The organism is Rhodococcus sp. LB1 (genome assembly GCF_001583455.1).
GTDB lineage: Bacteria > Actinomycetota > Actinomycetes > Mycobacteriales > Mycobacteriaceae > Rhodococcus_F > Rhodococcus_F opacus.
In genome coordinates this window covers 1-45964 of the sequence record NZ_LTCZ01000427.1, presented here as the reverse complement: position 1 = coordinate 45964, position 45964 = coordinate 1, and the positions used below count along the sequence as shown (strand labels likewise).

37 protein-coding genes and 1 pseudogene are annotated in these 45964 nt (G+C 68.6%); 23 read left to right on the top strand and 15 right to left on the bottom strand.

What is annotated here, in order from left to right; genetic code table 11:
* Nucleotides 1-487: DEAD/DEAH box helicase (locus AZG88_RS44555; RefSeq protein WP_156517765.1), on the bottom strand; the 487-nt coding region annotated here is incomplete at its 3' end.
* Between the two features lie 108 nt (nt 488-595).
* Here AZG88_RS44555 and AZG88_RS44550 point away from each other — a divergent pair.
* The 4 genes from AZG88_RS44550 to AZG88_RS44535 all read left to right on the top strand — a co-directional run bounded on the left by AZG88_RS44550 (nt 596) and on the right by AZG88_RS44535 (nt 4813).
* Entirely contained in the window at nt 596-1393 is a 798-nt protein-coding gene (locus tag AZG88_RS44550) for a carbon-nitrogen hydrolase family protein (protein WP_061041797.1), read from the top strand.
* 59 nt (nt 1394-1452) lie between these two features.
* The gene (locus AZG88_RS44545; protein ID WP_061041796.1) at nt 1453-2082 is read left to right on the top strand and encodes a phosphoribosyltransferase; all 630 of its coding nucleotides are present in this window, start codon (nt 1453-1455) and stop codon (nt 2080-2082) included.
* A 99-nt stretch (nt 2083-2181) separates the two neighbouring features.
* The gene (locus tag AZG88_RS44540) at nt 2182-2886 is read left to right on the top strand and encodes a hypothetical protein (protein ID WP_061041851.1); all 705 of its coding nucleotides are present in this window, start codon (nt 2182-2184) and stop codon (nt 2884-2886) included.
* Nucleotides 2887-3025: 139 nt separating this feature from the next.
* Nucleotides 3026-4813, top strand: a complete 1788-nt coding sequence (locus AZG88_RS44535; RefSeq protein WP_005239393.1) for an AMP-dependent synthetase/ligase — start codon at nt 3026-3028, stop codon at nt 4811-4813.
* 31 nt (nt 4814-4844) lie between these two features.
* Here the strand turns inward: AZG88_RS44535 and AZG88_RS44530 are convergent, their stop codons facing one another.
* Complete coding sequence (locus tag AZG88_RS44530; protein ID WP_061041850.1) at nt 4845-5468, bottom strand: alpha/beta hydrolase; 624 nt, start codon at nt 5466-5468, stop codon at nt 4845-4847.
* A 78-nt stretch (nt 5469-5546) separates the two neighbouring features.
* Here AZG88_RS44530 and AZG88_RS44525 point away from each other — a divergent pair, with 78 nt between their 5' ends.
* Nucleotides 5547-9014, top strand: coding sequence for a TM0106 family RecB-like putative nuclease (locus AZG88_RS44525; protein ID WP_061041795.1), 3468 nt, complete (start codon nt 5547-5549; stop codon nt 9012-9014).
* Here the strand turns inward: AZG88_RS44525 and AZG88_RS44520 are convergent.
* Together AZG88_RS44520 and AZG88_RS44515 are read right to left on the bottom strand one after the other, a co-directional pair.
* Complete coding sequence (locus AZG88_RS44520; protein ID WP_082833650.1) at nt 8999-10198, bottom strand: amino acid deaminase/aldolase; 1200 nt, start codon at nt 10196-10198, stop codon at nt 8999-9001. The genes AZG88_RS44525 and AZG88_RS44520 overlap by 16 nt on opposite strands.
* Nucleotides 10199-10257: 59 nt before the next feature.
* Nucleotides 10258-10902, bottom strand: coding sequence for a TetR/AcrR family transcriptional regulator (locus AZG88_RS44515; RefSeq protein ID WP_005564766.1), 645 nt, complete (start codon nt 10900-10902; stop codon nt 10258-10260).
* 101 nt (nt 10903-11003) lie between these two features.
* Between AZG88_RS44515 and AZG88_RS44510 the strand changes: the two genes are divergently transcribed.
* Nucleotides 11004-12320 carry a D-arabinono-1,4-lactone oxidase gene (locus tag AZG88_RS44510; RefSeq protein WP_061041039.1) on the top strand — a complete coding sequence of 439 codons (1317 nt, stop codon included), beginning with the start codon at nt 11004-11006 and terminating at the stop codon, nt 12318-12320.
* A gap of 10 nt (nt 12321-12330) precedes the next feature.
* Nucleotides 12331-13695: an amidase family protein gene (locus AZG88_RS44505; RefSeq protein WP_061041038.1), complete on the top strand. Its 1365-nt coding sequence runs from the start codon at nt 12331-12333 to the stop codon at nt 13693-13695.
* A 12-nt stretch (nt 13696-13707) separates the two neighbouring features.
* Here AZG88_RS44505 and AZG88_RS44500 read toward each other — a convergent pair whose 3' ends face one another.
* From AZG88_RS44500 to AZG88_RS44490, 3 genes and pseudogenes are all read right to left on the bottom strand, one after another.
* Nucleotides 13708-14673, bottom strand: a complete 966-nt coding sequence (locus AZG88_RS44500) for an adenosine deaminase (protein ID WP_025432207.1) — start codon at nt 14671-14673, stop codon at nt 13708-13710.
* 26 nt (nt 14674-14699) lie between these two features.
* A complete protein-coding gene (locus AZG88_RS44495) occupies nt 14700-15896 on the bottom strand; it encodes a class I adenylate-forming enzyme family protein (RefSeq protein WP_025432206.1) in 1197 nt (398 codons plus the stop codon).
* 92 nt (nt 15897-15988) lie between these two features.
* Nucleotides 15989-16791, bottom strand: a pseudogene (locus tag AZG88_RS44490) (enoyl-CoA hydratase/isomerase family protein).
* A gap of 40 nt (nt 16792-16831) precedes the next feature.
* Between AZG88_RS44490 and AZG88_RS44485 the strand changes: the two are divergent.
* Complete coding sequence (locus tag AZG88_RS44485) at nt 16832-18196, top strand: FAD-binding oxidoreductase (protein WP_082764397.1); 1365 nt, start codon at nt 16832-16834, stop codon at nt 18194-18196.
* Here AZG88_RS44485 and AZG88_RS44480 read toward each other — a convergent pair.
* Together AZG88_RS44480 and AZG88_RS44475 are read right to left on the bottom strand one after the other, a co-directional pair.
* A complete protein-coding gene (locus AZG88_RS44480; protein WP_005239372.1) occupies nt 18150-19661 on the bottom strand; it encodes an MFS transporter in 1512 nt (503 codons plus the stop codon). The genes AZG88_RS44485 and AZG88_RS44480 overlap by 47 nt on opposite strands.
* A gap of 2 nt (nt 19662-19663) precedes the next feature.
* Nucleotides 19664-20287, bottom strand: a complete 624-nt coding sequence (locus AZG88_RS44475; RefSeq protein ID WP_025432205.1) for a PadR family transcriptional regulator — start codon at nt 20285-20287, stop codon at nt 19664-19666.
* A 71-nt stretch (nt 20288-20358) separates the two neighbouring features.
* On the opposite strand from AZG88_RS44475, the gene AZG88_RS44470 reads away from it, so the two are divergent.
* Together AZG88_RS44470 and AZG88_RS44465 are read left to right on the top strand one after the other, a co-directional pair.
* On the top strand, nt 20359-21081 hold the full coding sequence (locus AZG88_RS44470; RefSeq protein ID WP_025432204.1) for a GNAT family N-acetyltransferase: 723 nt from the start codon (nt 20359-20361) through the stop codon (nt 21079-21081).
* Nucleotides 21082-21111: 30 nt separating this feature from the next.
* The gene (locus AZG88_RS44465) at nt 21112-22149 is read left to right on the top strand and encodes a glutathione S-transferase family protein (RefSeq protein ID WP_061041036.1); all 1038 of its coding nucleotides are present in this window, start codon (nt 21112-21114) and stop codon (nt 22147-22149) included.
* A gap of 10 nt (nt 22150-22159) precedes the next feature.
* On the opposite strand, the gene AZG88_RS44460 is transcribed toward AZG88_RS44465, so the two are convergent.
* Both AZG88_RS44460 and AZG88_RS44455 read right to left on the bottom strand, forming a co-directional pair.
* Entirely contained in the window at nt 22160-22555 is a 396-nt protein-coding gene (locus tag AZG88_RS44460) for a VOC family protein (RefSeq protein WP_061041035.1), read from the bottom strand.
* A gap of 4 nt (nt 22556-22559) precedes the next feature.
* The gene (locus tag AZG88_RS44455; protein WP_061041034.1) at nt 22560-23414 is read right to left on the bottom strand and encodes an AraC family transcriptional regulator; all 855 of its coding nucleotides are present in this window, start codon (nt 23412-23414) and stop codon (nt 22560-22562) included.
* Between the two features lie 99 nt (nt 23415-23513).
* Between AZG88_RS44455 and AZG88_RS44450 the strand changes: the two genes are divergently transcribed.
* Nucleotides 23514-24200, top strand: a complete 687-nt coding sequence (locus AZG88_RS44450) for a hypothetical protein (protein ID WP_005239360.1) — start codon at nt 23514-23516, stop codon at nt 24198-24200.
* 1 nt (nt 24201) lies between these two features.
* Here the strand turns inward: AZG88_RS44450 and AZG88_RS44445 are convergent, their stop codons facing one another.
* Nucleotides 24202-25584 (bottom strand): glutamate decarboxylase, encoded by a 1383-nt coding sequence (locus tag AZG88_RS44445; RefSeq protein ID WP_005239357.1) that lies wholly within the window; start codon nt 25582-25584, stop codon nt 24202-24204.
* 128 nt (nt 25585-25712) lie between these two features.
* On the opposite strand from AZG88_RS44445, the gene AZG88_RS44440 reads away from it, so the two are divergent.
* The 5 genes from AZG88_RS44440 (at nt 25713) to AZG88_RS44420 (ending at nt 36146) form a co-directional block, all read left to right on the top strand.
* Nucleotides 25713-26825: an ABC transporter ATP-binding protein gene (locus AZG88_RS44440; protein WP_005239355.1), complete on the top strand. Its 1113-nt coding sequence runs from the start codon at nt 25713-25715 to the stop codon at nt 26823-26825.
* Entirely contained in the window at nt 26822-27601 is a 780-nt protein-coding gene (locus AZG88_RS44435; protein WP_005239354.1) for an ABC transporter permease, read from the top strand. Before AZG88_RS44440 ends, AZG88_RS44435 begins: the two co-directional genes overlap by 4 nt.
* A gap of 50 nt (nt 27602-27651) precedes the next feature.
* Entirely contained in the window at nt 27652-31524 is a 3873-nt protein-coding gene (locus AZG88_RS44430) for an ABC transporter ATP-binding protein (RefSeq protein ID WP_082833649.1), read from the top strand.
* A 111-nt stretch (nt 31525-31635) separates the two neighbouring features.
* Entirely contained in the window at nt 31636-35412 is a 3777-nt protein-coding gene (locus tag AZG88_RS44425; protein ID WP_037179071.1) for a multifunctional oxoglutarate decarboxylase/oxoglutarate dehydrogenase thiamine pyrophosphate-binding subunit/dihydrolipoyllysine-residue succinyltransferase subunit, read from the top strand.
* A 17-nt stretch (nt 35413-35429) separates the two neighbouring features.
* Complete coding sequence (locus AZG88_RS44420; protein ID WP_005239346.1) at nt 35430-36146, top strand: AAA family ATPase; 717 nt, start codon at nt 35430-35432, stop codon at nt 36144-36146.
* Here the strand turns inward: AZG88_RS44420 and AZG88_RS44415 are convergent.
* The gene (locus tag AZG88_RS44415; RefSeq protein WP_231914417.1) at nt 36143-37111 is read right to left on the bottom strand and encodes a hypothetical protein; all 969 of its coding nucleotides are present in this window, start codon (nt 37109-37111) and stop codon (nt 36143-36145) included. The genes AZG88_RS44420 and AZG88_RS44415 overlap by 4 nt on opposite strands.
* Before the next feature lie 93 nt (nt 37112-37204).
* On the bottom strand, nt 37205-37852 hold the full coding sequence (locus tag AZG88_RS44410) for a TetR/AcrR family transcriptional regulator (protein WP_005239342.1): 648 nt from the start codon (nt 37850-37852) through the stop codon (nt 37205-37207).
* Between the two features lie 70 nt (nt 37853-37922).
* Here AZG88_RS44410 and AZG88_RS44405 point away from each other — a divergent pair, with 70 nt between their 5' ends.
* From AZG88_RS44405 to AZG88_RS44395, 3 genes are read left to right on the top strand one after another with little or no spacing between them, the layout of a single operon-like run.
* Complete coding sequence (locus tag AZG88_RS44405) at nt 37923-39524, top strand: flavin-containing monooxygenase (RefSeq protein WP_005239338.1); 1602 nt, start codon at nt 37923-37925, stop codon at nt 39522-39524.
* Nucleotides 39521-40351 (top strand): SDR family NAD(P)-dependent oxidoreductase, encoded by an 831-nt coding sequence (locus tag AZG88_RS44400; RefSeq protein WP_005239336.1) that lies wholly within the window; start codon nt 39521-39523, stop codon nt 40349-40351. The genes AZG88_RS44405 and AZG88_RS44400 overlap by 4 nt, the downstream gene beginning before the upstream one ends.
* 7 nt (nt 40352-40358) lie before the next feature.
* The gene (locus AZG88_RS44395) at nt 40359-41279 is read left to right on the top strand and encodes an alpha/beta hydrolase (RefSeq protein WP_061041033.1); all 921 of its coding nucleotides are present in this window, start codon (nt 40359-40361) and stop codon (nt 41277-41279) included.
* On the opposite strand, the gene AZG88_RS44390 is transcribed toward AZG88_RS44395, so the two are convergent.
* Nucleotides 41238-42179: an ABC transporter substrate-binding protein gene (locus tag AZG88_RS44390; protein WP_061701278.1), complete on the bottom strand. Its 942-nt coding sequence runs from the start codon at nt 42177-42179 to the stop codon at nt 41238-41240. The genes AZG88_RS44395 and AZG88_RS44390 overlap by 42 nt on opposite strands.
* Nucleotides 42180-42322: 143 nt before the next feature.
* Here AZG88_RS44390 and AZG88_RS44385 point away from each other — a divergent pair, with 143 nt between their 5' ends.
* From AZG88_RS44385 to AZG88_RS44370, 4 genes are read left to right on the top strand one after another with little or no spacing between them, the layout of a single operon-like run.
* Nucleotides 42323-43294, top strand: coding sequence for an ABC transporter substrate-binding protein (locus AZG88_RS44385; RefSeq protein WP_025432198.1), 972 nt, complete (start codon nt 42323-42325; stop codon nt 43292-43294).
* A gap of 10 nt (nt 43295-43304) precedes the next feature.
* On the top strand, nt 43305-44462 hold the full coding sequence (locus AZG88_RS44380) for an ABC transporter ATP-binding protein (RefSeq protein WP_061701277.1): 1158 nt from the start codon (nt 43305-43307) through the stop codon (nt 44460-44462).
* A gap of 4 nt (nt 44463-44466) precedes the next feature.
* Nucleotides 44467-45165: an ABC transporter permease gene (locus tag AZG88_RS44375; RefSeq protein ID WP_005239327.1), complete on the top strand. Its 699-nt coding sequence runs from the start codon at nt 44467-44469 to the stop codon at nt 45163-45165.
* Nucleotides 45162-45866, top strand: a complete 705-nt coding sequence (locus AZG88_RS44370) for an ABC transporter permease (protein ID WP_005253728.1) — start codon at nt 45162-45164, stop codon at nt 45864-45866. The genes AZG88_RS44375 and AZG88_RS44370 overlap by 4 nt, the downstream gene beginning before the upstream one ends.
* Nucleotides 45867-45964 lie beyond the last annotated feature (98 nt).

Genomic DNA, 45964 nt, shown 5'->3' with positions numbered 1-45964 from the left:
CCTCGTCCAGGACGAGGTAGGAGAGCTTGGACAGGTCGAGCGTGCCCTTCTCCAGGTGGTCGATCACTCGACCGGGCGTGCCCACCACGACGTGTGCGCCGCGCCGCAGCCCCGACAACTGGACGCCGTAACTCTGACCACCGTAGATGGGCAGGACGTGCAGGCCCGGAATATGGGCGGAGTACTTGCCGAACGCCTCCGCGACCTGCAGCGCCAGTTCCCTCGTCGGAGCGAGGACCAACGCCTGCGGCGACTTCTGCGTCAGGTCGATCTTCGAGAGGATCGGTACCGCGAACGCAGCGGTCTTGCCGGTGCCGGTCTGCGCCAGGCCGACGACGTCGTTGCCGGCGAGGAGGGGCGGAATGGTGGCTGCCTGGATCGGCGAGGGCGACTCGTAGCCCACATCGGACAGTGCCTTCAAGACCCGATCATCGATGTCGAGGTCGGCAAAAGTGGGGGGTTCGGGGTCACGCTCGATATCACTCATTGACCAGCAGTTTAGTGCACGAGTCCACAGTGCATCGCCACGCCGCGGAAATACGCGGCGACCGGGACGGGAGACACCTGCCGCACCTCGTCGCCTAGCGTGGACGGCATGGTCGATGTCGCTGTCATTCAGTTCGCTCCCGGTCAGGACAAGCAGGAGAACCTGCGCACCCTGCGCACGCTCGCCGCCGAGGCCGCCGGCCGCGGCGCAAAGGTGGTGGTGGCGCCGGAGTACGCGATGTTCACGGCGCCGAGAACCGACGAGCGGATCGTCGAGTCGGCCGAGGGCCTGGACGGCGAGTTCGTCAGCGGGCTGGCCGCGACCGCGAAGGAACTCGACGTCCACCTGATTGCCGGGGTCAACGAGCAGTTGCCCGGGGACGATCACATCTCCAACACCCTCGTCGCGCTCGGACCCGGCGGCGACATCGTCGCCACCTACCGCAAACTCCACCTGTACGACGCGTTCGGCTACAAGGAATCCGACGTCATCCGCGCCGGGGAGATCGGCGCCCCGGAGACCTTCGCGGTCGACGGCCTCACGTTCGGCATGCAGACCTGCTACGACCTCCGGTTCCCCGAGGTCACCCGCCGCATCGTCGACGCGGGCGCCGACGTGCTGCTGCTGCCCGCACAGTGGGTGCCCGGACCGTTGAAGGAGGACCACTGGTCCACTCTCGTGCGGGCACGCGCCATCGAGAACACCGTGTACGTGGCCGCCGCCGACCAGAGCGCGCGCACCGGGGCCGGGAACAGCATGATCGTCGATCCGATGGGCGTGACCCTCGCCTCGCTCGGTGAGCGAGTGGGCACCGCGGTCGCGGCGGTCAGCGCGGAGCGGATCACCGAGGTGCGGGAGAAGAACCCCGCCCTCGCCCTGCGCCGATTCACCGTCGGCGAGATCTGAACGGCCCGATCGGGAGTAGCGTCGGAGACGAACCGTTCTCCCCGATCACGGAGCGTTCGATGTTGTACACCAGTCGCGCCGACGCCGGCCGCAGACTGGCCGCCGCACTGGAGCACCTGCGCGGCACCGATCTGGTGGTGCTCGGTCTGCCGCGCGGCGGCGTCCCCGTCGCGTTCGAGATCGCTGCCGCGCTGTCGGCACCCCTCGACGTGGTCCTCGTCCGCAAACTGGGTGTCCCGTGGCAGCCGGAACTCGCCATGGGCGCCATCGGCGAGGGCGAATCCCGGGTGATCAACGACGACGTCATCCGCATCGCCCGGATCAGCAAGCCCGCACTCGCCATGGTCGAGGCGAAGGAGCGCCGCGAACTCGAACGGCGGGCGCGGGTGCTGCGCGGCGGGAAGCCGCGCGTGTCACTCAAGGGCCGCACGGCCGTCCTCGTCGACGACGGCATGGCCACGGGCGCGACCGCGGCGGTGGCGTGCCAATCGGTGAAGAAACTGGGCGCGGCACGCGTGATCGTCGCGGTCCCGGTGGCGGCGCCCGAGGCCGTCGGACGTCTGCGCGTGACCGCCGACGAGGTGGTCTGCCCGTACATTCCGGCCGATCTCGGCGGAGTCGGCAACGCGTACGACGATTTTCATCAACTCTCGGACAGCGAGGTCACAGACCTGCTGGCCCACCACTGACGGTGGTTCTCGAGGAATCTTCAGCTCCAGTGCAACGTTCCCGGAGGCCCTGTCGATACACCGGACAGAGCACAGAACAGACTGCCTTTGGAGGATCTCGTGACCGTCTCTGCCGATACCGTCGAAACCGTCGTCACCGCGTGCCGCGACCGATTGGGAGACCCGTCCGGCTGGGTCACCTCCGATGCCTACCGGCACAGCCTCGCCCTCTGCATCATCGAATCGGTGCAGTCGAGCGCCGGGCACAGCGAGGTCGCCGTCGTCGACCGATACCTGGCGTACCGGCGGGCGCACCCCGATCAGCCCCTCACCGACGGCGCGCGCGACCTTCTCCGCACGTTCGAGGAGGCGGGCAGCTCGGATCAGTGGGCGGGCAAGGTCGGTTCGTACAAGAGGCGGTACTCCGCGACCGGTGTGCCGATCGAAGCGCGCCACATCCAGCTGGCGGCGGAGCGACTACACCAGCTCCGGATCAACAGCATCGACGACCTTCTCGAGGCCGCCCGCGACGAAGCCGCCCTGGAGCAGATCCACGACGCGTGGATCGAGGTGTGCGGGGAGAGCAGCGATGTCACGTGGGCGCACTTCCTGATGCTCGCCGGGATCCCCGGGGTCCGGCCGAATCGGGTGGCGGACGTGTTCATCAGCGGCGCGCTCGGCATTTCGGAGGCCACCGACGACGGCCTCGCCGAGGAGATCCTCGCGGCGACCGCCACCGAACTCGGTGTCGATCCCGACCAGTTGAACTACGCGATCCGCCGCTGGCTGTCGGCCAACTCGCGCCGCGTGGAAGAGGCTGCCTGAGTTATCAGTTTACGCCAAGTTACACTTATCTCCGCTGGTCAGAACAGAAATACACATAACGGACATCGACCCTGGTGCGAAACTGGGACAAATGTGATCGAATGCACATCCGTCATGTCGTTTCAGTGGAGGGGTCATAGTGCGTGAATTCTCGGTACCGCAGTCGTTCTCAATTCCGGAGGACGCCTCCATGGCGGACACGGTCTTCCGTCATGCCGAGGAAGACCCGAAGTTCGTTCCGTTCAAGCGCCCCGGCAACGGTGGGTGGGTAGACGTCACCGCCGCGGAGTTCGCGGAGCAGGTCTCCGCCGTCGCGAAGGGCCTCATCGCTTCCGGCGTCGAGCTCGGTGATCGCGTCGCGATCCTGTCGGCGACCCGGTACGAGTGGGTCGTCATCGACTACGCGATCTGGACGGCAGGAGGGTGCACCGTCGCCATCTACGAAACGTCTGCGCCCGATCAGGCGAAGTGGATCCTCGAAGACTCCGGCACGTCGCTGCTGGTCGTCGAGAACGCCAAGCAGGCCGACGCGCTGAAGGTCGTCACCGACGCCGCGCCGGACCTGCGTGAGGTCCTGCAGATCGAGGGCGGCGCCATCGACGAACTGTCGAAGCGCGGCGAAGGCGTCACCGACGAGCAGCTGCACGAGCGTCGTCACCAGGTGCGCGCGTCCTCCCCCGCGACTCTCATCTACACGTCGGGCACCACGGGCCGCCCCAAGGGCGTGCAGTTGACCCACTCCAACTTCTACGCGGAGTCCGCGGCCGTGAAGCTGGCACTCAGCGACGCGATGTACGCGGGCAGGCGCACCCTGATGTTCCTGCCCCTCGCGCACGTCTTCGCCCGCGCCATCTCCTTCGGTGCGTTCGACGCCAAGGTCACGGTCGCGCACACCGCCGACCTCACCACGCTGCTCGACCAGTTCGCCGCGTTCAAGCCGCACTTCATCCTGTCGGTGCCGCGCGTGTTCGAGAAGGTCTACAACTCCGCCAAGCAGAAGGCGTACGACGGCGGCAAGGGCAGCATCTTCGAGAAGGCGTCCGCCACGGCCATCGCATACAGCGAGGCGCAGGACAACGGCGGCGCCGGGCTGGGCCTCAAGCTCAAGCACGCCCTGTTCGACAAGCTCGTCTACTCGAAGCTGCGCACCGCCCTCGGCGGCGAGTGCGACCGCGCCGTCTCCGGTGGCGCCGCACTCGGTGCACGCCTCGGTCACTTCTTCCGCGGCATCGGCGTCCCGGTGTACGAGGGCTACGGCCTCACCGAGACGAGCGCCGCCATCTCCGTGAACACCACCCGCGCGCAGAAGGTCGGCACCGTCGGCAAGCCGATCGACGGCCACGCCGCGAAGATCGGCGAGGACGGCGAACTGCTCCTGAAGGGTCCCGTCGTGTTCGGCGGGTACTGGCACAACGAGCAGGCCACCGCGGATTCGATCCGGGACGGCTGGTTCCACACCGGCGATCTCGGCTCGATCGACGAAGAGGGCTACATCTCGATCACCGGACGCAAGAAGGAAATCATCGTCACCGCGGGCGGCAAGAACGTCGCACCTGCGGTACTCGAGGACGCACTCCGCGCGCACCCGCTGATCAGCCAGTGCCTCGTCGTCGGTGACGGCAAGCCGTTCATCGGCGCGCTCATCACCCTCGACTCCGAAACCCTTCCGGGCTGGAAGGAACGCCACGGACTGGCCGCCGACGCCCCGGTGTCCGAACTGGTGAAGAACCCCGACCTGGTCGCCGAGATCGACGAGGCCGTGGCCGAGGGCAACAAGAAGGTGTCCAACCCGGAGCGGATCAAGAAGTACCGCATCCTCGAGGTCGACTTCACGCAGGAGACCGGTGAGCTCACTCCCACGCTGAAGCTCAAGCGGAACGTCATCCACAAGGAGCACGGCGCGGCCATCGAGGCCATCTACGCGTAAGCGGCTCCGCCGCCCGTGAGTGGTCGAGGACTCACGGGCGCGCAGCGCCGAGGATGAAGTCGCGGACCACCGTGGTCACGGATGTGTGGACCTTCTCGTGGAGCAGGTCGTGTCCGGCGTCCTCGAACTCCCGGAATTCGAGGCCTCCGATCCCCGCCGCCCAGTCCCGGACGGGGTCGATCGGTGCGATGCGGTCGTCCACGCCGTGGACCGCGAGCAGCGGTATCCCGAGTGACCCGAGCGCATCCGCCGTCTGCTGCACGGCGGCGGTCTTCGGCGTCCCGCACAGAATCGCGCACCGGAAACCGGAGTCACCGGACGTGAGCAGTTCCATCGAGACCGCGGCACCGAGCGAATGCCCCATGAGCACGAGCGGAACATCCGGCGCATGTCTGCCGGCGAGGCCGGTGAGAAGCGCGGCGTCCTCCGCCAGGTCCGCCACGGATCCCGGATGGTCGCCCTCGGACAGTCCGTGACCGGCCTGGTCGATCCCCCACACCCCGATTCCGGCGGGCGTCAGTCCGCGCGCGAACCGGTGGTAATGACCCGTGTGCTGCCCCATGCCATGGAGAAACACCAGCTGCGCGACGGGTCCTCCCACCGCGCTCCAGTGCCGGTAGTGGACTCGTCCGGAGTGGCCGTCGAAGAAGGGCATGGCTGCCATTCTGGCTCTGTCGCACCCCGATGGCACAATCGGCCGGGTGAACTCACCGGCAGAACTGGGGACGTAGCTGTGTTCCTCCTCGACGACACCATCGTCTACAGCGCCAGCGACCTCTCGGCGGCCGCCACCTGCGAGTTCGCGTTGCTGCGCCGGCTGGACGCCACGCTCGGGCTCGCCGGGGCCGGTTCCGCCGCCACGTCCGTAAACGACGACCCGATGCTGCGACGGACGTCGAGCCTGGGCGATGCTCACGAACATCGCCGGCTCGAGCAGTTCCGCGCCGAGTACGGCGACGGGGTGGTCACGATGGACCGTCCCGAATACACCTCGGTGGGTCTGTTCGAGGCGAACCTGGCCACCGTGGAGGCGATCCGCGGCGGCGCCGACGTCGTGTACCAGGGGACGTTCTTCGACGGCCGCTTCCTGGGTTTCTGCGATTTCCTCGTCCGCGACGGCGACACGTATGCCGTGTACGACACCAAACTGTCACGGCACGCGAAGGTGTCGGCCCTGCTGCAGCTCGCCGCGTACGCGGAAGCACTGGCCGACAACGGGATCCCGACGTCACCGGACGTCCACCTGCTGCTCGGCGACGACAGCGACTCGGCGCACTCGCTCGGCGACGTCGTTCCCGTGTACTCCGCGCGACGCGCCTCGCTCGAGCGAATTCTCGACGAGCACCGCGACGAGCAGTCCCTCGCGGAGTGGGGCGACCCCCGGTACACGGTGTGCGGCCGGTGCGACACGTGCACCCCGGAGGTGGAGCAGCACCGCGACCTGCTGCTGGTGGCCGGAATGCGCTCGACGCAGCGGAGCCGGCTGATCGCGGCCGGGATCGGCACTCTCGACGCCCTCGCCTCGCACGCGGGCAGCGTCGAGGGCCTGCCCGAGCGCACCCTGGAATCGCTTCGCGCGCAGGCCGCCCTGCAGTTGCGGCAGGAGTCCTCGGGGACCCCCGAGTTCCAGGTGTACGCCCCGCAGGCGCTCGGCGGACTGCCCGAACCGGACGACGGCGACATCTTCTTCGACTTCGAGGGCGACCCGCTCTGGGCCGAGAACGGATCCACGGACTGGGGTCTCGAATACCTTTTCGGCGTGGTCGAGGGTCCCGCCGACGCCTCCCTGTTCCGGCCGTTCTGGGCACACGACCGCGCCGAGGAGCGGCAGGCACTCGTCGACTTCCTCGACTACGTGACCGCGCGTCGTCAGCGGTACCCGAACATGCACATCTACCACTACGCCGCGTACGAGAAGTCGGCGCTGCTGCGGCTGGCGGGACGGCACGGCGTCGGCGAGGAGACCGTCGACACCCTGCTGCGCGACAACGTCCTCGTCGATCTGTATCCGGTGGTGCGCGGGTGCCTGCGCATCGGCGAACGGTCCTACAGCATCAAGAAACTCGAACCGCTGTACATGCCGGAGCAGCCGCGCGACGGCGACGTCACCAACGCCGCCGCATCGGTGGTCGCGTACGCCGACTACTGCGATCACCGCGACAACGGCCGCGAGGACGAGGCACGCGCGCTGTTGCAGGGCATCGCCGACTACAACGAGTACGACTGCGATTCCACGCTGCGGCTGCGCGACTGGCTGATCGGGCAGGCGGAGACGCACGGCGTCGCCCTCCGGCCGCCCGGCGACGGGCCCACCCCGGTGACCGAGGAATGTACCCCCACCGAGGCGGCGTTACGCGAGTTCGCCGGGCACGGACCGAGCGAGCACCGGGGACACGACCAGCAGGCGGCCGCGCTCATGGCGGCGGCGGTCGGCTATCACCGCCGTGAGCGGAAACCGTTCTGGTGGGCGCACTTCGACCGGCTGGTCGTGCCGCACGACGAACTGTCGGACATCCGGGACGTTCTGGTGGTGTCGTCCGCGGTCGTCGAGGAGAGCTGGCACAAGAGCAGCCCGCGGCAGCGCAAGCTGCGCCGGCGACTTCAGCTCACCGGCCGTTTCGGGACCGGGAGCACGGTGGGGCCCAAGACCACGATGTACGCGCTGTACGACACCCCCGCACCCGAGGCGGTCGCGGGCGACAATCCGCAGCAGCGGGGAACGTGCACGGTCAACGTGATCGACGTCGGGAAGGACGGCCGCCGCCGCGACGTGGTGATCGTCGAGGAACTCCTGAACGGCGAGGAGTACGTGCAACTTCCGACGGCGATCACCCCCGGGCCCCCGATCACGACCGATCGGATCGAATCGTCCATCGCGGTGGCCGCGGACGGCATGTGCTCGCCGCTGCCGGAGCTCCCGCTGTGCGCGTCGGTGGACATTCTGCGGCGGTCCGACCCGCGCACCCGGAGCGGGAATCCGCTCCCACCCGTCGACGGCACGGATTACGCGGGCGCGATCACCGCGGCACTACTCGAGCTCGACGACTCGTACGTCGCGGTGCAGGGGCCTCCCGGCACCGGCAAGACGTACACCGGGGCCCGGGTGATCAAGGCGCTCGTCGAGCAGCACCACTGGCGGATCGGCGTGGTCGCACAGTCGCATTCGGTGATCGAGAACATGCTCGGCGGCGTCGTGAAGGCCGGGCTCCCCGCCGAACTCGTCGCGAAGAAGGACGGGCGGCATCGCGCCGCGACGTGGACCGACATCAGCTCCAACGACTACCCCGGCTTCATCGACCAGGCCGAGGGAACGGGCTGCGTGATCGGCGGGACCGCATGGGACTTCGCGAACACCGACCGGGTTCCGCCCGGCAGCCTCGATCTGCTGGTCATCGACGAGGCCGGGCAGTTCGCTCTCGCCAACACCATCGCGGTGGGCGGCGCGGCCCGCAATCTCCTGCTTCTCGGCGATCCTCAGCAACTTCCGCAGGTCAGCCAGGGCACTCACCCGGAACCGGTGGACGCGTCGGCCCTCGGGTGGCTCGCCGAGGGGCACGGGGCGCTGCCCGAGAGCCGGGGCTATTTCCTCGAACGCACATGGCGGATGCACCCGGAACTGTGCGCGCCCGTGTCGACACTGTCCTACGACGGCAAGCTGCGTTCGCAGGAATCGGCCAGTGCCGCACGACGACTCGACGGCATGGAACCGGGTGTGCACACCGTCTTCGTCGACCACCAGGGCAACGCCACCCAATCCCCCGAGGAGTCGCGGGAGGTGGTCAACCGGATCACGAAGCTGCTCGGTTCCGGCTGGACCGACCCCAGCGAGTTCGACGGCACCCGCCCACTCGACGAGTCCGACATCCTGGTGGTGGCGCCGTACAACGCGCAGGTCGGGTTGATCGAACGCGATCTGGCCGCGGTCGGCCTCGACAAGGTCGAGGTGGGCACGGTCGACAAGTTCCAGGGGCGGGAGGCGGCCGTCGCCATCGTGTCGATGACCGCGTCGGCGATCGAGGACGTGCCGCGCGGCATGTCGTTCCTGCTGTCGCGGAACCGGATGAACGTGGCGGTGTCCCGCGGCAAGTGGGCTGCGATCATCATCCGGTCGGAATCGTTGACGCAGTACATGCCGAGCACCCCGGAAGGTCTGACCGAGCTGGGTGCCTTCATGCGGCTCACCGGTCAGCCGAAGCACTGACCTTCGCCACGGTAGGTGGGCACCACGGTGCGGGAGCCGTCCGACTCGACGAGGTGCACCTCGGTGAACCGCTCGCACAGCTCGCCGGCCTTCGCGTGCCGGAACCACACCCGGTCGCCGATGCCGAGATCCGCTGCCGCCTTTCCGGTCACCGGGGTCTGGACCTCACCGGCACCCTCGTTGCGCAGTAGCTTCAGCCGCGGCGGCCACACCGGCGTGGGCACGCGACTGCCCCCGGCGGGACCGGAGGCGATGTAGCCGCCGCCGAACAGCGTCGCGATGCCGGGCGCCGGGCGCCGGACCGCCGACAGGGCGAAGTACAGCGACGGGTGCGGACGGAACGCGCGGTACTTGTCGAAGAGCGTCGGGACGTACAGACCGGAGCCGGCGGTCACCTCCGTCACGACCGGGTCCGCGGAGCTCACCTCCAGCGAGCCGGTGCCCCCGCTGTTGACGATCTCGAGCACCCCGACCTCCGACTGCACGGCGTTCACCACGGCAGTGCGACGGGTCGCGAGTTCTTTCGCGGACGCCCGCTTCATCCAGCCGATCGGCGGACTGGAGTCGGGCAGACCCGCGATCTGCGCTTCGTAGAACATGACACCGACGACGGCGAACCCCCGCCCGGCGGCGCGCCTCGCGAACGCGGCGACGGCGGACGGTTCGCGGAGCGGGGAGCGGCGGACCCCGATGTGGACCGGCCCGAGCCGCAGCGAGGCGTCGACGTCGATGCACAGCCGGGCCCGGAGGGACGTGGTGCCGGCCGCGGCGAGAACGAAGTCGAGGTGGTCGTCGCTGTCGACCATCAACGTGATCCGGTTCAGCAGTTCGGGATCGGCCGCGAGTTCGGCGAGGGCCCCGCGGTCGGCCGTCGGGTAGCCCATCAGGATGTCGTCCGCGCCGTGCCGGGCGAGCCAGATCGCCTCGCGAAGCGAATACGCCATGATCCCGCGGAACCCGCCGGCCCCGGTGAGATTCTCCCCCAGGGCGACCTGGAGGACCGCGCGGCAGCGGACGGATTTGCTGGCGACGCGGACGGGGGTGCCGCCCGCGCGCAGCACCAGGTCGGCGGCGTTGGCGCGCAGCGCGGTCAGGTCGAGTGCGGCCAGCGGCGGGTCGACCTCGGTCGTCGAGGCGATGAGACGGTCGAGCGTGGGCGTCACAGTTCGTCCAATCTTCTCCATCGGTCTGCGACGCCAGTCAACCATCGAGTTGGACGATTGTCCAGATAAAAAGGGGCCGCTCAGGCCTGCTCGACCGCCTTCGACGCGATCACGTGCACCATGTCGTCCAGCGCCGCGATCATCGCCTCACTGTCGCGGTCCACCAGCCACCGCAGCACGAGCCCGTCCAGGATGGCCAGCCCGAACCGCGCGATCGCCTCGACCGGGGTGGCCCAGCCGACTTCGGCGATGCGGGCGCACTCGGCGAGGAACTCGATCGCCTCCTCGTCCATGGTCCGATACTGCTGCCCCGCGATGTCGCCGGCCCGCTCGCTCCCGGACGCCCGGTGCCGCAACGCCTGCGCGGTGATCTCGTACGTCAGCAACTGACGGTCCGGGGTGGCCTCGATGATCGGCCACATTCCGCTGATCCCGATGTGGAGAAGTTCGCGCAGACCGTCGATCCCGCGCAGGTCCGGCGCGTGCCGAACCTGACCGAACGCCAGCCGCATCGACGCGCTGAGCTGCAGAACAAGGCTTTCACCCATCGCCGCGAGGAGCTCCTCCTTGCTCTCGAAGCAGTAGTGCACCACACCGAGCGAGACGCCCGCCTCCTCCGCCACGGCACGCACCGTGACCGACGCGACGCCGCGCTGCTCCGCGATGGCGAGCGCCGACTCGACGAGTTGGGCACGACGTTCATCCGCAGGAAGCCTGTTCAGCATCCTCTGATCGTAGAACCTGCGGGAGCCTCACCCGTGACCAACACGGACGCCCGACCAACCCGCCATTTGCCTGGACGAGCGTCCAGGTTCATGATGGGCGAATGGCACAGGACACATGGCGCAACTGGGCGGGCACCGAGACGGCGAACCCGCTGCGCTTCGCGACTCCGCGCTCGGTGGAGGAACTCAGCGCGCTCGTCTGCGGTGCCGCGGAGCACGGAACGCGGGTCAAGGCCGTGGGGTCGGGTCACTCCTTCACCGGGGTCGCCGTCACCGACGGGATCCTCGTCAGCCTCGACGCCCTCACCGGAATCGAATCCGTCACCCTCGACGAACCGGCGGGCGCCCTCGTCACCGTCCTCGCCGGCACGCGGTTGCACGACCTGAGCGAGCAACTCTGGCACCGTGGCCTGGCGATGATCAACGTGGGTGACATCGACGTGCAGTCCATCGCGGGTGCGCTGTCCACCGGAACCCACGGCACCGGAGCGCGTTTCGGAGGGCTCGCCACTCAGGTCCGCGCCCTGCAGGTGGTGCTGGCGGACGGCTCGGTGGCCGACTGCTCCCCCACCGAGAACCCCGAACTGTTCGAGGCGGCACGGCTGGGGCTCGGCGCCGTGGGCATCATCTCGAAGGTCACGATCCAGTGCGTGCCGCACTACGTGATGCACGCCGTCGAGAAGCCCGAGTCACTGGACGCCACCCTCGACCGGCTCGACCACGACCGCACCACGATCGACCACTTCGAGTTCTACTGGTTTCCGCACACCCGCCGCGTGCTGACGAAACGCAACACCCGGCTACCCGGTGACACCCCGGTCTCTCCCCTCCACCCAGTCCGCGCCTACGTCGACGACGAACTGCTCGCCAACGTCCTGTTCGAGGGCATCAACAGGGTCGCCGGCCTTGCGCCGGCGGCGATCCCGAAGATCAATCGGCTGTCGTCGCGCATGCTCAGCGCGCGCGAATTCACCGACCGCAGCTACCGCGTCTTCGCGTCGGAGCGCCGGGTCAAGTTCCGGGAGATGGAATACGCGGTTCCCACCGAGGCGCTTCCCGACACTCTGGCGGCGATCGACTCGTGGGTGGAGAAGTCCGGTTTCACGGTCGCGTTCCCCGTCGAGGTCCGCTTCGCCGCGGGCGACGACGTGTGGCTGTCGACGGCGAACGGTCGGGACACGGCGTACATCGCGGTGCACCAGTACCATCGCCGCGATCACGAGCCGTACTTCTCCGCGGTCGAGGCCATCGCCCGGGAAGCGGACGGGCGACCGCACTGGGGCAAGATGCACGGCCGCACCGCCGACGACTTGCGGCCTGCCTATCCGAACTTCGACGAGTTCGTCGCCGTGCGCGACAAGTACGACCCCGAGCGAATGTTCGGCAACGCGTACCTCCAGCAGGTCCTCGGTCGCTAACGTGGGCTAGGTGCCCCCCAGTCGATCTTTCGACCGTCGCGGCTTCCTTCGCGTCGCGGGTGCCTCCGGAGCGGCGGCGCTCGGTGCCGTGATGCTCGGCGCGTGCGGGGAACGCCTGCACGACCCGGAGGTTCCGCCGCTTCCCGACGGCCTGTCCGTTCCGGGCGGCGGAGCGGTGTCCGAGTTCGTGCCCGTCGACAAGGCGACGTGGCGCGTGCAGGGGGATCCGCTGGTCGCGCCGACCGGTGACGGGCCCCTCGCCGGCAAGCGGCTCGCCGTCACCGACCTGTACGCCGTTGCGGGACAGCAGATCGGTGCGGGCAGCGGACGGCGTCTCGCCGAGGCACCCGTCGAAACCGGTACCGCCGCAGTGGTGGCGCGCCTCCTCGGTCAGGGCGCCCGCGTCGTCGGCCTGGCCCAGACCGACGACCTCGGTTACGGGCATTCCGGCATCAACCAGCAGTTCGGCACCCCGCCCAACCCCCGCGCCGAGGACTGCCTCCCCGGCGGTGCGACGTCGGGCGCCGCGAGTGCGGTCGCGCAGGGCGCCGCCGACATCGGATTGGGTGTCGACACCACCGGTTCCGTCCGCATCCCCGCCTCGTATCAGGGCCTGTACGGCTTCGCACCGTCCCGGGGCGCCGTCTCCACCGACGGACTGTTCCCGCTGGCCCCCACGTTCGACACCCCGGCGTGGGTCTGCGGCGACCTCGACACCCTCGTCGCGGTCTCCGGCGCGCTTCTCCCGCTCACGGCGGAGACCCCGTTCCGCAGCGCGCTCACCTCCGACGGCATCAACGCCGTCGCCGAGGCGGGGGCGCTCGGTGCGGTGCGGCGGGCCCTCACCGCGTGGGAGAAGAGTTCCCTCCCCCGGCTGACGTGGACCGACACGGACATCGGCCGGCTTCCCGACTGGTACGACGCCGTCGTCGCCGTGCAGGGCTACGAGGCGTGGCGGCTGCACGGCGACTGGGTGGGCGGCGCGATGACGTCGCTCGGCGACGAACCGGGCCGCAATTTCGCCGCCGCGAGCCGCATCTGGGAATCCACGTACGGCCGGAAGCTGATCATGCTCGGCGAGGCGTCGCAGACGATCACCGCGTACGTGGGCGACAGCCTGCTCCTGCTGCCCGCGACCTCCTCCACGGCCCCCGAGCGGACGAGCTACCCCAGCGGTGACCGGTTCCGGAACACGATTCGCGCCACCGGCATGCTCACGTGCCTCGCGACCATCTCCGGACTGCCCAACGCGACCGTGCCGTTGCGCACCGACGACGGGGTTCCCGTCGGCCTCTGCCTGGTCGGCCCGTACGGCCGCGACCGCGACGTCCTGGCGGTCGTCGCGAGTCTCGGCGACACGGGGCTGATCGACTGAGGGCCGGAACCGTCAGCCGCGGAGCAGTTGCGCCTTGCGCGCGTCGCTTGCGAACGACGCCGTGATCGAGTTGCGCGCGAGGGTTTCCCGCTCGGCATCCGTGAGGCCGAGCTGATCCCGCAGCTGGGCGAAGTTGTCGTCGACGTACCCACCGAAGTACGCGGGATCGTCGGAGTTCACGGTGACGAGCAGACCCGCCTCCAGCATGGTTCGTAGCGGGTGCTCGGACAACGAGTCGACGACGCACAGTCGCACGTTCGACAGCGGGCACACGGTCAGCGGCACTTCCTCGTCCACCAGACGCGCTACGAGCGCCGGGTCCTCGAGCGCCCGCACCCCGTGGTCGATGCGCTCGGCCCCGAGGAGGTCGAGCGCCTGCCAGATGTACTCCGGCGGACCTTCCTCGCCTGCGTGGGCGACCACGTGCAGCCCCTCCGACCGGGCGCGGGCGAACACGTCCTCGAACAGCGACGGCGGGTTGCCCACCTCGGCCGAGTCGAGGCCGAGCCCGACGATCGGCGTCTGCAACCGGATGATCTCGGAGAACACTTCCTCCGCCTCGTGCACGGGACGGTCCCGCAGGATCGCGGCGATCGCGGCGCTGCTCAGGCCGAACTCCCGCTCGCTGGTTCCCACCGCGTCCATGATCCCGTCGAGCACCTCCTGCAGCGGGACACCACGATTGACGTGGGCCTGCGGGTTGAAGAAGAACTCCACGTGCGCGACGCCGCCCGCCGACGCCCGTGCGAAATAGGCGCGGGTGAGGTCCGCGAAGTCCTGCGCCGTCCGCAGCACCTGCATGTTGGCGAAGTACAGGTCGAGGAACGACTGCAGATCGGTGAACTCGTACCGCGAGCGGAGATCGTCGAGGTCCGCGTACGGCAGCTGCACGGAATTCCGTTCGGCCAGCGCGAAGATCAGCTCGGGTTCGAGGGAACCCTCGATGTGCATGTGCAGCTCGGCGACGGGAGAGCTCACGGGTGGATACCTGCCTTTCGCACCACCTAGGCAGCGGTGTCGCGGTCGACGATACGGACGAAGCCGTCGCCGTCGATATTCGCGGTGTCGCCGGTGTGAAACCAGCCACCCGTGAAGGTCTTCGCGGTGACCTCGGGCCGGTTCCAGTAGCCGCGGCTGACTCCTGGACCGCGACACAGCAATTCGCCGACACCGCGGCCGGCGTCGGGACCGAGGAGGGCCACCTCCATCCCGCCGAACGCGACGCCCACGCTGCCCGCGTGTGTCAGAGCGCACTCGTCGGGCAGTGCCAGGCCCGCCCCGCACGTCTCGGTCATCCCCCACCCGAGAAAGTGCCTGGCCGCAGGAAACGTCCGCCGGAGCAGTTGCGACTGCTCCAGGGACAGTCCGGAGCCGCTGTAGTCGATCCAGCGCACCGCGCGCCGGCCGAAGCTCGTCACCCGCGAGGTCTCCACGGCCCGCAGGAGGACGGCGGGCGCCGCGGTGAGCACGTCGGCACCGGTGCCGCGCCACGACGCCGCGTCGGTGCTCCCGGTCAGCAGGACCGTTCCGCCCACCACCAGCGTCGAGAGCAGTTCGACGAGCGATCCGACGGTGTGCAGTTCAGGTTCGACGAGGAGATTCCGCAGTCCCTCGGAGCTGAACCCGCGCGCGTGGAGCACGGATTCGATGGTCGAGAGGACGTTCTCGTTGCTCAGCTCCACACCCTTCGGGGACTCCGACGGTCCGGGCGTGTACGACAGCAGCACCAGCTCGTCGGGGCTCGCGCCGTCGTCGATGAACGAGATGCCCTCCGGCAGTTCGCCGTCGAGGATCAGTACCGACTCGCTGTCGGCGAGCACCTCACCGGTCTGCGCGTCGTCGAGTGCCGGGCTCACCCCGACCGGCACGCCGCCGGCGAGCAACACCCCGAGGAAGGCTTCGACCCAGCGGACCCCCATGGGCTGCCGGACGGCGACGCGGTCGCCGATCTCGACACCCTTCGACTTCAGCCCGCCGGCCACCCGCGCCGCGGACGTCCACAGTTGCGAGAACGTGAGCGACCGGCCACCGTCCTCCTCGACGGCGACCCGGCCCGCGTAGCGGTGCACGGAGATGTCGAGCAGCTCGGTGAGCGACGGGTTGAGCCCGCCGTACCGGAGCAGGCCGTCGCGACCACGGACCACCCGGTCGTCGTGAAAGAAGGGACCACTACTCGGGTACTCGACGAGGGACGACGGCATCTGCACCTCCGCTGACGACACTGCTGCGCGACCGGGACGTTGCCACGACTATATGACGCCCGTCACAGTTGCGGGGAGCGGATCGCCGACGCCTACCGCCCGCGGTACGTCGCCTTACCCGGTCCGACGTCGAGGAAGCTGCGACCGCACCCCGGAGGTCGTCGGTCTCGAACAGCGCACCCGACACGTCGGGCGTGATCGAGTCGGCGTGCGCGACTCCACCCGACCGCCACGCGGAGATGATCTGCTTCGTGGCGTCGTGTGCTCGTGTCGGCCCGTCCGCCAGCCGTGCGACGAGGGCGCGGGCCTCCGCGTCGACGTCCTCGTGGACGGCGTTGACCACGCCCCAGTCGCGCAGCGTCGCGGCGTCGTACAGGTCGCCGGTCATCACCAGTTCCCGGGCGCGGCCCGACCCCGCCCGCTCGGCCAGCCGCTGCGGACCGCCCATCGACGGGGTCAGCCCCACCACCGTCTCGACCAGTCCGAACTTCGCCTTCGGTGCGGCGAGGATGATGTCGCAGGCGAGCGCGATCTCGAAGGCCGCGGTCAGCGTCAGTCCGTGCGCCGAGTACACGACGGGGCACGGCAGCGCCTCGAGCGGATGGCAGATCTCGGCGAACAACTCCTGCCACAGGTCCGCGCCCTGGTCCGCCGTGAGCCCGTCGAACACGTGGACGTCCACTCCTGCGGAGACCACCTTGCCCTCGGCGCGCAGCAGCACCGCGCGCGGCGGATCCTCGGCGAGCGCCGCGACGTCGGCCTGCACGGCGTCGAACATCGCCTGATCGAAGAGGTTCAGTGCGCCGTGGGCGAACGTCAGGATCGCGATCTCGGCGCCGGCGTCCGTACGGACACGCTCGAGTCGGGTGGGATGCGCGGCTGCAGGCTCAGTCATGCCGCCAGACTGCCACACGCGTTCCGCCTACGATCGGGGTGTGGACTCGCTGCGTGCGGCGCTGGCCGACGTCGTCGGCGAACGGTTCGTGACCGTGGACGCGGACGTGCTCGCCGCCCGGGCCACCGACCACACGGGGCGCTACAGCGGGCGGGCGAGCGCACTCGTCCGGCCCGCGGATGCCGCGGAAGTCTCGGCCGTGCTGGGCATCTGCCGCCGAGCCGGGGTGAAGGTCACCGTGCAGGGTGGCCGCACCGGACTCGAAGCGGGGACGGTGCCCGAGCACGACGACGTGTTGCTGTCGACGGAACGGCTGACCGCAGTCGGTGCCGTCGACCGCGAGAACCTGCGGGTCACCGTCGGCGCCGGGGTCACCCTCTCGACGCTCCGGAACGCCGCCGCCGACGCCGGACTGCTGTTCGGCGTCGACATCGCGTCCCGCGATTCCGCGACGATCGGCGGCATGGTGTCGACCAATGCCGGTGGGCTGCACACCGTGCGGTACGGACACATGTCGGCGCAGGTGCTGGGCCTGGAAGTGGTACTGCCCGACGGGGCGATCGTGCGGCGCAGCATGCGGGTGGGTGCCGAGAACTGCGGATACGACCTGCCCGCGCTGTGGGTCGGCAGCGAGGGCACTCTCGGCGTGGTCACGACCGTCGATCTCACGCTCCGCCCCGTGCCGGAGTTCCGTGTGACCGCCCTCGCCGGCTTCGCGCAACTGCCCGGATTGATCGACGCCGCTCGCGTCGTCCGGCGGCTCGAGGGGGTGGACGCCGTGGAGATGCTCGACGGCCGCGGGCTCGAATTGGCCTCCTCGCGGCTGGGTTTCGCGGTCCCCACGGGTCTGCCGTGGTACCTCCTCGTGGAACTGGCCGGCCGGCGCGACCTCACCGACGAGCTGGCCGGGGCGCTGGAGCAGTGCGATCCCGACGACGAACCCGCTGTCGGGATCGATCCCGCAGGCCGCGCCCGGGTGTGGGCGGCACGGGAGGCTTTCGCGGAGGTGGTCGGATTGTTCGGGCCCCCGCTCAAGTTCGACGCCGCCCTCCCGCTGGACACCCTGGCCGCGTTCGTCGCCGACGCGGTCGCACTGGTGACGGGCCGGGCCCCCGACGCGGTCCCGGTGCTGTTCGGGCACGTCGCCGCCGGCAACGTCCACCTCAACGTGCTGCGCTGCCCCGACGAGTCCGTGCTGTACCGGCCGGTCACGGAACTGATCCGCGATCACGGCGGCAACATCGCCTCCGAGCACGGCGTCGGCGCACACAAGCGCAACTACCTGGACCTCGCCCTCGGCCACGAGGACATCACCGCGATGTGGGCGATCAAGCAGGCGTTCGATCCCGCGGACTACCTCAACCCTGCAGTGATGTTTCCCGACTGGCTGCGTCGCCCGCACTGACTCCGGGCTTCTTCTCACGCAGCGGTCGCGCGAAACACACCGAGGCGACGAAACCGATCAGCAGGACGGCGGCGGGCAGCCAGATCGACTGCGACATCGCCGTCGCGAACGGCTCCTTCACGAACTCGGGCATCTCGCCGACGCCGGCCTCCTGACTGTCGGCGTTCAGCCCCTGCGCGGACAGGCGGGCCGTGATGAGCGCGCCGATCGCGGCGCTGCCGAGGACGGCGCCGACCTGGCGGGTCGTGTTGTAGACGCCGGCTCCGGCGCCCGCCTGATGGGGCGGAAGGTTGTGCGTGGCCGTGGCCGCGAGCGGCGACCAGATACACGCGTTGGCGAGACCGATCAGACCGATCGGCAGCAGCAGTTCCCAGATCGCGACGTCGGGCGACATGACCATGGCCAGCCAGCCGAGCGCGATCGAGAACAGCAGGAACCCGGCGCCCGCGATGTACCGCGGGTGGGTGCGGTCCACCAGCTTGCCGATGAACGGGGCGAACACACCGGTGAGAACGGCCATGGGCACGAGGAGCAGGGCCGATTTCGTCGGCGACAGACCCCGCACCGCCTGCGTGTAGAACATCAGCGGCAGGACCATCGCGGTGATCGCGAACCCCATCGCGGTGATCGCCACGTTGGCGAGCGAGAAGTTGCGGTCCTTGAACAGGCCCAGCGGCAGGAGCGGCTCGTTCTTGTTCCAGGACTGGTACCAGACGAAGACGCCGAGAAGGACGAGGCCGGCGCCGATCGACGCCAGAACGGTCGCCGACCAGTCGTACGAGCTGCCTTCCTGGATTCCGAACACGAGGAAGAACATGCCGAGCGCACTGAGTACGACACCGGGGATGTCGAACTTGTGCTCGTGGGTCTCGAGCGCGGGCACCAGCCGCCAGGCCAGCACGAACGCGATCACGCCGACGGGCACGTTGACGATGAAGATCCACTCCCAGCCGAGATTGTCCACGAGCACGCCGCCCGCGAGCGGTCCCACCAGGGTGGCGACACCGGCGACGGCACCCCACAGACCCATCGCGGTGCCGCGGCGGTCCGGCGGGAACGTGCGGGTGATGACGGCCATCGTCTGCGGCGTCATCAGTGCGGCGCCCAGTCCCTGGAAGACCCGGGCGACGATGAGCATGGTGATGGTGCCGGACAGGCCGCACCACAGCGACGCCCCGGTGAACAGGACGAGCCCGATCAGGTAGATGTTCTTGGGACCGAACCGATCACCGAGTCGACCGGTGACCAGCAGCGGCACCGCGTAGGCCAGCAGGTACGCGCTGGTGACCCAGACGACCTTGTTGATGTCGGTGTGCAGGTCGTTCATGATCGCCGGGTTGGCCACCGCGACGATGGTGCTGTCGACGAGGATCATGAAGAAGCCGATGACGAGGGCCCACAGGGCCGGCCACGGATTTCGATGCTCGGGTGGCGACGTGGGTGGTGCGGTGCGCTCGGTGTCCATCGTCAATCCTTTGCTGAACCGGATGGGATCCGGCGTGAGTGTGTCAGTCGTTCGAGAAGTTCCGGCGAAAGCCACGGAAGGGCTCCGGAGTCGATGTCGGCCACCAGGGCGCTGAGCCATTCGTGCTCCGCGCGGGCGACGGTGACGAGAAATTCGTTGCCGAGGAGGAAGAGCCTGGGGGTCTCGGTGGAACAGGCGAGCGCGGCGGCGGTCTCGAGTTCGTCGATCTCGCGGGTGAGGTGATCGAGCCGTTCCCGGAGCAGTTCCACGACGGTGGGGGCGTCGACGTTGTGCGCCTCCGCCAGGGCGAGGGGAAACTGCGGGTACTCGCGCACCGGGGTGGCGAGCATGTCGCTCACCCGTTGGACGAGGGCCTCCCGGCCCGCCTCCGTGACCTCGTACATGGTGCGTTCGGGCCGGTTTCCCGCCCGGTCTGTACCGGTGGTGCGCACCAGTCCTTCACCTTCGAGCCTGCTCACGGTGTGGTAGAGCGACCCCGGCCGGATCTTCACGACGCGCCCACGCCGGGCGGCCGCGAGTTGGTACATCTCGTACGGATGCATCGTGCGCTCACACAGCAGACCGAGGATGGTGACACCGAGCGGCGTGAGTGCCACGGTCACCACCTCCCACTATTCCGAGTCGAATACTCCACGTGGAATATACCGTCCGGGCTGACAGGGAACAAGCGGTTACCGTGGGTCCCGTGGACTCCCATCACCTCGACATCATTCGACTCGCCTGGTCACGCGAACTGGGATTGCCCGACGACGCACTGTCCACCCGGCCGGGCGCCGACGACCGCGCCGTCCGGGTGGACGACGACACGGACACGATCCGATTCCTGCGCCTGGGCGAGACGTCCGCGCTCGTCGGACCGCGGTGGGCGATCGAGCGTGCCGACGGGCACACGTCGGAGGAACTGACCGAATCGGCGACCCTGCTCGCCCTCACCCAGGATCGGTCCGGACGGTGCGCCGGTCCCCTGGTGCTCGCGTTCGGCACCGACTACCAGGATCCCGCGACCGGGCAGCCACCGCTCGTCTCCCACGAACACGACCACGTCCGGCAGGTCGAGGAGGCGTGTCCCCCGGACGACGTGACCGAGGCCCATCTGGGTGACCGCGACCGATGGTTCACGATTCTCGACGACGCGCAGCAACCGGTCAGTTCCGCCGGGTACGCCGAGTTCCAGGGTTTCCTCGCCGATGTCGGCGTGCTGACGGCGCCGGAGTTCCGGCGCCGGGGACTGGGCGCCACGGTCGCCGGGATCGCCACCGACGACGCGCTCGACAGCGGCCTGATCGCCCAATGCCGTTCACCCCGCGACAATCTGGCCTCGCGCGCGCTCGCCGCCCGCGCCGGGTACCGGGAACTGGGAACGTACGCCGCGGTCACGATCTCCCGAAGTACGCTCTGAGACACATCGAAAGACGGGGACGAGTCGACCATGACAGACCGAACGGCAGAATCGCACAGCACGGAAGGCGCCTACGTCGAATCCGGCGCCGAGTTCACGCGCGACACCCACTACATCCCCACCCGCATCACGGCCGACGGCCGCGACGGCTATCCGGTCGAACCCGGCCGCTACCGTCTCGTCGCCGCCCGGGCGTGCCCGTGGGCCAACCGCGCGATCATCGTCCGGCGACTGCTCGGACTCGAGGACGTGTTGTCGATGGGACTGTGCGGCCCCACCCACGACAAGCGCAGCTGGACTTTCGATCTCGATCCGGGCGGGCTCGACCCCGTGCTGAAGATCCCGCGCCTGCAGGACGCGTACTTCGCGCGTTTCCCCGACTACTCGCGGGGCATCACCGTGCCCGCGATCGTCGACGTCCCCACCGGGCAGGTGGTCACCAACGACTACCCCCAGATCACCCTGGATCTGTCCTCGGAATGGACGCGGTACCAGCGTGAGGGCGCGCCCGACCTCTACCCCGAGCCGCTGCGCGACGAGATCGACGAGGTCGCCGATCTCGTGTTCCGCGACGTCAACAACGGGGTGTACCGGTGTGGTTTCGCCGGATCACAGGAGGCGTACGACTCCGCGTACGACCGCCTGTTCGCCCGTCTCGACTGGCTCGAGGACCGCCTGACCGACCGCAGGTTCCTCGTCGGGGACACGATCACCGAGGCGGACGTGCGCCTGTTCACCACCCTGGCCCGGTTCGACGCCGTCTACCACGGACATTTCAAGTGCAATCGGAACAAACTCGACGAGATGCCCGTGCTGTGGGGTTATGCCCGCGATCTCTTCCAGACACCCGGGTTCGGCGACACCATCGACTTCACCCAGATCAAGCAGCACTACTACATGGTGCACACCGACATCAATCCCACCGGGATCGTGCCGAAGGGTCCCGACCTGTCCGGCTGGCTCGAACCGCACGGGCGTGAACAGCTGGGCGGCAGGCCGTTCGGGCACGGCACACCGCCACCTCCACCGAGGCCCGGCGAGGACGTCCCGGCCGGGCACGGGGCGTGATGGGGCCGGTCTACGAGCCGGTGTAGGTGCCGAAACTCCAGAACACGCCCTCGGGGTCGCGGCAGGTGAATCCGCGCGATCCGTAGTCCTCGTCCCGGAGTCCGCGGACGATCGTGGCACCGGCGGCCACCGCTCGCTCGTGGAGGGCGTCGGGGTCGTCGACGACGAGGTACACCGAGCCGGTCCCCGGCGGCAGGTCGCTGATGACCGAGTCCTCACTGGGCGAGCCGAGCATGATCCCGCCGCCCTTCGGCCAGCCGAGTTCGGCGTGATCGACCCGGTCGCCCTCGCCGTACACCGCCTTCTCGGCGAACCCGAAGGCGTCGACGAGGAAGCGGATCGCGGCCCGCGCATCACGGTAGACGAGGGTGGGCCACACACATGTGGTTTGCGTCGAAGTAGTCATGTCATCACTCTGCGCCCTCGTCGTGGTAGGGGTCTTGGACGAATGAGAACGGGTCGATCTCGCGCCACCGCGACGGTGCGACGCCCGCGAGGTCGCGCCAGTCCCGCGCCATGTGGGCCTGGTCGTAGTACCCGCACACCGCGGACACGTCGGCGAGCGTCGCCCCGGCAGCACCCTTGAGCATCCGGTGCGAACGGTGGAAACGCGACAACCGCACCACGTCCTTGGGCGTCACGCCGTACTCTGCGACGAACTTGTTCACCAGATGCCTTCGGCTCCAGCCGACCTCGTGCGCGACGTCACCGACCCGGGTACCCTCGCCGGCCACGAGCAGATGCCAGGCGCGGGTGAGGTGCGGGTCGATCTCCGCCGGCGCCGCGCGGCGAGTCAGGACGTCGTCGAGGATCGCGAACCGCTCGTCCCAGCCGGGTTCGAGCGACAGCCGTTCGGTCAGTTCCCCCGCGTCGGGACCGAGCAGTTCCTCGAGTCCGACGACCCAGGCGCCGAGGGCGGCGGTGGGCACCCCCAGTAGTGCCCGGGCGCCGAGAGGGCTGAGCGCCAGTTGGACGCCGTGCTGGTTGCCGTCGTGCCGGATCGTCACCGGTGCCGTGGCGATGCCGCTGGCCAGAGTGTCGAAACGACCGGGCGCCTGCTCGGGCGTCGCCTGGGCGGCGATGTCGAGCGGCTCGTCGATCGTCACGATCACCGTGAGGCAGGGCGACGGCAGACCGAGGTGGATTCCGGGCTCGAAACCGGCCAGCCGATAGCCGTCGTATCCCGTGACCAGCGCGCGCAACGGTGCCGCCGGGCGCCGGAAGGCCCCGGACGACACCGCGGTATCGCTGTCGGCGACGCTCACGAAACCAGCCTAGGCAACGGTGCCGACACCGGCCACACCGTTCACTCACCTACAGTCGGTGCCAGCACGCTCGAAGCACACGGCGAGACGGGAGCCCCGATGGCTGGCAATGGTGGACCGGTGGAGAAGGTACTGGTCTCGGTCCTCGACAACGGAAGCCGTCTCCAGGCTCCCGCGGTGGCCAGGTACGTCGAATGGGTCCGGCGCTCGCACCCCGGTGAGTCGCCCGCGCAGATCATCGAGCGCATGGAGAAGATGTTCCTGCTGGCCGTGACGGGCAGCGGCAGCGCAGTCGGCGCCACCGCCGCCATTCCCGGAGTCGGCACAGTCGCGTCCATCGCGGCGGTGGGCGCCGAATCGGCGTTCTTCCTGGAAGCGGCGGCTCTCCTCACTCTCGCTGTCGCGTCGGTGCACGGCATCTCCGCCGCCGACCACCAGCAGCGGCGCGCACTGGTCCTCTCGGTGGCGCTCGGCGAATCGGGCATGGAAATCGTCCAGAAGGCGACGGGCGTGACGGCGAAGAACTGGGCGAGCGCCATCACCAGCCGCATCCCCGGCCCCACGATGAAGGGCATGAACAGCACCCTGGTGCGCAAGTTCATCACCAAGTACGCCGCCCGCCGCAGCGCACTGATCCTCGGCAAATTGGTGCCCGCCGGCATCGGCGCGGCCATCGGCGGCGCAGGCAACCGGGCCATCGGCAAGGGTGTCGTCAAGAACGCGCGCGAAGCGTTCGGGCCCGCCCCGGCCCGCTGGCCGGACGAACTCCGCGCGATCGAGGCCTGACCTAGTGGGCGAAGTGCTGTTCCGTCGAACGCCCGCCACCCTTCTCGCGGAGTTCGGCGCACACTTCCTCGATCGCCTCGGCGACGAGGGATCCGAGATCGGCGCTGAAGCCCTCGCGCACGACGATGCGCAGGACTGCCACGTCCTCCGCGTCGGCGGGCATCGTGTAGGCGGGCACCTGCCACCCCCGCGCCCGCAGCTCGTGTGACACGTCGAAGACCGTGAACCCGGGGTCGCCGACGAGTTCGAACGCCACCACCGGAATGTCGGTGCCGTCGGTGATCAGGGTGAAGCCTTCGATCTCGGCGATGCGTCTGCCCACGCGAACTGCGGTGTCGCGCAGCGTCTCCATGATCGACCGGTAGCCGGCCCGGCCCAGTCGCAGGAAGTTGTAGTACTGTCCCACCACCTGATTGCCGGGCCGCGAGAAGTTCAGGGTGAACGTCGGCATGTCGCCGCCCAGGTAGTTGACCCGGAACACCAGCCCCTCGGGAAGGTGTTCCTTGTCGCGCCACACCACGAACCCGATCCCCGGATACGTCAATCCGTACTTGTGACCACTCACGTTGATCGAGGCCACGCGCGGAACCCGGAAGTCCCACAGCAACTCCGGTTGCAGGAAGGGAACGACGAAGCCACCGCTCGCCGCGTCCACGTGGATCGGGACGTCCGGGCCGCCGGACGCGGCGAGGTCGTCGAGAGCGTCCGCGATCGCGGCCACCGGCTCGAGCTCCCCCGTATAGGTGGTGCCCACGATCACGACCGCTCCGATCGTGTTCTCGTCGACCGCGTCCCGAACCTGCTCCGGCGTGATGACGTAGCGGCCCTTCTCCATCGGCAGGTACTTCGGCTCGACGTCGAAGTACCGGCAGAACTTCTCCCACACCACCTGGACGTTGCTGCCGAGCACCAGATTCGGTCGCGCAGTGTCCTTCCCGGCCGCCTCCCGCTTCGCCCGCCACAGCCACTTGAGCGCGAGACCACCCAGCATGACCGCCTCGCTCGAACCGATCGTCGAGACGCCGGTGGCGCTGGACGGGTCGGTGGTCGACAGGTCGGGAGCGTGGAACAGATCGGCGACCATCGACACGCAACGGGACTCGATCGCCGCGGTGGCGGGGTACTCGTCCTTGTCGATCATGTTCTTGTCGAACGTCTCGGCCATCAGTTTGTCGGCCTCGGGATCCATCCACGTGGTGACGAACGTGGCCAGGTTCAGGCGCGAACTGCCGTCGAGCATCAACTCGTCGTGGATGAACCGGTAGGCGGCCTCGGGATCGGTTTCCTCGTCCGGCAGCCGCAGCGCCGGAAACGGATCGATCGAGAGGCGCCCCGTGTAGGCGGGAGAAATGACGTCGCGATGGTGATGGTGGTGCTTGCTCATGTGCGTCCCCAATCGATTGGTTTCAGCATGCGCCGTCGCAGACGCCCTGTACGTCAGTTGGTGAATCTCGGCACGGCAGCCCAGTAGGGTCGAAACAGTTCCATTCGATTGTGGCAGGGGAGGACGGGTTGACCACAGCAATCCCGGGAAGTTTCACGGCGCCGATCGAGGTGCGGGGGCTGTCGAAACGCTTCAAGAACGTCGACGCGGTCACGGACCTCAGCTTCACCGTGCCGCAGGGATCGATCACCGGATTCCTCGGGCCCAACGGGTCGGGCAAGACCACGACGCTGCGGATGATCCTCGGTCTCGTGAAGCCGACGTCCGGCGCCTCCACGGTCGCCGGTGTCCCGATTCGCCTCCTCGTCGACCCCGCGCGCACAGTCGGTGCCGTCCTGGATTCGCAGAGCCTGCACCCCAACCGGACGGCACTCGACCACCTGAAGGTGTACGCGTCCGCGATTCGCGTGCCGGACGCTCGCGCACTGCAGGTGCTCGCGCTCGTCGGGCTCGAGGACGTCGCCGGGCGCAAGGCGGGCGGCTTCTCCCTCGGCATGCGTCAGCGGCTGTCGCTGGCGACGGCGCTGCTGGGTGATCCGCGCATCCTGATCCTCGACGAACCGGCCAACGGACTCGACCCCGAGGGCATCGCCTGGCTGCGTGAGTTCTTGAAGGGCTTCGCCGCATCCGGCCGGACCGTGCTGATCTCGAGTCACATCCTCCGCGAAGTGGAGCAGACCGTCGACAATCTCGTGATCGTCAGCCGCGGCTCCCTCGTCTATCAGGGACGAATGGAGGAACTGCGCAAGTCGCAGCAGAGCCGGCTGCTCGTCGCGTCCTCGAGCCCGCCCGCGCTGGCGACCGCCCTGGCCGCCAAGGGCATCGTCGATGCCCGGTCGCTCGCGGACGGACGCCTCGCGGTCGTCGGCGCGTCCCTCGAACTCGTCGAGTCCGTCGCCGCCGAAGCCGGGGTCACGATCTTCGGTGCCGTCGGCGATCACATCGACCTCGAGCAACTCTTCCTGTCGATGACCGCAGGCCAGTACGTGGCCGGAGCGAGCGCCGCGGCACCCTCGGGGTACGGCCCACCGCCGACGTACGCGCCCCAGCCCGGGTACGCACCTCCCGGGTACGCCCCACAGCCGGGTTACGGTCCGCCTCCCGGGTACGCCCCGCCACCTGGCTACGGTCCACCATCCGCACACCCCCAGCAGGGTCCGATGTCCGGAGGTCCGCGATGACGGCGCTGCTCACCGCGGAATTCCGCAAGGTCACCACACTGCGGTTCTGGTGGATGCTCGGTCTCGCACCGCTGATCGTCGGGATGTTCTCGAGCGCGATCACCCTGCCGGTGATGCGTGCGTTCACCGACGCGTTCGAGGCCGATCCGGGCGAGGCCAACCTCGCCGCCACCCTGTTCGGGCTGGCGGTCGCGGTCGCCCTCGTCGTCCTGTTCGCCGCGCTCTTCGGGGCGGTGAACGTGGGCACCGAATTCCGGTACAAGACGCTCACCACCACATTCCTCACCGCTCGCGGCCGGGACGGGGTGATCGGCACCAAGCTCGCCGTCACCGCGGCCTTCGGCTTCTTCTACTGCCTCGTGGTGGAGGTGGTCAGCGTCGCCCTGCTGCTGACGTTCGGCGGTGACACCTTCGAACTGCGCGGATCCCTGTTCGCCATGCTCGGGGCGGCCCTGCTCTGCGGGGCGCTGTGGGCGCTCATCGGCGGCGGCGTGTCGATGCTCACCGGCTCGTCCGTCGGAAGCTGCATCGCCCTGGTGGTCTGGTACACCCTCGGCGAGATGATCCTCCGCTCGATCCTCAGCGGGATCGGCATCGGCTCCGTCGGCAGTGTCCTCCCCGTGTCGGCCACCCTCGGGACGGTCGCGAACGCGGCCGCGGGCAACGAGATCGACTGGCTGACGCTCTGGCCCACCGCGCCCCTCGCCCTGCTCGTGTGGACCGCGGTGGTCGTCGGCGGCGGCTGGGCGCTCACCCGGCAGCGCGACATCACCTGACACCGCGCCGGGTGCCGCCCCTGTCGGTACCCGGCGCTAACGTGGATCCAGTGGCAGGTGAGAGTGCGTCCGGTTCGGTGATCGAACGGGAGCAGACGCTGGAGCAGGATCAGGCACGGCCGGGCTGGATTCGACGGCTGAGCGGTGAGTGCTGGGCGCACCGCCGCGTCGCAGTCGGTGCCCTGTCCGTGACGGTCGTCGCCGCGGGTATCGACATCTCGTTTCCCCTCCTCACCAAGTACGCGGTCGACGCCGCCGGCCCGGGTCGCGACACCCAGGTGATCGGCATCGCCGCGCTGCTCATCGCATTGCTCGCGTGCGTCCGCTTCGGCTGCCAGTACGGCCGCCGGATGCTCGCCGGGAAGCTGTCGCTCGACGTCCAGCACGATCTGCGGCTGGGACTGCTGGGTGCGCTGCAACGGCTCGACGGGCGGGGGCAGGATCAGATCCGCACCGGTCAGGTGGTCTCCCGGTCCATCACCGACCTCCAACTGGTGCAGGGCCTGCTCGCGATGGTCCCGTTGTCGGCGGGCGCGTTGCTCCAATTCGTCCTCGCGCTCGCCATCATGGCCTGGCTGTCACCGCTGCTGACCGTCGTCGCGCTGGTGATCGTCCCCGCCGTGTGCCTCGTCGTCTACGCGATGCGACCGAAACTGTTCGCGGCCACCTGGTCGGCGCAGCAACGGGCGGCCGACCTCGCGCAGCACGTCGAGGAGACCGTCACCGGCGTCCGCGTGGTCAAGGGCTTCGGCCAGGAGCGCCGGGCCGTCGACCAGCTCGAGGACCACAGCCGGACGCTGTACGCGGAACGCCTGCGAACCGCCCGGATCAATGCGCGCTTCGCACCGACCATGGCGGCACTGCCCCAACTGGGTCTCGTCGGGGTCATCGCGGTCGGCGGCTACCTAGCCCTGCACGGCTCCATCACGATCGGCACGTTCCTCGCCTTCGCGACGTACGTCGCCACGATGACCGGCGTCACCCGCACGCTGTCGTCGGTCGTGATCATGGCCCAGCTGTCCCGGGCCGCCGTCGAGCGCGTGTACGAGGTGATCGACGCCGAACCGGAGGTCGCGGACCCGCCGCACCCCACCGCCCTGCCCGGCGGGCCGCTGGGTGTGGACCTGCGCGCGGTCACGTTCGGCTTCGAATCCGACCGGCACATCCTCCGTGGACTCGACCTGCATATCGCACCCGGCGAGACGGTCGCGGTGGTCGGGATGGCCGGCTCCGGCAAGACCGCCCTGTCACTGCTGCTCCCGCGCTTCTACGCCCCGTCCTCGGGCTCCGTGTCCCTCACGTCGGCGGGCGAGTCGTTCGACGTCGCGCAGCTGAGCGCCGAGCAGTTGCGCGAAGCCGTCGGCCTCGTGTTCGACGAGCCGTTCCTCTTCTCCGACACCATCGCGGCCAACATCGCCCTCGGCAGGCCGGACGCCAGCGCCGAGGAGATCCGCGCCGCCGCCGACATGGCTGCCGCCGACGAGTTCGTCTCCGCGTTGCCGGACGGCTACGACACCGTGGTCGGCGAACGCGGTCTCACCCTCTCCGGGGGGCAGCGGCAGCGGATCGCGCTGGCACGCGCACTCCTCACCGACCCGAGAGTGCTGATCCTCGACGACGCGACCTCCGCCGTCGACGCCACCACCGAGGCGTCGATCTTCGCGGCGCTGCGGGCGAATCGTGGCCGAACTGCTCTGATCTTGGCGCATCGCCGCTCGACCCTGTCGCTCGCCGACCGGGTCGCCGTCCTCGACCGCGGACGGATCATCGATTCCGGCACGGTGGCCGAACTCGACGAACGGTGCCCGCTCTTCCGCGCACTGTTCGCCTCCCCCGACAACGCGGGCCCCATCGACGTCAGCGTCCCCGCACCGAGCGAGCCGATGCCGTATCAGCGCATGCCGTCCGAGTCCGAGTTGTGGCCGGAGGACGCCGAGGAGTGGGACGTGCCCGCCGCGTCCGGCCGCACCCCGGCTCCCGGCGCGGGACCCGGCGGCGGCCGTGCCGCCGGCGGACCGATGGCGGGAGCGCTGGGCAACGTAGCCGCGACCCCGGAGCTTCGGCAGGCCGTGGATGCGCTTCCGCCCGCCGTCGAGAGCCCGGGCATCGACACCCGGAACCTGCGCCTGCCCGAGCCCGACTTCCGGCTGTCGCGGATCCTGCGGCCGGTCCGTGCCCTCCTCGTCGCCGTCGTCGTCTGCCTCGCGCTCGACTCGCTCGCGGGGATCGCGTTCCCGTCGATCGTCCGGTTCGCGATCGACCGCGGTGTCGTCCCGCAGGACTCCGCGACGCTGTGGACCGCGGCGGGGGTCGGCGTCGCTCTCGTGGTCGCCGGCTGGCTCGTCGTCGCACTGATGACGGTCCTCACCGCCCGAGCGGGGGAACGTGTGCTGTTCGGGTTGCGGGTGCGCAGCTACGCCCACCTGCAGCGGCTCGGACTCGACTACTACGAGCGCGAGCTGTCCGGTCGCATCATGACCCGGATGACCACCGACGTCGACGCGTTGTCGTCGTTCATCCAGACCGGAATGTCCACCGCCGTGGTGAGCGTCCTGACCGTCCTCGGTATCACCGTCGCGCTCGTCGCCACCGACGTCACGCTCGCGTTGGTGGCGCTTGCCGTCATCCCGCCGCTCGTCGTCGCGACGCTGATCTTCCGCAGGATCTCCTCGGTGGCGTACACGGTCTCGCGTGAGCGGATCTCGCTCGTCAACGCCGACTTCCAGGAGAACATCGCCGGGCTCCGTGCGGCCCAGGCATACCGCCGCGAAGGGTTCGCCGCACGCCGGTTCGCCGAGCGGGCCGACAGCTACCGGCGCAGCCGGATGCGATCCCAGCGGGCGATCTCGCTGTACTTCCCGTTCATCGCGTTCCTCTCGGACCTGGCCCTGGCCGCCGTGGTGTTCGTCGGTGCGCGCCAGGTCGCGGGCGGCGACACGACGACCGGGACGCTCGTCGCCTTCGTGCTGTACCTCGGGCTCCTGTTCGGGCCCATCCAGCAGCTGTCCCAGGTGTTCGACGGGTACCAGCAGGCCAGTGTCGGTCTGCTCCGGATCGGGGACCTGCTCCGCACACCCAGTTCCATCGAGCGGGCGACCTCACGCGAGGACCTCCAGCCGATCGACGGGCACCTGCGCGGCGAGCTGCGCCTGCGCGACGTCGGGTTCCGCTATCAGGGCGCGGACAGCGACGCCCTGACCGACATCGACCTGCACATCCCCGCCGGCACCACCGTTGCCCTGGTCGGCCGGACCGGCGCGGGCAAGTCGACCATCGTGAAACTGCTCGCCCGCTTCTACGACCCGACGTCCGGCGCGGTGCTCGTCGACGACGTGGACCTCCGCCGCTACCCGCTCGGCGCGTACCGCGGACGCCTCGGCGTCGTCCCCCAGGAAGCCCACCTGTTCACCGGGACCGTCGCCACCAACATCGCGTACGGCCGCCCGGATGCGAGCCGTCAAGAGATCGAGGACGCTGCACGCGCGGTCGGCGCACTGGGCACGATCGCCGGATTGCGGGGTGGGATGCGTCACCCCATCGGCGAGCGCGGGCAGGGCCTGTCGGCCGGCCAGCGCCAGCTGATCGCGCTCGCCCGGGCCGAGCTGGTCGACCCCGACCTGCTGCTGCTCGACGAAGCGACCGCGACGCTCGATCCGGCCACCGAGCAGGTAGTTCTCGAGGCGAGCAGCCGTGTGACCCGCACCCGGACGTCGGTGGTGGTGGCCCACCGACTGGCCACCGCGGCCCGGGCAGATGTGATCCTCGTCATCGACGAGGGGCGGGTGGTCGAAACCGGATCGCACGCCACCCTGCGCTATGCCGGTGGCCACTATTCGGGACTGTGGGATGCGGCGGAGACCGGCGCGGGGAATAATCGCGGGGCGAGAACCGTCATCGATGGTGACCCCATCGGTTGGCCGTGAGACAGCTCACACGTGCAGGCCTGGCGATCTACACGTCACACGCGAGGGCTAGTCTCATGTATATAGGCGCTCTGATCGGGTACCGAAATAGAAACGAGGCGAACACCTGCCGTGAGCAGCAGCTCTACATCCCAGTTCGGACAGAACCAGTGGTTGGTTGACGAAATGTACCAGCGTTTCCAGGACGATCCGTCGTCCGTGGACGCGAGTTGGCACGAATTCCTGACGGATTACTCTCCCGACGCCGCCGCCAAGGCAGGCGCAGCCAACGGACACGGCACGAACGGCACCACCACCGCCGCACCTGCTGCCGCTCCCTCCGCCAAGGCGTCGACTCCCCCGGTTCCCGAGTCCGAGACCGCACCCAAGCCTCAGACCAAGACGGCCAACGGTGCCGCACCGAAGACTGCACCCAACGGTGCAGCTCCGAAGGCTGCTGCCCCGAAGACCGAGGCCCCCAAGAAGGCCGCACCCGCGAAGGAGACCGCGGCGAAGGACGCGAAGGCGTCCGCTCCCGCTCCTGCAGTAGAAGAGTCGAAGGTTCTCCGCGGCGCAGCTGCTGCCGTCGCCAAGAACATGTCGGCCTCTCTGGCCATTCCGACCGCCACCAGCGTTCGCGCCATCCCTGCGAAGCTGATGTTCGACAACCGGATCGTCATCAACAACCACCTCGCCCGTACCCGCGGCGGCAAGATCTCGTTCACGCACCTGCTGGGTTACGCGATCGTGCAGGCGGTCAAGGCGTTCCCGAACATGAACCGGCACTTCGCCGAGATCGACGGCAAGCCCAACGCGGTCACCCCCGCACACACCAACCTCGGTCTGGCCATCGACCTGCCGGGCAAGGACGGCAGCCGGTCCCTCGTCGTCGCCGCGATCAAGAACACCGACACCCACAATTTCACGCAGTTCTACAGCGCCTACGAGGACATCGTCCGGCGCGCGCGTGACGGCAAGCTCACCGCCGAAGACTTCTCGGGTGTCACGATCTCGCTCACCAACCCCGGTGGCATCGGCACCGTGCACTCCGTGCCGCGACTGATGAACGGCCAGGGCGCCATCATCGGTGCCGGCGCGATGGAGTACCCCGCCGAGTTCCAGGGCGCGAGCGACGAGCGCCTCGCCGAGATCGGCGTCGGCAAGCTCATGACGCTCACCTCGACGTACGACCACCGCATCATCCAGGGTGCCGAGTCCGGCGACTTCCTCCGGACCATCCACAACCTGCTGATCAGCGACGAGTTCTACGACGAGATCTTCCACGCGCTGCACATCCCGTACGAGCCGGTCCGCTGGCGCAAGGACGTGCCCGAAGGCGCCGTCGACAAGAACACCCGTGTTCTCGAGCTGATCGCCGCGTACCGCAACCGCGGTCACCTGATGGCCGACACGGATCCGCTGCAGTTCGTCAAGGACAAGTTCCGCAGCCACCCGGACCTCGACGTCCGCACGCACGACCTGACCCTGTGGGACCTCGACCGCGAGTTCAAGGTCGGCGGCTTCCACGGCCAGGAGAAGATGAAGCTGCGCGACGTGCTCAGCGTGCTGCGCGACGCGTACTGCCGCCACGTCGGCGTCGAGTACACGCACATCCTGGAGCCGGAGCAGCAGCAGTGGCTGCAGGACCGGGTCGAGGCGCACCACGTCAAGCCCACGGTCGCTCAGCAGAAGTACATCCTGAGCAAGCTCAACGCTGCCGAGGCGTTCGAGACGTTCCTGCAGACCAAGTACGTCGGCCAGAAGCGCTTCTCCCTGGAGGGCGCCGAGTCCGTCATCCCGATGATGGACGCCGTCATCGACCAGGCCGCCGAGCACCAGCTCGACGAGGTCGTCATCGGAATGCCGCACCGCGGTCGCCTCAACGTTCTCGCGAACATCGTCGGCAAGCCGTACTCGAAGATCTTCACGGAGTTCGAGGGCAACATGAACCCGGCGGCCGCGCACGGCTCCGGCGACGTGAAGTACCACCTCGGCGCCGAGGGCACCTACATCCAGATGTTCGGCGACAACGACATCACCGTGTCGCTGACGGCCAACCCGTCGCACCTCGAGGCGGTCGACCCGGTCCTCGAGGGCCTGGTCCGCGCGAAGCAGGACATCCTCGACAAGGGTGAGGACGGCTTCACCGTCCTGCCGCTCATGTTGCACGGCGACGCCGCGTTCGCCGGTCAGGGTGTCGTGGCCGAGACGTTGAACCTGGCACTGCTGCGCGGGTACCGCACCGGCGGCACCGTGCACATCGTGGTCAACAACCAGGTCGGTTTCACCACCGCCCCGGAGTACTCGCGTTCGTCCGAGTACTGCACCGACGTCGCGAAGATGATCGGCGCGCCGATCTTCCACGTGAACGGCGACGACCCCGAGGCCTGCGTCTGGGTCGCCCAGCTCGCTGTCGACTTCCGGGAGAAGTTCCAGAAGGACGTCGTCATCGACATGATCTGCTACCGCCGTCGCGGTCACAACGAGGGCGACGACCCGTCGATGACGCAGCCGGCGATGTACGACGTGATCGACACCAAGCGCAGCGTGCGTAAGAGCTACACCGAATCCCTGATCGGCCGCGGCGACATCTCGCTGAAGGAAGCCGAAGACGCACTCCGCGACTACCAGGGCCAGCTGGAACGGGTGTTCAACGAGGTTCGCGAACTCGAGAAGTACACGCCGGAGCCCAGTGAGTCGGTCGAGCTCGACCAGGTGCTGCCCACGAAGCTGAAGACGTCCGTCGACGAGTCGGTGCTCGAGCGAATCGGCGACGCGTTCGTCAACGTGCCCGAGGGCTTCACCGTGCACCCGCGCGTCAAGCCGGTCATCGAGAAGCGCCGCGAAATGTCCCGCGAGGGCAAGATCGACTGGGCGTTCGCCGAGCTGCTCGCATTCGGTTCGCTGGTCGACCAGGGCAAGATGGTTCGCCTGTCCGGCCAGGATTCCAAGCGCGGCACGTTCACGCAGCGTCATTCGGTCCTCATCGACCGCAAGACGGGCGCCGAGTACACCCCGCTGCAGAACCTGGGCAGCGAGAACCCCGGCAAGTTCCTGGTCTACGACTCCGCACTCAGCGAGTTCGCCGCCGTCGGCTTCGAGTACGGCTACTCCGTGGGCAACCCGGACGCGCTCGTGCTGTGGGAGGCGCAGTTCGGTGACTTCGTCAACGGCGCGCAGTCGATCATCGACGAGTTCATCTCGTCCGGTGAGGCCAAGTGGGGCCAGCTGTCCGACGTCGTGCTGCTGCTGCCGCACGGCCACGAGGGTCAGGGTCCCGACCACACGTCCGGTCGGATCGAGCGCTTCCTGCAGTTGTGCGCCGAGGGTTCGATGACCGTGGCCGTGCCGTCCACCCCGGCCAGCTACTTCCACCTGCTGCGTCGTCACTCGCTCGACGGAATCCGCCGCCCGCTGGTCGTCTTCACACCGAAGTCGATGCTGCGGAACAAGGCCGCGGTCTCCGACGTCGAGGACTTCACCACCGGCAAGTTCCGCTCGGTGTTCGAGGAGCCCACGTACGAGACGGGCGACGCCGAACGCGACAAGGTTCGTCGTGTCCTCCTCGTCAGCGGCAAGCTGTACTGGGAGCTGCTGGCGAAGAAGCAGAAGGACAACCGCGAGGACATCGCGATCGTCCGTATCGAGCAGCTGTACCCGGTTCCGAGCCGTCGTCTCCGCGAGACGCTGGACCGCTACCCGAACGCCACCGAGTTCCGGTGGGTTCAGGAGGAGCCGGCGAACCAGGGTGCGTGGCCGTTCTTCGGTCTCGCTCTGCCCGAGTTGCTGCCCGACAAGCTGTCCGGAATCAAGCGCATCTCGCGTCGTTCGATGTCGGCACCGTCCTCGGGTTCGAGCAAGGTGCACGCTGTGGAACAGCAGGAGATCATCGATGAAGCCTTCGGCTGAAGCGTTCAGCTGAGCGTTTGACTGATCTGCCATTGAGCCGGGTCGAGTTCACTCCACGGAGCGGATTCGACCCGGCTTCGTGGTATCTGGACCTGCCCTCCGTGGCGGAACTGTGCGACAACGGGCTGGCATTCGAGCGGCCGGTCACGGTGATCGTGGGTGAGAACGGTGTCGGGAAGTCGACGCTGGTCGAGTCGATCGCCGCGGCCTGGCAGGGCGGATTCCGCGGGGCGCAGGACCGGTTGTGGTCGGCGGGATCCAGCCCCGAGGACGCGGACCTCGGCACTCACCTCACGTGTGTCGGCGCCCGGCCGCAGCCGTACGGCGGGTGTTTCCTGCGTGCCGAGTCGATGCATTCGCTGTTCGGTGCGGCCGACGAGTCACGTCCCCGTGCGGACGATCCGTCGTTCAACCAGCTCTCGCACGGTCAGTCGTTCCTGCGGTACGTCGCCGACCGTCCGATCGGCGTCGGCCTGTGGATTCTGGACGAGCCGGAGGCCGCGCTGTCGTTCCAGTCCTGTCTGGCGCTGCTGGGCGTGATCGCGGATCTCGCCGAGGAGGGCTCGCAGGTGATCATGGCGACGCATTCTCCCCTCCTCGCCGCCGCGCCCGGCGCCGAGATCTGGGAACTCACCGACGAGGGCATCGACTACCCCGAGTGGAATCAGCTCGACCTCGTCCGCAACTGGCGGTCGTTCCTCGACGGACCCGACCGCTTCCTGCGGCATCTCTAGGCCGGCCCCGCCTGCTGCCCGGCCTCCGCCCGCGACCTCACGGCCCGGACGGCGAGGGCGGTGGCGGCGAGGAGTCCACCGAGGGCGGCGAGGGTGAGCGCGTCGGGGTGGATCAGCGGCTGGCCGCGGAACGCCTGCCAGGTGAGCACGGCGAGCAGCCCGGTGTAGGCGAGCGCCAGCACGGCCATCAGGGAGGCTCGGGTTCCCTCGCTGCGGAGCCAGGGTATCCGCGACGCGAGGACGCTCAGGACGAGGGCGCCGATCAGCATCACCTGCAGGCCGTGCAGTCCGACGAAGTGCGGGATGCGGAGGTCGCCGCCGGACGTGCTCCAGTTGGTGACCGGCAGTCCCGGTTTCGCGTCGGTGACGCCGACGCTGTGCCGCGCGGCGAGTTCGACGACGCGGCCGTTCGCGTCGGTCGTCGTCTGGCGACCCTGGAATCCCATGAGGTAGCCGAGTGCCATCCCGGCCACCGCCAGGAACAGGCCTGCATGGATGGCTCGGGTGAGGGGACGGTCCCCCACGCGCTGGAACAGCAGGATCAGGGCGATCACGAGGTTCGCGACGAACAGTCCGGGGACACCGGTCATGAACACGTACTGGCCGATCGTGTTGACGGCGTCGTCGGACGTGTTGAAGTGGCTGAACGTTCCGCGCGCAGCCTGCACAGCGATGAATCCGACGTCGAGGATGCCGGTCACGGCGAACACCGTTGCCATGGCACGCGTCCATCTGCTGCCTCGGTGCGGGAGGGTCAGCAACCACGCCAGGGTGGCCCCGTAGAGCGCGAAGGAGACCGCGAACTTCAGCGGCTCGAGCCACACGGACACCCCGAGCACGGTCCGGTCGTCGACGAGGAGGCCGACGGCGCACACCAGCGCGAGAGCGGACATCGCGGCGACCATCACCGCCAGCGGCACCTGGCGGGAGGCGACGACGCGGGAGCGGAGATCGAGGGTGGTCATGACGAGAACGCTAGGAACGTCTCATGCGTGACCACGTCACGCCGGGGAACGAAACCGGTGTCACCCGCGGGTACTACGGGTGTGCCCCGAGTACTAGGGGTGTCGGGTCGTGGTGGCCGACACCAGCGCGGCGGCGATCTCGGGTGCGGCGGCGACGGCGAGCGCGGGAAGCGCCTGAACGTTGAGTTCGATCAGTTCGTCGCGGGTCAGGTGCGGGTCGCGCAGCCAGGTGATCGTGACTTCCTCGACGTAGGCGATCCAGCCCCGGACGGCGAGTTCGACCGCCCGGGTGGGCTCGATCCCGATCGCAGGCAGTTGTTCGAGGGTCCGTTCGGACATCACGGCGCGGGTCTCCTCGAAGACGGCGCGCATGTCCGGGTCGCCACTCGCCGTTCCCCGCAGGAGCGACACGTACGTGCCACGGTTCTCGCTGACGTAGTCGACGTACGACGCGAGCACCGAGCGCAGGATTTGCATCGGATCCCGCGCTTCCCCGACGTACGGGTCGGGGGCGGTGCGGGCGAGCATCTCGCTGCTGGTGTGCCGGACGATCTCGAGGTGGAAGTCGTGCTTGGACGCGAAGTAGTGGAACAGGAGGCCGCGGGAGACACCCGCCTGATCGGCGATGTCCTCGACGGAGATCTGCTCCAACGGGCGCTGTGCCAGCATCTTCGCGCCGAGATCGATCAGTTGCGCGCGCCGCTGTTCGGGGCTGAGACGGGTCCGCTTCACGACGTCCATGAGACAAGACTACTGAATGAAGGTCAATAGGCTATTGACTGCCCCTCAATAGCGCCCTATTGTTTCTTACATGAGTCTCCCCGTCACAGATACTTCCGCCACCACCGCAGGTGTCCGGCACATCGACACGCTGATCATCGGCAGCGGGTTCGCCGGCCTCGGCGCGGCGATCAAGCTGACCCAGGCAGGCAAGACCGACTTCCTCGTGCTCGAACGCGGCACCGATGTCGGTGGTACCTGGCGAGACAACACGTACCCGGGTGCGGCGTGCGACGTTCCCTCACATCTGTACTCCTACTCGTTCGCGCTGAACCCGGAGTGGACACGGTCGTTCTCGACGCAGCCGGAGATCCAGAAGTACATCCAGTCGGTGGCCGACAAGTACAAGGTGCGCGACAAGCACCTGTTCGGCTGTGACGTGCAGTCCGCCCACTGGAACGAGTCGACCACCCGCTGGGAGGTCACCACCACGAAGGGGAACTTCGTCGCGAAGGTCCTCGTGTCCGCGGTCGGCGCGCTGTGCGAGCCGTCCCTCCCCGACATCAAGGGCATCGCAGGCTTCCAGGGCGAGATCTTCCACTCCGCCCGCTGGAACCACGACGCCGACCTGACGGGGAAGCGCGTCGCCGTCATCGGCACCGGCGCCTCGGCCATCCAGATCGTGCCCGCCATCGGCAAGAAGGTGTCGCACCTCGACGTGTACCAGCGCACGGCGCCGTGGATCCTGCCCCGGGCGGACCGCGAGTACACGAAGCTCGAGCACACCGCGTTCAAGTACCTCCCCGGCTTCCAGAAGCTGTGCCGCACCGGCATCTACTGGATGCGCGAGAGCCAGGTCGTCGGACTCGCGAAGGCCCCGGTCTTCATGAAGCCGCTGCAGTTGGCGGCCGAGCGCCACCTGCGCCGCCAGATCAAGGACAAGGATCTGCGCAAGAAGGTCACGCCGAACTTCCAGATCGGCTGCAAGCGCATGCTGATCTCGAACAACTACTACCCCACCCTCGCGCAGGACAACGTCGATCTGGTGACCGACGGCATCGCCGAGGTCAGGGCCAACTCGGTGGTCTCGAAGGACGGCACCGTCCGCGAAGTCGATGCCATCGTCGTCGCCACCGGCTTCCACGTCACCGACTCCCCCACGTTCGAGGGCATCTTCGGCAAGGACGGGCGCTCGCTCGCCGACGTCTTCGACGAGGGCGGACAGCAGGGCTACAAGGGCGCGGCGATCGCGAACTTCCCCAACATGTTCTTCCTGGTGGGTCCGAACACGGGCCTGGGCCACACCTCGATGGTCTTCATGATCGAGTCGCAGCTCAACTACCTCGTCGACGCCCTTCAGACGCTCGACAAGTACGGCATCGGCAAGATCGAGGTCCGTCAGGACGCCCAGGACCGGTACAACGCCGAACTCCAGGAGAAGCTGTCGCACAGTGTCTGGAACAACGGTGGGTGCGCGAGCTGGTACCTCGACAAGCACGGCAACAACACCACGCTGTGGCCGGGCTTCACGTTCCAGTTCCGGAACGAGACGAAGCGCTTCGACCTCACCGCGTACGACAGCGTGGCCACCGCCGATCTGCCCGCACCCGTGCACGTGAACGGCAAGACCCCCGGCCCCGCCGCCATCCCGGCACAGATCGACCTCGACGACGACAAGGTGACAGCACAGTGAGCGAGTTCGCAGGCAAGGTAGTCGTGATCACCGGAGCCGGTTCCGGTATCGGCAGGGCGCTCGCCCTCAACCTGGCAGGCCGGGGTGCCAGACTGGCGATCTCGGACATGGACACGGTCGGGCTCGCCGAGACGGCACGCCAGGCCGAGGCACTGGGCGCCGAGGTCAAGGCCGATCACCTGGACGTCACCCAGCGCGAGGCGGTGCTCGCGTACGCCGACGACGTGCGGGCGCACTTCGGCAAGATCAACCAGGTGTACAACAACGCCGGCATCGCCTACCACGGTGAGTTCGAGAAGTCCGAGTTCAAGGACATCGAGAAGATCATGGACGTGGATTTCTGGGGAGTCGTCAACGGCACCAAGGCTTTCCTGCCGCATCTCATCGCGTCGGGCGACGGCCACGTGGTGAACGTCTCGAGCCTCTTCGGGCTGCTGTCCATGCCGGGTCAGAGCGCGTACAACTCGGCGAAGTTCGCGGTGCGCGGTTTCACCGAGTCGCTGCGCCAGGAGATGCTGATCGCCAAGCACCCCGTCAAGGTGACGTGTGTGCACCCGGGTGGCATCAAGACGGCCATCGCCCGCAACGCCACCGCGGGACCGGGCGAGGACCTCGACACGTTTGCGAAGTTCTTCGACCAGAAACTCGCTCGCACCACTCCGGAGGCGGCCGCGGAGACCATCGTGAACGGTGTCCGCAAGGGCAAGCCGCGCGTCCTGATCGGCGCCGACGCCAAGTTCCTCGACGCCTGGGTGCGGCTCGTCGGACCGAGTTACCAGCGTGTGGTTGCCCTCGTCGCCGGACGAGTCCTCCCCAAGTCGAACTGAGGTACCGATGAGCTTCCACCTGCCGCTGCCGGTCGTCGCGGCGGCCCTCCGGCCCTTCTACCGCCTCAGCCTCGACGCCCGGCTTCCGTACACCGTCCAGAGGGCGATCCTCGACCTCGGCGCTCCGCTGCAGCAGGTCCCTGCAGGTGCCGTCGTCCGCCCGACCTCGCTGGCCGGGCGGCCGGCGGAGCGAATCACGGTGGGAGCCACCGAACGCCGGACCGCCGTGCTCTACCTGCACGGTGGGGCGTACACGATCGGTTCGCTCGCCACGCACCGTTCGCTGGCCGCTCACATCGCCAGGGAATCCGGCAGTGTCGTCTACACCCTCGACTACCGGCTGGCTCCGGAACATCCGTTCCCGGCCGGGCTCGAGGACGCGGTGGCGGCGTACATGGAGCTGAACACCGAACATGGTTACGAGACAGAGCAACTCGCCATCGCGGGCGATTCGGCGGGCGGTGGCCTGACGGTCGCCACCGCGCGGCGCCTGATCGACCGGCACGGTGTCACTCCGGCCGCGTTGGCGCTGATCGCCCCGTGGGTCGATCCCGGCAGGCGTGACACGTCCCGGGATCGGGATCTCGTGGTCAACACGGCGTGGTCGTTCGACGCCGCCGAGAAGTACCTGGGCAACGGAGACGCACACGATCCGGGTTATGCACCGCTGCACGGAAATCTGGCGGGACTGCCGCCGACGCTGATCCACGTCGGGGTGGACGAGGTGCTCTACCCGCAGATCATGGAATTCGTCGACAAGCTGAACGAGTCGGACGTGGACGTCACGCTCACCGAGTACGCCCGCCTGTGGCACGTCGCCCACCTGCAGGCGTCCCTGGTCCGCGAGGCCGCAGATGCGGTCGCGGAACTCGGGGTGTTCCTGGGTTCACAGATGAGCGTCGAGCCACACCCGCGCCACGTCGGCTGAATCGGCACCACCGCGGACCTGGCCGATCATGTCGGCCAGGTCCGCGCTCGTCAGCTCACCCGCCACGACGTTCAACGCCTTCAGCTGGGCTTCGGTGAGAGTTCCGATCCGGAACAGCGGCACCACGTTCTGTGCGGTGAACACGTGATCGTCGTCGGCCAGCAGCACCAGATCGGCGTCCGAGACGTCCGGTGACGCGGTGGTCACCCCGGCCACCCGCACGGCTCCGTCCGCCGATGCCGGGGCGGCGAGTTCGCCGACGGCGGCGGCGTCGTCGGCGACTGTCCGGGTCTGCGCGAACGTGCAGCCGGCGAGGTCGGGAAGCGCGTCGGCCTCGAACGCCGGGGCGAGCACGGCTGCGCTCCGGCTGCACGAGGGAACGAGTTCGTCCAGGGTGGTGAGATCCAGCTGCCCCGACGTCTGCGAGGTCACGGCCAGCGCCGACCTGTCCTCGGCGGCCGCGAAGTCGGAGATCGAAAGCCCCTGCGGCAGAGCCTTGCTCAACGCCTCGAACACATCGTCCGGTTCCGTCTCCGCCGATTCGGGGTCGTAGTAGCGCAGCAACCGGCCCGTGAACTCCGGCACCAGCGTGACGTTTCCGGCATCGAGCTGTCCGAGGTACGCGGTCCGGTCGCCGAGTCCCCCGTCGGTGACGACCGGCGCCCCGGTCGAACGCAGGGCACCCGCATAGATTTCGGCCAATATCCGGCTCTCCGCGCCGTCACCCGCACCCACCACGATCTCGCCCGGCCCCTGTCCCGCGGAACCGTCGAGGGTCGTGTCACCGCCTGCGCATCCCGACGCCACCCCCGCGACCAGTAGCAGCGCGGACCCGGCGATCAGGGCCCGGAACCATGCCGCCGGGCGCCCGGCCGGTCCGTCTGTGCGTGTGTGTGCCACGTCGCGCCTTTCGTTTACCTCGAGCTGGTCGAAAACCGTGCTCTGTCCGCCCCTATCGTTACACTGGCCAACCGATGGCGCGGACACGCGTCCACCGGTTTCCGTCGGCAGGTCCGGCGCCGGTGACAACGGGAAGGACGCTCATGCGCACCTCACGAATTCTGTCGGGTTTCACCCGCCGCTCCGTTGGCAGTATCGCTCTCGCGACGGTGGCCGTCGTGTCGCTCGCGGCGTGCGGTGGCGGATCCGACCCCCTGTCCGCCGGCGGCGAGGGATCGGGTGACGACCCGAACACGATCATCGTGGGATCCGCGAACTTCCCCGAATCGGAGACGGTCGCGAACATCTACACCGAGGTCCTCCGCGCCAACGGGTTCGACGTGACGACGAAATTCAACATCGGCAGCCGTGAGGCCTACATTCCTGCGCTGAAGGACGGGTCGATCGACGTCATCCCCGATTACACGGGCAACCTGCTGCAGTATCTCGACCCGGATTCGACGGCCACGAGCGCCGCCGATGTGGACGCCGCGCTGCCGGCCGCGCTGGGTTCGGAGCTGACGATCACCACGCCGGCCCCGGCCGAGGACAAGGACGCCGTCGTCGTCACGAAGGAGACGGCGCAGCGCTGGAACCTCACCTCCATCGCGGATCTCGCGGCGCACTCGAACGAGGTGAAGTTCGGTGCACCCGCCGAATTCCAGGAACGTCCTGGTGGCCTGCCCGGCCTGAAGGCCAAGTACGGCCTGGACATCACGGCCGACAACTTCGTCCCGATCGCCGACGGCGGCGGTCCGGCCACGGTGGACGCCCTCGCGTCGGGACAGATCACGGCCGCCGACATCTTCACGACGTCCCCGGCGATCGCGCAGAACGGTTTCGTCGTGCTCGCGGATCCGCAGAACAACTTCGCGGCGCAGAACGTCGTGCCGGTGGTGCGCGCCACCAAGTCCTCCGACAAACTGACCCGGGCGCTCGACGCGCTGTCGGCGAAGCTGACCACCGAAGAGCTTGTCGCGCTCAACGATTCCGTCTCGGGTGACGCGAAAACCGAGCCGGCTGCGGCCGCGAAGCAGTGGGTGACGGACCAGGGGCTCGACAAGCCGGTCTCGTGAGGAGCCTGCCGTGATCACATTCTCGGGAGTCACGAAGCAGTACCCGGACGGCACGACGGCGGTCGACAACCTCGACCTGGAGATCGACGCCGAATCGTTCACGGTCTTCGTCGGGCCGTCCGGCTGCGGCAAGACCACGTCGATGCGGATGATCAACCGGATGATCACCCCGACCGCGGGAACGATCACGGTCAACGGCCGCGACATCGCCCAGACCGACGCGGTGAAGCTTCGGCTCGGCATCGGCTACGTCATCCAGAGCGCAGGACTGCTGCCGCACCGCACGGTGGTCGACAACGTCGCGACCGTGCCGGTGCTGCGCGGCGACTCACGACGCAACGCCCGCAAGGCCGCGTTGGCGGTTCTCGAACGCGTCGGACTCGACCCGGCGCTGGCGTCCCGCTATCCCGGCCAGTTGTCCGGCGGGCAGCAACAACGCGTCGGGGTCGCGCGGGCGCTGGCCGCCGACCCGCCGATCCTGCTGATGGACGAGCCGTTCAGCGCCGTCGATCCCGTTGTCCGCGAAGATCTGCAGGCCGAGATGCAGCGCCTGCAGGCCGAGATGCGCAAGACGATCGTGTTCGTCACCCACGACATCGACGAGGCCGTCAAACTCGGTGACCGGGTGGCGGTCTTCGGACCGGGCGGCCGGTTGCAGCAGTACGACGCGCCCGACACGGTGCTGTCCGCGCCGGCCACCGATTTCGTCGCCTCGTTCGTGGGACGCGACCGCGGGTACCGCGGGCTGTCGTTCCGGACGGCAGATCAGGTTCCGCTGCACACCATCCGGACGGCGACCGAGAAGGAGTTGCCCGCACTCCGGCTCGAACAGGGTGAATGGGTCCTGGTCGTCACGGATGCGGGCGTACCGCGGGGGTGGATCGACGTCACCGGCGTCGAGGGGGCGCGGGCCGGACGGCCCGTCTCCGAATGCACTGCGGCGGGTGGTTCCCTCTTCTCCCCCGGCTCCGACCTGCGGCAGGCCCTGGACGCGGCGATCTCCTCTCCGTCGGGCATCGGAGTGGCCGTCGACGCCGGCGGCGCGGTCACCGGCGGCATCCTCGGCTCCGAGGTGATCGCGAAGCTGGCCGAGCAGCGGGCAGCCGAGGATCGCGCGAGGGGTGAGCACTTCTTCACTGCCCAACCGGCAACCCCGGACGGGCCGTGATCCCATGCGGTGGCTCATCGACAACTTCTCGGTCGTCGTCGACCTGACGAAGACCCATCTCTACCTCGCGCTGGTTCCGCTCCTGATCGGGTTGCTCATCGCGGTCCCGGTCGGGACCGCGATCCGGGGTGCGTCCTGGCTGCGGAAGATCACGCTGATCGTCGCGGGCATCGCGTTCACGATCCCGTCGCTGGCATTGTTCGTGACAATCCCCTCCGTCGTCGGACTGCAGATCCTGGATCCGCTCAATGTGGTGATCGCGCTGACGATCTACTCCACCGCCCTGCTCATCCGCGCCGTGCCCGAGGCCCTCGACTCCGTTCCCGCCGACGTCGTCGACTCGGCCACCGCGATGGGTTTCACCCGGCTCCGCCGGGCCCTGACCGTCGAATTGCCCCTCGCGCTACCCGTTCTCGTCGCGAATGTGCGAGTGGTGGCCGTGACCAACATCTCGCTGGTGTCGGTGGGTTCGCTGATCGGGATCGGCGGGCTCGGCACCCTGTTCACCCAGGGCTACCAGCGTGACTACCCGGACCAGATCCTCGCCGGGATCATCGCGATCGTCGTTCTGGCCCTCGCGTTCGACCTGCTGCTGTTCCTGGTGGGCCGGGCACTGACACCGTGGACCCGGCAGCAGAAGGTCCGGCGCACGCCGCTGGTCGCGGGACAGTCGGCGGCCCCGGCCGCAGGGGAGGCTTCGTGAACATCTTCGGCGGCGCATGGGAGTACATCGTCGACCCGGGCAACTGGTCGGGCAGCACCGGAATCGGCGCCCGCATCCTCGAACACCTCTGGTACAGCTTCCTGGCGGTCGCACTGTCCGCGGTGGTCGCAGTGCCGATCGGTCTGATCATCGGACATCTGCGCAAAGGTGACGTTGTCGTGGTCGGTCTGGTCAACGCGCTCCGCTCGCTGCCGACGCTGGGTCTGCTGACGTTCCTGGTGCTGCTGCTCGGGCTGGGTCTGATCCCGCCGATCCTGGCCCTGGTGATCCTCGGAATCCCGCCGGTGCTCGCGGGCACCTACGCGGGTGTCGCGAACGTCGACCGGACGGTCGTGGACGCCGCCCGCGCGATGGGAATGACCGAGTGGCAGGTCCTCACACGTGTCGAGGCCCCGAATGCGCTGCCGCTCATGCTCGGCGGGCTACGCAACGCCACCCTGCAGATCATCGCGACCGCAACGGTCGCCGCGTATGTCAACCTCGGCGGCCTGGGACGCTACATCTTCGACGGACTGGCGCTCCGCCAGTACGACCGGGTGCTCGTCGGTGCGCTGCTCGTGACGATCCTCGCCCTCGTCGTGGACGGCCTGCTCGCGCTGGCGGTGTGGGCGTCCGTTCCGGGGACGGGCCGCCTGCGCCGCAACCCGAGCGCCGAACAGATCGCCGAACGCGCGTCGTAGCGAAGAAGTCGCCCAACGGCAAACACCCCGACACCGGAACCGTGGGTGCGGGTTCCGGATCGGGGTGCTCGACGGATTCTCGCTAGTCGGTGACGCCT

Coding starts and splice junctions, on each gene's coding strand:
- AZG88_RS44385 (WP_025432198.1), top strand. CDS start 42,323: ATGCGCACCTCACGAATTCTGTCGGGTTTCACCCGCCGCTCCGTTGGC.
- AZG88_RS44395 (WP_061041033.1), top strand. CDS start 40,359: ATGAGCTTCCACCTGCCGCTGCCGGTCGTCGCGGCGGCCCTCCGGCCC.
- AZG88_RS44435 (WP_005239354.1), top strand. CDS start 26,822: ATGACGGCGCTGCTCACCGCGGAATTCCGCAAGGTCACCACACTGCGG.
- AZG88_RS44515 (WP_005564766.1), bottom strand. CDS start 10,902: ATGCTGAACAGGCTTCCTGCGGATGAACGTCGTGCCCAACTCGTCGAG.
- AZG88_RS44545 (WP_061041796.1), top strand. CDS start 1,453: ATGTTGTACACCAGTCGCGCCGACGCCGGCCGCAGACTGGCCGCCGCA.
- AZG88_RS44460 (WP_061041035.1), bottom strand. CDS start 22,555: ATGACTACTTCGACGCAAACCACATGTGTGTGGCCCACCCTCGTCTAC.
- AZG88_RS44495 (WP_025432206.1), bottom strand. CDS start 15,896: ATGCCGTCGTCCCTCGTCGAGTACCCGAGTAGTGGTCCCTTCTTTCAC.
- AZG88_RS44465 (WP_061041036.1), top strand. CDS start 21,112: ATGACAGACCGAACGGCAGAATCGCACAGCACGGAAGGCGCCTACGTC.
- AZG88_RS44520 (WP_082833650.1), bottom strand. CDS start 10,198: ATGGAGAAGATTGGACGAACTGTGACGCCCACGCTCGACCGTCTCATC.
- AZG88_RS44450 (WP_005239360.1), top strand. CDS start 23,514: ATGGCTGGCAATGGTGGACCGGTGGAGAAGGTACTGGTCTCGGTCCTC.
- AZG88_RS44410 (WP_005239342.1), bottom strand. CDS start 37,852: ATGGACGTCGTGAAGCGGACCCGTCTCAGCCCCGAACAGCGGCGCGCG.
- AZG88_RS44415 (WP_231914417.1), bottom strand. CDS start 37,111: ATGACCACCCTCGATCTCCGCTCCCGCGTCGTCGCCTCCCGCCAGGTG.
- AZG88_RS44550 (WP_061041797.1), top strand. CDS start 596: ATGGTCGATGTCGCTGTCATTCAGTTCGCTCCCGGTCAGGACAAGCAG.
- AZG88_RS44375 (WP_005239327.1), top strand. CDS start 44,467: ATGCGGTGGCTCATCGACAACTTCTCGGTCGTCGTCGACCTGACGAAG.
- AZG88_RS44510 (WP_061041039.1), top strand. CDS start 11,004: ATGGCACAGGACACATGGCGCAACTGGGCGGGCACCGAGACGGCGAAC.
- AZG88_RS44405 (WP_005239338.1), top strand. CDS start 37,923: ATGAGTCTCCCCGTCACAGATACTTCCGCCACCACCGCAGGTGTCCGG.
- AZG88_RS44480 (WP_005239372.1), bottom strand. CDS start 19,661: ATGGACACCGAGCGCACCGCACCACCCACGTCGCCACCCGAGCATCGA.
- AZG88_RS44530 (WP_061041850.1), bottom strand. CDS start 5,468: ATGCCCTTCTTCGACGGCCACTCCGGACGAGTCCACTACCGGCACTGG.
- AZG88_RS44445 (WP_005239357.1), bottom strand. CDS start 25,584: ATGAGCAAGCACCACCATCACCATCGCGACGTCATTTCTCCCGCCTAC.